This window comes from Brevibacterium antiquum (genome assembly GCF_016107655.1).
Taxonomy (GTDB): Bacteria; Actinomycetota; Actinomycetes; order Actinomycetales; family Brevibacteriaceae; genus Brevibacterium; species Brevibacterium antiquum.
The window spans coordinates 1-57,671 of record NZ_JABASX010000005.1; the positions used below are offsets into that span (position 1 = coordinate 1).

The 57,671-nt window shown below is 64.5% G+C and carries 51 protein-coding genes (1 of these 51 running past the window's edge); 35 read left to right on the plus strand and 16 right to left on the minus strand.

The features are described from left to right. Window positions 1–593, plus strand: a 593-nt coding sequence (locus JFC13_RS09375; RefSeq protein ID WP_198396834.1) for an HNH endonuclease signature motif containing protein, incomplete at its 5' end; no start/stop codon positions are given. A gap of 31 nt (window positions 594–624) precedes the next feature. Here JFC13_RS09375 and JFC13_RS09380 read toward each other — a convergent pair. The 4 genes from JFC13_RS09380 to nadA are packed head-to-tail and all read right to left on the minus strand — an operon-like array spanning window position 625 to window position 5,704. Then, window positions 625–1,878 carry a cysteine desulfurase family protein gene (locus tag JFC13_RS09380; RefSeq protein WP_198396835.1) on the minus strand — a complete coding sequence of 418 codons (1,254 nt, stop codon included), beginning with the start codon at window positions 1,876–1,878 and terminating at the stop codon, window positions 625–627. A 1-nt stretch (window position 1,879) separates the two neighbouring features. After that, window positions 1,880–2,764 (minus strand): carboxylating nicotinate-nucleotide diphosphorylase, encoded by an 885-nt coding sequence (gene nadC, locus JFC13_RS09385; RefSeq protein ID WP_198396836.1) that lies wholly within the window; start codon window positions 2,762–2,764, stop codon window positions 1,880–1,882. After that, the gene (gene nadB / locus JFC13_RS09390; RefSeq protein WP_198396837.1) at window positions 2,758–4,413 is read right to left on the minus strand and encodes an L-aspartate oxidase; all 1,656 of its coding nucleotides are present in this window, start codon (window positions 4,411–4,413) and stop codon (window positions 2,758–2,760) included. Before nadB ends, nadC begins: the two co-directional genes overlap by 7 nt. A 7-nt stretch (window positions 4,414–4,420) precedes the next feature. After that, on the minus strand, window positions 4,421–5,704 hold the full coding sequence (nadA, locus tag JFC13_RS09395; protein WP_198396838.1) for a quinolinate synthase NadA: 1,284 nt from the start codon (window positions 5,702–5,704) through the stop codon (window positions 4,421–4,423). Between the two features lie 396 nt (window positions 5,705–6,100). On the opposite strand from nadA, the gene panB reads away from it, so the two are divergent. The 3 genes from panB to JFC13_RS09410 all read left to right on the plus strand — a co-directional run bounded on the left by panB (window position 6,101) and on the right by JFC13_RS09410 (window position 9,654). Then, entirely contained in the window at window positions 6,101–6,961 is an 861-nt protein-coding gene (gene panB, locus JFC13_RS09400; RefSeq protein WP_232488442.1) for a 3-methyl-2-oxobutanoate hydroxymethyltransferase, read from the plus strand. Continuing rightward, window positions 6,961–7,827 (plus strand): pantoate--beta-alanine ligase, encoded by an 867-nt coding sequence (panC, locus tag JFC13_RS09405; RefSeq protein WP_198397095.1) that lies wholly within the window; start codon window positions 6,961–6,963, stop codon window positions 7,825–7,827. Before panB ends, panC begins: the two co-directional genes overlap by 1 nt. 324 nt (window positions 7,828–8,151) lie before the next feature. After that, window positions 8,152–9,654, plus strand: coding sequence for a mechanosensitive ion channel (locus JFC13_RS09410; protein ID WP_232488443.1), 1,503 nt, complete (start codon window positions 8,152–8,154; stop codon window positions 9,652–9,654). A 132-nt stretch (window positions 9,655–9,786) separates the two neighbouring features. On the opposite strand, the gene JFC13_RS09415 is transcribed toward JFC13_RS09410, so the two are convergent. After that, window positions 9,787–10,557 carry a LysE family translocator gene (locus JFC13_RS09415; RefSeq protein ID WP_198396840.1) on the minus strand — a complete coding sequence of 257 codons (771 nt, stop codon included), beginning with the start codon at window positions 10,555–10,557 and terminating at the stop codon, window positions 9,787–9,789. 226 nt (window positions 10,558–10,783) lie between these two features. Here JFC13_RS09415 and JFC13_RS09420 point away from each other — a divergent pair, with 226 nt between their 5' ends. The 9 genes from JFC13_RS09420 to JFC13_RS09460 all read left to right on the plus strand — a co-directional run bounded on the left by JFC13_RS09420 (window position 10,784) and on the right by JFC13_RS09460 (window position 18,977). Then, window positions 10,784–11,686 (plus strand): LysR family transcriptional regulator, encoded by a 903-nt coding sequence (locus JFC13_RS09420; protein WP_198396841.1) that lies wholly within the window; start codon window positions 10,784–10,786, stop codon window positions 11,684–11,686. Window positions 11,687–11,769: 83 nt separating this feature from the next. Then, window positions 11,770–12,903, plus strand: a complete 1,134-nt coding sequence (locus JFC13_RS09425) for a GuaB3 family IMP dehydrogenase-related protein (RefSeq protein WP_198396842.1) — start codon at window positions 11,770–11,772, stop codon at window positions 12,901–12,903. Then, window positions 12,863–13,969, plus strand: coding sequence for an SURF1 family protein (locus JFC13_RS09430; protein WP_232488444.1), 1,107 nt, complete (start codon window positions 12,863–12,865; stop codon window positions 13,967–13,969). Before JFC13_RS09425 ends, JFC13_RS09430 begins: the two co-directional genes overlap by 41 nt. A 2-nt stretch (window positions 13,970–13,971) precedes the next feature. Next, the gene (locus JFC13_RS09435; RefSeq protein WP_198396843.1) at window positions 13,972–14,409 is read left to right on the plus strand and encodes a DUF3817 domain-containing protein; all 438 of its coding nucleotides are present in this window, start codon (window positions 13,972–13,974) and stop codon (window positions 14,407–14,409) included. Between the two features lie 44 nt (window positions 14,410–14,453). Next, window positions 14,454–16,034, plus strand: coding sequence for a glutamine-hydrolyzing GMP synthase (guaA, locus tag JFC13_RS09440; protein WP_198396844.1), 1,581 nt, complete (start codon window positions 14,454–14,456; stop codon window positions 16,032–16,034). Window positions 16,035–16,127: 93 nt separating this feature from the next. After that, window positions 16,128–16,856 carry a biotin transporter BioY gene (locus tag JFC13_RS09445; protein ID WP_198396845.1) on the plus strand — a complete coding sequence of 243 codons (729 nt, stop codon included), beginning with the start codon at window positions 16,128–16,130 and terminating at the stop codon, window positions 16,854–16,856. Continuing rightward, on the plus strand, window positions 16,853–17,623 hold the full coding sequence (locus JFC13_RS09450; protein WP_198396846.1) for an energy-coupling factor ABC transporter ATP-binding protein: 771 nt from the start codon (window positions 16,853–16,855) through the stop codon (window positions 17,621–17,623). Before JFC13_RS09445 ends, JFC13_RS09450 begins: the two co-directional genes overlap by 4 nt. Next, entirely contained in the window at window positions 17,620–18,276 is a 657-nt protein-coding gene (locus JFC13_RS09455) for an energy-coupling factor transporter transmembrane component T family protein (RefSeq protein ID WP_232488445.1), read from the plus strand. The genes JFC13_RS09450 and JFC13_RS09455 overlap by 4 nt, the downstream gene beginning before the upstream one ends. 137 nt (window positions 18,277–18,413) lie before the next feature. Further along, window positions 18,414–18,977, plus strand: coding sequence for a cysteine hydrolase family protein (locus JFC13_RS09460; protein ID WP_198396847.1), 564 nt, complete (start codon window positions 18,414–18,416; stop codon window positions 18,975–18,977). Between the two features lie 182 nt (window positions 18,978–19,159). Here the strand turns inward: JFC13_RS09460 and JFC13_RS09465 are convergent, their stop codons facing one another. Beyond that, window positions 19,160–20,341, minus strand: coding sequence for a glycosyltransferase family 4 protein (locus JFC13_RS09465; RefSeq protein WP_332839378.1), 1,182 nt, complete (start codon window positions 20,339–20,341; stop codon window positions 19,160–19,162). Between the two features lie 249 nt (window positions 20,342–20,590). On the opposite strand from JFC13_RS09465, the gene JFC13_RS09470 reads away from it, so the two are divergent. The 3 genes from JFC13_RS09470 to JFC13_RS09480 all read left to right on the plus strand — a co-directional run bounded on the left by JFC13_RS09470 (window position 20,591) and on the right by JFC13_RS09480 (window position 25,006). Beyond that, a complete protein-coding gene (locus JFC13_RS09470; RefSeq protein WP_198396848.1) occupies window positions 20,591–21,274 on the plus strand; it encodes a LemA family protein in 684 nt (227 codons plus the stop codon). Further along, complete coding sequence (gene truA / locus JFC13_RS09475; protein ID WP_198396849.1) at window positions 21,271–22,125, plus strand: tRNA pseudouridine(38-40) synthase TruA; 855 nt, start codon at window positions 21,271–21,273, stop codon at window positions 22,123–22,125. Before JFC13_RS09470 ends, truA begins: the two co-directional genes overlap by 4 nt. 226 nt (window positions 22,126–22,351) lie before the next feature. Further along, window positions 22,352–25,006 (plus strand): bifunctional metallophosphatase/5'-nucleotidase, encoded by a 2,655-nt coding sequence (locus JFC13_RS09480; RefSeq protein ID WP_198396850.1) that lies wholly within the window; start codon window positions 22,352–22,354, stop codon window positions 25,004–25,006. A 1-nt stretch (window position 25,007) separates the two neighbouring features. On the opposite strand, the gene JFC13_RS09485 is transcribed toward JFC13_RS09480, so the two are convergent. Both JFC13_RS09485 and JFC13_RS09490 read right to left on the minus strand, forming a co-directional pair. Then, window positions 25,008–27,146 carry a hypothetical protein gene (locus JFC13_RS09485; RefSeq protein ID WP_198396851.1) on the minus strand — a complete coding sequence of 713 codons (2,139 nt, stop codon included), beginning with the start codon at window positions 27,144–27,146 and terminating at the stop codon, window positions 25,008–25,010. Beyond that, window positions 27,143–29,659 carry a hypothetical protein gene (locus tag JFC13_RS09490; protein WP_198396852.1) on the minus strand — a complete coding sequence of 839 codons (2,517 nt, stop codon included), beginning with the start codon at window positions 29,657–29,659 and terminating at the stop codon, window positions 27,143–27,145. The genes JFC13_RS09485 and JFC13_RS09490 overlap by 4 nt, the downstream gene beginning before the upstream one ends. A 265-nt stretch (window positions 29,660–29,924) precedes the next feature. Here JFC13_RS09490 and rplM point away from each other — a divergent pair, with 265 nt between their 5' ends. The 3 genes from rplM (at window position 29,925) to glmM (ending at window position 32,523) form a co-directional block, all read left to right on the plus strand. Continuing rightward, window positions 29,925–30,368 carry a 50S ribosomal protein L13 gene (rplM, locus tag JFC13_RS09495; protein WP_009883872.1) on the plus strand — a complete coding sequence of 148 codons (444 nt, stop codon included), beginning with the start codon at window positions 29,925–29,927 and terminating at the stop codon, window positions 30,366–30,368. A gap of 35 nt (window positions 30,369–30,403) precedes the next feature. Further along, the gene (gene rpsI / locus JFC13_RS09500; RefSeq protein WP_235346413.1) at window positions 30,404–30,919 is read left to right on the plus strand and encodes a 30S ribosomal protein S9; all 516 of its coding nucleotides are present in this window, start codon (window positions 30,404–30,406) and stop codon (window positions 30,917–30,919) included. A 251-nt stretch (window positions 30,920–31,170) separates the two neighbouring features. Further along, a complete protein-coding gene (glmM, locus tag JFC13_RS09505; RefSeq protein ID WP_198396853.1) occupies window positions 31,171–32,523 on the plus strand; it encodes a phosphoglucosamine mutase in 1,353 nt (450 codons plus the stop codon). An 11-nt stretch (window positions 32,524–32,534) separates the two neighbouring features. On the opposite strand, the gene JFC13_RS09510 is transcribed toward glmM, so the two are convergent. Together JFC13_RS09510 and coaA are read right to left on the minus strand one after the other, a co-directional pair. Continuing rightward, window positions 32,535–34,397, minus strand: a complete 1,863-nt coding sequence (locus JFC13_RS09510; RefSeq protein WP_198396854.1) for an ABC transporter ATP-binding protein — start codon at window positions 34,395–34,397, stop codon at window positions 32,535–32,537. A 126-nt stretch (window positions 34,398–34,523) separates the two neighbouring features. Further along, complete coding sequence (coaA, locus tag JFC13_RS09515; protein WP_198396855.1) at window positions 34,524–35,561, minus strand: type I pantothenate kinase; 1,038 nt, start codon at window positions 35,559–35,561, stop codon at window positions 34,524–34,526. Window positions 35,562–35,704: 143 nt separating this feature from the next. Between coaA and glmS the strand changes: the two genes are divergently transcribed. The 8 genes from glmS (at window position 35,705) to JFC13_RS09555 (ending at window position 44,137) form a co-directional block, all read left to right on the plus strand. Then, window positions 35,705–37,579 (plus strand): glutamine--fructose-6-phosphate transaminase (isomerizing), encoded by a 1,875-nt coding sequence (gene glmS / locus JFC13_RS09520; RefSeq protein WP_198396856.1) that lies wholly within the window; start codon window positions 35,705–35,707, stop codon window positions 37,577–37,579. Window positions 37,580–37,638: 59 nt separating this feature from the next. After that, the gene (locus tag JFC13_RS09525) at window positions 37,639–38,109 is read left to right on the plus strand and encodes a holo-ACP synthase (protein WP_198396857.1); all 471 of its coding nucleotides are present in this window, start codon (window positions 37,639–37,641) and stop codon (window positions 38,107–38,109) included. Window positions 38,110–38,118: 9 nt separating this feature from the next. Continuing rightward, window positions 38,119–39,411, plus strand: coding sequence for a M20 metallopeptidase family protein (locus tag JFC13_RS09530; RefSeq protein WP_198396858.1), 1,293 nt, complete (start codon window positions 38,119–38,121; stop codon window positions 39,409–39,411). Window positions 39,412–39,421: 10 nt separating this feature from the next. Beyond that, window positions 39,422–41,014 (plus strand): NAD(P)H-hydrate dehydratase, encoded by a 1,593-nt coding sequence (locus tag JFC13_RS09535; RefSeq protein WP_198396859.1) that lies wholly within the window; start codon window positions 39,422–39,424, stop codon window positions 41,012–41,014. A gap of 68 nt (window positions 41,015–41,082) precedes the next feature. Then, window positions 41,083–42,336: an alanine racemase gene (alr, locus tag JFC13_RS09540; protein ID WP_198396860.1), complete on the plus strand. Its 1,254-nt coding sequence runs from the start codon at window positions 41,083–41,085 to the stop codon at window positions 42,334–42,336. Continuing rightward, window positions 42,333–42,971 carry a tRNA (adenosine(37)-N6)-threonylcarbamoyltransferase complex ATPase subunit type 1 TsaE gene (tsaE, locus tag JFC13_RS09545; protein ID WP_198396861.1) on the plus strand — a complete coding sequence of 213 codons (639 nt, stop codon included), beginning with the start codon at window positions 42,333–42,335 and terminating at the stop codon, window positions 42,969–42,971. The genes alr and tsaE overlap by 4 nt, the downstream gene beginning before the upstream one ends. Next, window positions 42,968–43,651 (plus strand): tRNA (adenosine(37)-N6)-threonylcarbamoyltransferase complex dimerization subunit type 1 TsaB, encoded by a 684-nt coding sequence (gene tsaB, locus JFC13_RS09550; RefSeq protein WP_198396862.1) that lies wholly within the window; start codon window positions 42,968–42,970, stop codon window positions 43,649–43,651. The genes tsaE and tsaB overlap by 4 nt, the downstream gene beginning before the upstream one ends. 24 nt (window positions 43,652–43,675) lie before the next feature. Continuing rightward, window positions 43,676–44,137, plus strand: a complete 462-nt coding sequence (locus JFC13_RS09555) for a GNAT family N-acetyltransferase (RefSeq protein WP_198396863.1) — start codon at window positions 43,676–43,678, stop codon at window positions 44,135–44,137. 68 nt (window positions 44,138–44,205) lie between these two features. Here JFC13_RS09555 and JFC13_RS09560 read toward each other — a convergent pair whose 3' ends face one another. Together JFC13_RS09560 and JFC13_RS09565 are read right to left on the minus strand one after the other, a co-directional pair. Continuing rightward, on the minus strand, window positions 44,206–44,841 hold the full coding sequence (locus tag JFC13_RS09560) for a LysE family translocator (RefSeq protein ID WP_198396864.1): 636 nt from the start codon (window positions 44,839–44,841) through the stop codon (window positions 44,206–44,208). A gap of 69 nt (window positions 44,842–44,910) precedes the next feature. Continuing rightward, entirely contained in the window at window positions 44,911–45,627 is a 717-nt protein-coding gene (locus JFC13_RS09565) for a biliverdin-producing heme oxygenase (protein WP_198396865.1), read from the minus strand. A 143-nt stretch (window positions 45,628–45,770) separates the two neighbouring features. On the opposite strand from JFC13_RS09565, the gene JFC13_RS09570 reads away from it, so the two are divergent. The 4 genes from JFC13_RS09570 to JFC13_RS09585 are packed head-to-tail and all read left to right on the plus strand — an operon-like array spanning window position 45,771 to window position 48,964. Beyond that, entirely contained in the window at window positions 45,771–46,718 is a 948-nt protein-coding gene (locus JFC13_RS09570) for an aldo/keto reductase (protein ID WP_232488446.1), read from the plus strand. Next, window positions 46,715–47,314 (plus strand): SRPBCC family protein, encoded by a 600-nt coding sequence (locus JFC13_RS09575; protein ID WP_198396866.1) that lies wholly within the window; start codon window positions 46,715–46,717, stop codon window positions 47,312–47,314. The genes JFC13_RS09570 and JFC13_RS09575 overlap by 4 nt, the downstream gene beginning before the upstream one ends. Continuing rightward, on the plus strand, window positions 47,311–48,390 hold the full coding sequence (tsaD, locus tag JFC13_RS09580; RefSeq protein ID WP_198396867.1) for a tRNA (adenosine(37)-N6)-threonylcarbamoyltransferase complex transferase subunit TsaD: 1,080 nt from the start codon (window positions 47,311–47,313) through the stop codon (window positions 48,388–48,390). Before JFC13_RS09575 ends, tsaD begins: the two co-directional genes overlap by 4 nt. Next, window positions 48,377–48,964, plus strand: coding sequence for an NUDIX domain-containing protein (locus tag JFC13_RS09585; protein WP_198396868.1), 588 nt, complete (start codon window positions 48,377–48,379; stop codon window positions 48,962–48,964). The genes tsaD and JFC13_RS09585 overlap by 14 nt, the downstream gene beginning before the upstream one ends. 149 nt (window positions 48,965–49,113) lie before the next feature. On the opposite strand, the gene JFC13_RS09590 is transcribed toward JFC13_RS09585, so the two are convergent. From JFC13_RS09590 to JFC13_RS09605, 4 genes are all read right to left on the minus strand, one after another. Next, window positions 49,114–50,241, minus strand: coding sequence for a glutamate--cysteine ligase (locus tag JFC13_RS09590; protein WP_198396869.1), 1,128 nt, complete (start codon window positions 50,239–50,241; stop codon window positions 49,114–49,116). Window positions 50,242–50,303: 62 nt separating this feature from the next. Next, on the minus strand, window positions 50,304–51,401 hold the full coding sequence (locus tag JFC13_RS09595) for an ABC transporter ATP-binding protein (protein ID WP_198396870.1): 1,098 nt from the start codon (window positions 51,399–51,401) through the stop codon (window positions 50,304–50,306). Window positions 51,402–51,409: 8 nt separating this feature from the next. Further along, entirely contained in the window at window positions 51,410–53,080 is a 1,671-nt protein-coding gene (locus JFC13_RS09600; protein ID WP_232488447.1) for a xylulokinase, read from the minus strand. Beyond that, the gene (locus tag JFC13_RS09605) at window positions 53,080–54,078 is read right to left on the minus strand and encodes a sugar-binding transcriptional regulator (protein ID WP_198396871.1); all 999 of its coding nucleotides are present in this window, start codon (window positions 54,076–54,078) and stop codon (window positions 53,080–53,082) included. The genes JFC13_RS09600 and JFC13_RS09605 overlap by 1 nt, the downstream gene beginning before the upstream one ends. 190 nt (window positions 54,079–54,268) lie before the next feature. On the opposite strand from JFC13_RS09605, the gene JFC13_RS09610 reads away from it, so the two are divergent. The 4 genes from JFC13_RS09610 to JFC13_RS09625 form a co-directional block, all read left to right on the plus strand. Continuing rightward, entirely contained in the window at window positions 54,269–55,627 is a 1,359-nt protein-coding gene (locus JFC13_RS09610) for an ABC transporter substrate-binding protein (RefSeq protein WP_198396872.1), read from the plus strand. Window positions 55,628–55,704: 77 nt separating this feature from the next. After that, entirely contained in the window at window positions 55,705–56,655 is a 951-nt protein-coding gene (locus JFC13_RS09615; protein WP_232488448.1) for a carbohydrate ABC transporter permease, read from the plus strand. Next, complete coding sequence (locus tag JFC13_RS09620) at window positions 56,652–57,575, plus strand: carbohydrate ABC transporter permease (RefSeq protein WP_198396873.1); 924 nt, start codon at window positions 56,652–56,654, stop codon at window positions 57,573–57,575. The genes JFC13_RS09615 and JFC13_RS09620 overlap by 4 nt, the downstream gene beginning before the upstream one ends. Next, window positions 57,575–57,671 carry the start of a mannitol dehydrogenase family protein gene (locus JFC13_RS09625; protein ID WP_232488449.1) on the plus strand. It continues 1,454 nt past the right edge of the window, so the window shows 97 of its 1,551 coding nt (coding positions 1–97); it begins with the start codon at window positions 57,575–57,577; its stop codon lies off the right edge, out of view. The genes JFC13_RS09620 and JFC13_RS09625 overlap by 1 nt, the downstream gene beginning before the upstream one ends.

Sequence of the window (57,671 nt, forward strand, 5' to 3'; positions counted from 1 at the left end):
GTCAGCGACTGTCTGCCCAGGAGTGGATCTACGAACGCTTCGCGACTCTCATTGGTCGGATCGATATGACGCGGACCGGTCAAGGCTCGCCCTACGCTCTGGTGGTCACGGCCAAGGCTGAAGACCTCGCCAACGGTACCGGTGCTGGGGTGGCGGGGACTGAGAATCCGGTCCCGATCAGTGAGCTGGTTCGTCACGGATTGAACGGGGCAGTGTTCTTCGACCTCATCTCTGACAAGGCGAAGACGATGCAGGTGGTCACGGAGAATCGGTTCGCGAATGCCAAGCAGATCGCGGTTCTCACAGCTCGTGATCAGGGGTGTACGTTCCCCGGGTGTGATGCTCCGCCGGGGTGGTGCGATGCCCACCATATTGTCGAGTGGGCACAAGACGGTAAGACCGATGTCAATAATATGATGTTGAGTTGTTCTGCCCATCACCATCTTTTGGATAGGTCGGAGTGGGAGACAGTGATGCTCAAAGACGGCAGGCCTGCGTGGGTGCCCCCGGCATCGATGGATCCGGCCCGGCGACCGGTATTGCATGCGAGGTTCGTAGCTCAAGACGTCATCGACACACTCTTCAACGAGTGACTCTTCAGGTTGCTCAAGCCACTCAGGCTGCTCAGGTGTAGCTGAGTGCCAAATTCTTCACCGCCGCAGATACGGCATGCGCTGCTCGAAGGCCCTCTTCGGCGTTGAAGTCTGCTGGGAAGGTGAAGCGCACACTGGTCTTGGCGAGATCATCGTCGATGCCCAACGCGGTGAGCACATGCGATGGCTCATCCGAGCCGACGGCGCAGGCTGAGCCGCTCGAGGCTGTGACGCCCAGGCGTTCAAGCTCGAGCAGCACGGCCTCGCCGCTTGTACCTGAGAAACAGAACGAGGCGTGATTCGGAGTGCGCAGCGACTCACTGCCTGTGAGGAACGCCCCGGGAACCGTGGCCAGAACCTCGGCGATGAAATCATCCCGGATGGCCTGGACACGGCCGGTGGCTTCGGTCCGCTCCGCCTCGGCGAGTTCCAACGCGGTGGCAAAGGCAACGGCGAGGGCAACGTTCTCTGTTCCCGACCGACGCCCGGACTCTTGACCACCGCCGTGGATGAGGGGTTCGAGAGGGATACGTGCACGAATCGCAGCGACCCCGATTCCCTTCGGCGCACCGACCTTGTGCCCGGCCAGGCTCATGGCGTCGACGCCGAGTCCACCCAACGGGAGCCATCCCGCAGCCTGCACAGCATCGGTGTGGAAGAACGCGCCGGCATCGTGAGCAACCCTGGCGAGGACTGCAATATCGGCGACCGTGCCGATCTCGTTGTTCGCGTACCCCAGACTGACCAGGAGCGTGTCCTCGCGCAGAGCCGAACCAAGTGCCTCGACCGTGATCGTGCCATCGGGGCTGACGGGCACCTCCGTGATCTCGAACCCGTGCCGACGAACCAGGAAGTCCGCCGCGGCGAGCACCGCCTCATGTTCAAGGGCAGAGGTCACGATATGGCGCCGAGCTGGCCGACCAACCGACCCCGCACCGAAGCCAGCAACGCCACCGGAGTCAGCAACGCCACCGAAGCCAGCGTCGCCATCGGCCCCAGCCCCGAGAGCGATACCGATGATCGCAAGATTGTCGGATTCGGTGCCGCCGCTGGTGAAGATGATGTCGGTGCTGCGCATGCCGAGCACCTTCGCCACCCGTCGACGCGCGTCCTTGAGCGCGTCTGCCGAGGTACGGCCGACCTCGTGGTGGCTCGACGGGTTGCCGAACGCACCGGTCAGATATGGCCAGGCCGCCTCGAGTGCCTCCCTGCGCACGGGTGCCGCCGAGGCGGTGTCGAGGTAGAGCGGAACACCGCCGTTATCGAGGGGCGATTCGAGCGCCATATCAGCCTGCGTCCAGAATCAGGTCGAGGCCCAGATCGATCGCACGGACACTGTGCGTCAGCGCACCCGAGGAGATGACGTCGACCCCGGTGTCGGCGATGTCTGCGACGGTTTCGATGGTGACGTTGCCGCTGGCCTCAACGATCGCACGTCCGGCGATGAGCTCGACTCCTGCACGCAGATCGGTCAAGGTGAAGTTGTCGAGCATGATGATGTCGGCACCGCCGTCGAGCACCGCATGGATCTGCTCGAGACGATCGACCTCGACCTCGATCGTCGTCGTGTGTGACAACTGAGCCCGAGCCGACCGGATCGCGGCACTGACATCGGCGTTCTCACCAGCGAGAACAGCGAGGTGGTTGTCCTTGACCATGACCGCTTCAGAGAGCCCGAACCGGTGGTTGTGCCCACCACCGCAGACCACCGCGTGCTTTTCGAAGGCCCGTAGTCCGGGCGTGGTCTTGCGGGTGTCGACGATGCGCACACCTCGACCGTCCGTGTTCGCGCCTACGGTATTCGACGATGCCGCATCGACGAAGGCCCTGGTCTGCGTCGCGATTCCGCTCATGCGCTGGCAGAAGTTCAGTGCGATCCGCTCGGCTCGCAGAACCGCACGTGCCGGCCCCGAAACCGTAGCCAATGTGTCGCCAGCTGCGAAGGCATCTCCATCGATGCTGGTGAGATCCACATCGACGCTCGGGTCGACAAGGGTGAAGGCACGAGCGAATACATCGATTCCAGCAAGGACTCCGGCCTCGCGTGCGCTCAGCTTCGCCGTCGCCAAGGCAGTGGCCGGGATAAACGTCTCACCGGTGATGTCGCCCCACGGTGCGTCCTCGTCGAGAGCACGCCGGAGTGCAGAGTCGATGGTTGTGGCGCTCAGCATGAGGCGGCCTCCTGAAGCAGGGAAGTGGTGGGAAGGGGTTCAACGGATGCCGGCTGTTGCTGCGTCGGCAGTGTGCTGGACACAGGGAAGTCGGTGCGGGTGTGGGCACCTCGGCTCTCCTGTCGGGCGAGGGCATGAGTCGCAATGTGGCGCGCGATGAGAGTGAGATTCGCGGTCTCGAGTCCCTCACGATCAGTCACCGACGGGCCTCCCTCGTGGTCTGTCGAGGACCGGCCTCCCTCACGATCCGTCAAGAACGGGCCACCCTCGTCGAGGCGGTCGAGCAGTGCCCGCAGTCCTGTTTCGTTTCGTTCCACGCCGAGGTGGTTCCACGCGAGATCCCTCAGCTCGTCCCGCGACATAGACATGGAGGCACAAGCAGCATCGCCGAGTTCTCCTCTGAAATCCGGCATCGGCTCCATCGATTGCGTAACGTCCGCCGCAATCGCCTCAGCCGCGCGGACTCCGAACACCGCACCTTCGAGCAGAGAATTCGACGCCAGACGGTTGGCGCCGTGCACACCGGTGCAGGCGACTTCACCGACTGCGAAGAGTCTGTCGACCGAGGTTCGGCCGTCCAGGGCGGTGGCGATACCGCCCATGAAGTAGTGAGCCGCCGGAGTGACGGGGATGAGGTCGGTGGCGAGGTCGAGTCCGTGGGCTGCAAGACCGCGTGTGATGGACGGGAAACGAGCGGTCACCTCGGGGATGGCTCTGGCATCGAGGTGGCAGAACGCCCCGTTCTGTGCCGCCATCGTCCGGTGGATCGCCAGGGCCACGACATCACGTGGTGCGAGCTCAGCTCGGGGATCGATGTCGGGTATGAAGCGGTGACCGTGTGCGTCGAGAAGCACGGCACCGGCACCGCGGACCGCCTCGGAGATGAGGAACCCCGCGCCGGCAAGCGCAGTCGGGTGGAATTGAAAGAACTCCAGGTCGGCAATGTCAGCACCGGCACGGATCGCAGCGGCCAGACCGTCACCGGTCGCAGCCAGCGGATTCGTCGTGTGTGCGAAGAGCTGCCCAGCGCCACCCGTTGCCAACACCACCGCATCGGCAGCCAACATTTCGAGCGCACCGTCCTGGAACAGGCTGACGCCGGTGGCCCTCTCAGAAGCGACGGCATCGACCGCGCGGCCATTCGCGGTGGACCCGCAGCGGCCTTCGCCGGTCACGATGTCGACGAGCATCGAATGCTCACGCACAGCGATTCTCCCAGCGGCCGCCTCGGCGCGGGTGGCCTTGACCAGGGCACCGGTGATCGCACGACCGGTGGCATCGCCGCCGGAATGGAAGATGCGCGCCACGGAATGCGCACCCTCCATGCCCCTGGCCCAGCGCCCGGAGACATCCGTGTCGAAGTCGACACCGGCGGCGGCGAGTTCGAGGATTCGGTCGGGGCCCTCGGTGCACAGCACGCGAACGGCGGCCTCATCACTGAGTCCGGCGCCGGCGATCAGGGTGTCGTCGATGTGCGACTCGACGCTGTCCTCGGCAGCGAGGACTCCGGCGATCCCGCCTTGAGCCATGGCCGTATTCGACTCGCCCAGACCGTCTTTGGTCACGACGGTGACGTCATGTCCATCTGCCAGTCGCAGGGCGGCGGTCAGTCCCGCGATCCCGGAGCCGATGATGACGATGTGAGCCATGAGTCGCTCAGATCCGGGGCTTCGCGGCGAGCATTCGCTCAAGAGACACCCGAGCAGGATCGGCCACCTCGGCGTCGACGGAGATCTGGTTGATCACCTGGCCGTCGATCAGGGACTCAAGGACCCAGGCAATGTAGCCGGGGTGGATCCGATACATCGTCGAGCACGGGCACACGACAGGATCGAGGCAGAAGATCGTGTGCTCGGGATGTTCGGCTGCCAAACGTTGGACGAGGTTGATCTCGGTGCCGATGGCGAATGTGGTCGGTTCGGTCGCCTCGGCGATGGCCTTCGTGATGTAGGCGGTGGATCCGGATTCATCGGCCGCGGCCACGGTCTCCTGTGGGCATTCGGGGTGGACGATGACGCGCACATCGGGGTGATCGACGCGTGCCTTGGCGATCTGCGCGGGGGTGAAGCGCTTGTGCACCGAACAGAACCCCTGCCACAGGATGACCTTCGAGTCCTCGATCGTGTCGGGGGAGTTGTTGCCCAGAGGCCGCGCTGGGTTCCACAGCGGCATGGCCTCAATGTCGATGCCCATGTTCAGAGCGGTGTTGCGGCCCAGGTGCTGGTCGGGGAAGAACAGCACGCGCTGGCCGCGCTCGAACGCCCACTCAAGGACCACCTCGGCGTTGGAGGAGGTGCACACGATGCCACCGTTGCGGCCGCAGAATCCTTTGATTGCGGCCGAGGAATTCATGTAGGTCACCGGGATGACGGGAGCCTTGCCCTCCGAATCGGGCTCCTCGCCCAGCAATTCGGTCAGCTGCTCCCAGCAGTCCTCGACCTGGTCGATGTCGGCCATATCGGCCATCGAGCAACCCGCAGCGAGGTTGGGCAGGATGACCGACTGCTCAGGTGTGGAGAGCAGATCGGCGGTCTCGGCCATGAAGTGCACGCCGCAGAAGACGATCGCCTCAGCCTCGGGATGATTCTGGGCAGCCTTGGCAAGCATGAACGAGTCGCCGATGTAGTCCGCATGCTCGACGACCTCGACCCGCTGGTAGTGGTGGCCGAGGATGACGACCCGGTCGCCGAGCTTCTCCTTGGCCCGGATGATCCGCTCATTGAGCTCCTCCGCCGAGGCATCCCTGTACTCGGCGGGGATCTCACCCTGGCGTGGGGCTGCGACGGGAATCGGATCGTCCATCGAAGCGCCGGGCCCGTATCCGGGCTTGACATCGACGTCCCACGGGGCATCGATGAGGTCGGTTGAACACATATCGTCGTTCGCACCCTTCGCGGAGATGTCTTTGAGGGTGAGCTCGATCGAAGCTGTTGTGGTCATCATCGTCCTTCGCAGAGTGGAGCGGTGCTCCCATGGAATGGAGCTGCGCGCCCCTGAAAAAGTTTTGCGCAGATTTGAGCTTAATCATCAATGCTCGTAATGTAAAACACCACCGTGCGGTGGACCAGGGTCGATGATCTAGTCTGGAAACTGGCTCGCAATCCGAGTCGACCCGAACGTGAACCCGCGTGATTCGGCCGGCGCCACAGCTTGCCGCCGACTTGCGCCTACGCGGCGCTGACGATGCGCAGCCACCCAGACGAAGGCCGACCGAAGAGGATGCCCATGCCCCTGCCCCAGAATCCGACACCAGATCGTCCCGAGAGTTCCGCACCGGCAGAGCCCGAGAGTTCCGCTCCAACACGGCCTGAAAACTCCACGTCCGACCAGCCCGAGATGACTCCGCCTTACGGGGGCGGTCCCAGCCAGACTGCAGCTGCCGGTGCATCCGCGGCCCCACCTCGGCGAGTGCGGACTCTCGACCTCATCAAGGCCAAGGCCGAAGGCCGCCGCTGGGCGATGCTGACCAGCTATGACCAGTACACGGCCGCGCTGTTCGAGCAGGCCGGAGTCGAGGCGCTGCTGATCGGAGACTCCGCGGCGAACAATGTCTACGGCCACGAGACCACGCTGCCCGTCACCGTCGATGAGCTCATTCCACTGGCACGAGCGGTCTCCGGTGCGACCTCGCGGGCGTTGATCGTCGCGGACCTGCCATTCGGCAGCTATGAGATCTCCGATGAGCAGGCGGCCGCGACGGCAGTGCGGTTCATGAAGGAAGCCGGCGTCCACGCGGTCAAGCTCGAAGGGGGAGTGGCCGTGGCCTCGAGGATCAAGGCGATCACGACCGCCGGCATACCGGTGATGGCACACATCGGATTCACGCCTCAAGCCGAGCACAACCTCGGCGGGTACAAGGTCCAGGGTCGTGGGGATGCCGGTGATGCGCTGCTGGCCGATGCTCGTGCCGTCGCCGAGGCTGGGGCATTTTCCGTGGTCATGGAGATGGTTCCAGCCGGGTTGGCTGCCCAGGTGACGGCGGAGATGGCGATTCCGACCGTGGGGATCGGCGCCGGTGCCGACTGCGATGCCCAGGTGCTCGTCTGGCAGGATATGGCGGGTCTGCGCACGGGCAAGGCGCCACGGTTCGTCAAACGGTATGCCGACCTGCATTCGGTGCTCTCCGATGCTGTCGGTCGCTATGTCGATGAGGTCAAGAGCGGCGATTTCCCCGAGCCCGAGCGGAGTTTCCAGTGATGGAGATCGGTGGAATCCAGGCCCTGCGTACCTGGCGGAAACGGCAGTCGGGCACCGTGTCGCTGGTGCCGACGATGGGTGCCCTGCATTCTGGTCATCAGGCGCTGATGGACAGGGCCCGAGCATCGGGTGATTCGGTGGTGGCCAGCATCTTCGTCAACCCGCTGCAGTTCGGTACCGACGAGGACTTCTTCCAATACCCGCGGCCCTTCGAAGCAGACTTGGAAGTCTGCGAGGCCGCCGGAGTGGATTTCGTCTTCGCGCCGGCGCTGGGGGAGATGTATCCGTCTGCGCCCGAGGTCACCGTGTCCTCCGGGCGGATGGGTGCGGTGTACGAAGGCGAAGCGAGGCCCGGGCATTTCGACGGAGTCCTCACCGTCGTGGCCAAGCTCTTCACCCTGACGGCACCGGACTCGACGGTGTTCGGCCTCAAAGACATCCAGCAGTTCTGCCTGGTCAAACGCCTGATCGCCGACCTCAACTTCGACATCGAGTTGATTGGTTTGCCAGTCGTCCGCGACGCAGACGGACTGGCGATGTCGAGCCGCAACGAATATCTGGCACCGGCGGATCGAGCGGCTGCATTGGCGATTCCTCGCGCCCTGGACGCCGCGGCCCAGGCGGCAGCCGACTGGTCTCCGAGCGATGAGCCTCCAACGGTCGTCGAGAGCGCGGCGAAGTTGGTGCTCGACCCCGCCTCCGATCGCCGTGACCTCACGCTCGGCTATCTCAGCCTTGTCGATGCGCGAACTTTTCAGCCCTGTGCATCCGACTTCCGTGGGCAGGCGCTGCTGCTCGTATCCGCGACGGTCGGGGGAACGCATCTCATCGACAATGTGCCACTCGAATTCGTCAGTTCTCCATGAATTCGCGAGTGCTTCACCTTTTGGAAGATTGAGGGATTCTCTTTGCGGCATTCCTCGAATTCTCTGTTTCGGATTGGGATATTTCGATCATGTCATCGCTTCGATGCCGAATTGTGATCTGAATATATAAGAATTGTTAAGATGCTGAAATGCCCATGTGGATGGGTTTGAGTGACTTTATTGATCGCGTCATTAATCGGCTTTAAGCAGTCATCCGCCCTTGTTCTGAGAGTCTGATGTGAATAGACTCCACATCAGCAACAGTGAAAATAAGAGTGTTCATTCGCGACGAATTCGAGTGATCATTCGCCTCAGCCGAAGGAGATGACGGAAATGCAAATGTCGGACTTGTGGTCGGTTCTTGCGAAAGTGGGACTGGCGATACTCATTCTTATCGTTACATGGATAATTGCATCGATCGTCAAATGGGCGATCGGAAAACTGGTGGCGAAGGTCCCGGCATTGCAGCGTGACGGCAATGATGGGCAGCAGATCGGAAAATCGATCGGGCAGATCGGGAGCCTGATCATCTGGCTGCTCGGCCTCATCGCCGTTCTGCAGCTGTTCAACCTCGACCAGGTGCTCACGCCGCTGCAGGGTCTGCTCGACGGAATCTTCGGCTTCCTGCCGAACATCATCGGTGCCGGGGTCATCTTCTTCATCGGATTCGTCTTTGCGAAGATCGCCAAGCAGCTGGTCCAGACTGCGCTCAACGCCGTCGACCTCACCAAGCTGACATCGAAGTTCAGCTCGCTGGGAGACCGCGCCACAGGAATCGTCGGTGCATCGACGGGGGCCGAACCGCAGCACAACAACATCAATGCTCAGCAGGCCGCCTACGACCAGCCTCATCAGGGTCAGCCCGGTCAGCCGCAGCAGGGTGCCGGAAACCCGAACGCCGAGGCGAATGCCAAGATCTCGTCGCTCGCGGGCAACCTCGTCTTCGGAATCATCATCATCGTGGTGTCGATTTCGGCACTCCAGGTCCTGGGCATCGCGGCCATCTCACAGCCGGCACAGCAGATGTTGGAACTCTTCCTCAACGCCATTCCTGCCATCATCGCCGCCGGCATCCTGCTGGCCATCGGCGGAGTCATCGCGAAGTTCCTCGGCAACCTGCTCGAAGAGCTCTTGCGTGGAGTCGGCACAGATCGTGCTGTCAGCTCTCTCGGAATCGCTCCCGAGGGCACCAGCGCCTCGAGCGTGATCACCAAGATCGTCCAGGTGGCCATCATGATCTTCTTTGCGATCATGGCGACTCGGATGCTCGGGTTCCCCGAGATCACGAACATCCTCAACGAGATCCTCGACCTCGGCGGCAGCGTCCTCTTCGGCGCTGCGATTATCGCTGCGGGCTTCTTGGTTGCGGGCCTGATCGGGAAGTTCATCACGAACTCTCTTGCGAGCAAGGTTCTGCGTTACTCGGCCATCGCACTCTTCATCGCGATGGGTCTGCGTTACATGGGACTGGCCGATTCGATCATCAACCTGGCCTTCGGTGCTGTGGTCATCGGCGGTGCGGCCGCTGCTGCACTCGCCTTCGGCTTGGGCGGTCGCGATGCCGCGGCGAAGATGCTCGACAAGGTCGATGTCGAAGCCGCTGTCGACAATGACGGTGGAGCCGATCGCCATTCCGGCAGCGCCAACACCGCCGGCAGTGGAAACAGCGGAATCGGAACCGGCGGAGTCGGCGGCACCGGACACGGTGGAGCCGGAACCGCAGGACACGGTTCAGCCGGAACCGTCGGGCACGGCGGAGCCAGCGCCGGAGACGACGGTCCACTCGGTGGTCCCGGTGGCAGCGGTCCCGTACCGCCTGCCAGCTGACCAGATGACATGAAGAAGGTGCGGGCCGGGGACTATTCCCGGCCCGCACCTTCTTCGGCTTCAGTTTCGCCTGCAATACGTTCGCCTGCAATACGTTCGCCTTCGTTGCGCCCGCCTCGGCGTCGCTCGGCGCTACACGGGGATGGCGATGACGGCGATGCCCATGACTACGAGGACAGCGGCGGAGACCGCTTCGATGTAGAAGTCGGTGCTCCTCCTCTGGAGGGCGGCAGCTGCCATGCCGGCGATGAAGGCGAGAAGAATCTGGTAGGCCAGCATCAACCCGATCACGACCGAGATGAGCAGCAGGTAGTCGACGCCGGCGGCGGAGGACGGCACCAGGGTCGGCATGACGGCGAGGAAGAACAGTCCCGCCTTCGGGTTGCTCAATGAAGAGAACAGGCCCCGACGATACGAGATGACCGACCGCAGTTGTCCCCACGACTTTTTCGCACCGGGTTCAGTGCCGACCCCGGAGCCGGCGATCGCATCAGCAGGGGAGCCGGCCTCCACCTCGGCGCCCACCTCGGCGGCCTCAAGCTCGCCGAGGTCATCGGTGGCCGCCACGATCTCGCTGACCTGTCCGCGCGGGGGTGTTCCACGCAGTTCGGTGCGGATCCGCAGGGCCTGCCGGGCAGCCAGCACGCCGAGCAGGCACAGGTAGAGCCCGCCGACGACTTTGAGGACCAGCAGTGCAGAGGGGAAGGTTGTGAGCAGCGCGGAGATTCCGGTCAGCGCTGCGATCATCCAGACCGTCATGCCGGTCGCGGAGCCGAGCGAATAGATCAGACCTGCCTTGCGGCGCAGGGCTGAGAGACGAACGGTGAGGATCGTCTCCGGGCCGGGGGTCACGGCAAGGACGGTCGCAGCTCCGGCGATGGTGATGAGCTCGGCTCCGGTCATGGTGCTCCTTCAAGGACAGCGACCAGGCAGGTGACCTGGTCGGAGTGGAAAATGCGACGCTGCACGATGACGGCCCGAGATGCTGCGCACGAATCGCTCAGACCCGGACGCGAAGGGCTCTTCCTCAAGTCTGCCGCAGGTCACCCCGAGAGAACAGGTTGGAAAAAGCAATCATTTGCTAACGACCATTCGGGATGACCGAACGATCATCGACTAGTCTGAGGACATGTGGGATCTCAACCGACTGCGCATCTGGCGGGCCGTCGTCGCTACAGGCTCCGTCGTCGACGCCGCGAGGAGTCTCAACTACACATCGGCCACGGTCAGCCAGCACATCACCACCCTGCAGAAGGCCGTCGGAGTTCCCCTCTATCGCAGGTCTGGGCGCGGCATCGAGATCACGGATCTCGGTAAACGACTGGCCGAGGAATCTGCGGACGTCTTCACAGGTCTGAACAGGCTCGACACCGTGGTTGAGAGCTTCCGCACCGTGAATCGGCCCCGAATGCGCATCGCGGCATTCACCTCCTTCAACGCCGGGCTGCTGCCGGGGATCATCGAACCGGTCGCACTCGAACATCCGGACATGCGCTTCGACATACAGCTCAATGAACCGGCCAAGGTTCGCCGCAGCCACTGCACGATCGAGATCCGCAGCGAAGTTCCACAGGATGACGAGGTCCACCTGCCCGGAATGATGCGCACGGTCCTCTTCGACGACGACTACCGGGTCGTGGTCTCGGACAGGCACCGGTTCGCGAGCCTCGAATCCATCCCATTCAAAGACCTCGAAGACCAACGGTGGGTCGACTACGACCTGTGGGCCGGTCCGACGAGCAAGGTCGTCGACCTCGCCTGCGCCGCGGCCGGATTCGAACCCCGGACCTTCGCCGCCTCGGAGGACGAGTTCGCCGCGCTGGCCCTCGTCGCCTCGAACCTGGCCATCACCGTCCTGCCGCGTCTGTCGTCTGCCCAGCTGCGACCTGGTCTGAGAGCCGTGGGCCTCACCGATCCCACGCCCGTGCGCCGCGTCGTCATGCATGTGCGCGAACGCGAAGCGCACCTTCCGCACGTGCGGTCCTTCGTCACCGCCACCGAGGCAGTTGTGGCTGACTACCTGGCCCGCTGAGAGGCCGTACTGCCCAGGGAGACGCACCGTTCCTCATAGTGAGCTGAGTCTTCGGCGTCAGGGCGGTGGGATAGGCTGTTCGGGTGAGTTCTGAAATCGAAATCGGCAAAGGCAAGCGCGGTCGTCGCGGCTATTCACTCGACGATATCGCCGTCATCCCTGCTCGGCGCACCAGAGATCCCGAGGACGTGTCGCTGGACTGGCAGATCGACGCCTACAAGTTCGACCTCCCATTCATCGGTGCCCCCATGGACTCCGCCATGTCCCCGGAGACCGTGATCGCCCTGGGCAAGCACGGTGGCCTGGGCGTTCTCGACCTCGAAGGTCTGTGGACCCGCTATGAGGATCCCGCTCCGCTGCTGGCCGAAATCGCCCAGCTGCCGGCCGAGATGGCGACCGCACGGATGCAGGAGCTCTACTCCGCACCCATCCAGGCAGAACTCATCACCTCTCGACTCGAACAGATCCGCGAAGCAGGAGTCACCGTCGCCGGTGCCCTGACACCACAGCGGACTCAGCAGTTCTACAAGACCGTCATCGACGCCGGTGTCGACATCTTCGTCATCCGCGGCACCACGGTCTCTGCCGAGCACGTGTCCTCGCAGTCCGAGCCGCTCAACCTCAAGCAGTTCATCTACGAGCTCGACGTGCCAGTCATCGTCGGCGGCGCCGCCACCTACACGGCGGCACTGCATCTCATGCGCACCGGTGCCGCCGGTGTCCTCGTCGGCTTCGGCGGGGGAGCGGCGGCGACGACACGCAAGACCCTCGGCCTCCACGCGCCGATGGCCACCGCGATCGCAGATGTCCACGCCGCTCGGCGTGACTACATGGATGAATCCGGCGGTCGCTACGTCCACGTCATCGCTGATGGCGGACTGGGCACCAGCGGTGAGATCGTCAAGGCCTTCGGCGTGGGGGCCGACGCTGTCATGCTCGGCACTGCGCTGGCCCGGTCGACCGAGGCTCCGGGCCGCGGAATGCATTGGGGCGCCGAGGCGCATCACCCTGAACTTCCCCGCGGGCACCGGGTGGAGCTGGGAACCGTGGGCAGTCTCGAACAGGTTCTGTTCGGACCCGGACGCACCGCCATCGGCGAACTCAACCTCGCCGGTGCCCTGCGGCGTGCTCTCGCGACCACAGGCTATGTCGATCTGAAGGAATTCCAGCGCGTGGATGTCACCGTCTCGCCCTATCAGCCTGGATCGGTGGTGTGATCTGTTCCGCCTGGCGCTGACCCCCAAGTGGTTGGGGTCCCTGCTCTTCGTGCTCATCCTGGTCACCTGCTTCGTCGGACTCTCCGCATGGCAGGTCGACCGGGCTCAGCACAAGAACGATGCCGTCGATTCGGCGAATGTCGAAGAGATCGTGCCGTTCAATGATGTCATGGAGGCCCAGGCCCCGATGCCGGGAATCCTGGCCGATCAGCGGGTGAGCCTGTCCGGACACTGGCTCCCGGACGATCAGGTCGTCGTCCCCGGGCGCGTGCTCGATGGGGACAGCGGCTACTGGGTTGTGACGATGTTCGCTCCCGATGATGCCCGCCTCGGCGATTCGGTCGGCGCCGATGCCTCTGACAAAACCATTGCGATCCCCGTACTGCGCGGCTTCACCACCGATGAGAAAACCGCCATGGAGTCCCGTGCGGCAGAGGGCCCAGTCGAGATGAAGGCACAGATCGGCCCCGTTGAGGGCCCGATGCCCGGCAACTCGCTGCCCGAGGGGCAGGTGCGCAGCGTCTCGACGTCACAGCTGATCAACCTGTTCCCCGACCTTCTGACCTATTCGGGCTTCCTCATCCCCGAAGACGCCGGCGGGGACGCCGCTTCCATCGCGACCGACGGTTTGTCCTTCGTGCCGCCGACGACGACGCGGGAGGAGGGCGGATTCGATCTGCAGTCCGCCGGCTATGCGATCGAATGGCTCATCTTCGCCGTCATGGCCCTGTATATGTGGTGGCAGCTTCTGCGCGATGACTTCGTGCGCCGCCGGCTCGGCAGCGACCCTGATTCTCAGGATCCGACAAACCGAGTCGAGTATGTTGTCGTCAAGTCCGCAGGCCAGGCCTCGATCGATCCCGAAGTGATGTCGGGGCTGACCGGCCTTCCCGCCCACAGGCATGGAGCGAAGAAGCCTCGCCGTCGTCGCGGCAGACCCGAAGCAGGCAACAGACCCGCAGCAGGCAACAGACCCGAAGCAGGCGGCAGCGACGACTCGACCGACGACGGCTCGACCCATACCAATGCCAATTCGACCAACACCACCCCGACCGGAGGAAACTGAGCGTGAGCGAAGAACCCGAGTCCCTGGATTCCCGCCCCGACTTCGACGACGGCGATGTGTGGAGTGTCAAGCGCTTCACCTCGGCGCGCAACGCGCTGAAGTTCTATCGCGTGATGGCCATCATCACGGGAACGATGCTCCTCATCCTCACCGTCGAGATGATCTACAAGTACCTCATCGCCGCTGATCCCTCGACGGCTCTGAACTTCGGCGGCTTCAACCTGGCCGCCGCGATCGCGATCTGCCACGGCTGGTGCTACGTCGTCTACCTCATCGGCTGCTTCTGGCTCAACCAGCAGATGCGTTGGACACTGGGCCGCTACATCGTCTTGGCCCTGGCCGGCGTGGTTCCGGTGATGTCGTTCATCCTCGAACGCAGAATCAACCGCCAGGTCGAGGCCGAGCTGGCAGCGGCCGTGGTGGTCGCTCCCAAGAGCTGAGGCCAGTAGTTGGGCACTCGGTGCCCGGTGTTTAGAATTGGGTCATGACGCAAACCCAGAGCACACAGGTGCCTCCTGTCCTCGTGGTCGATTTCGGTGCGCAGTATGCGCAGCTCATCGCCCGACGGATCCGCGAGGCAGGACTGTATTCCGAGATCATCGCCCATGACGCACCGGCCGCGGAGTTCGCGGCCAAGAATCCGATCGCCATCGTGCTCTCGGGCGGACCCTCGAGCGTCAACGACGAGGGCGCCCCCGGATTCGACACCGCTGTCTTCGATCTGGGCGTGCCCACCATGGGCATCTGCTACGGCTTCCAGCTGATGTCGACCACCCTCGGCGGACGGGTGGCCAAGACTGACAAGCGCGAGTACGGTTCGACCCCGGTCACGGTCTCCAGCACCGGTTCGCTTCTGGCCCAGACCCCGAACAGCTACAAGGTCTGGATGTCTCACGGAGATTCCGTCGCCGAGGCGCCTGCTGATTTCGATGTGCTCGCATCGACCCCGGACACCCCGGTCGCCGCCTTCGAGTGTGCGGCACGCAAGTTCGCCGGTGTGCAGTGGCACCCCGAGGTCCTCCACTCCGAGTACGGACAGCAGATCCTCGAGAACTTCCTGTTCGATGTCGCCGGTCTCACCGCCGACTGGACCAATGCTTCGGTCATCGACGAGCAGATCGAACTGATCCGGCAGCGCGCCGGTTCGAAGAAGGTCATCTGCGCCCTCTCAGGCGGAGTCGACTCCTCCGTGGCGGCGGCACTGGTTCACGAGGCCATCGGCGACCAGCTCACCTGCGTCTTCGTCGACCACGGTCTCCTGCGTGAGAACGAACGCGAACAGGTTGAGAACGACTACGTGAACTCGATCGGCGTCCGTCTGGTCACCATCGACGCGCGTGAGCAGTTCCTCTCCGAACTCGCCGGCGTCACCGATCCGGAGACTAAGCGCAAGATCATCGGCCGCGAGTTCATCCGCACCTTCGAGCAGGCCGCAGCCGACCTCGTCCTCGAGGCCAAGGACGAAGGCGAAGAGATCGGCTTCCTGGTCCAGGGCACGCTCTACCCCGACGTCGTCGAATCCGGTGGCGGATCCGGGACTGCGAACATCAAGAGCCACCACAATGTGGGCGGGCTGCCCGATGACATCACCTTCGAACTCATCGAACCCCTGCGCGCCCTGTTCAAGGATGAGGTCCGCGCCATCGGCCGTGAGCTCGGAGTCCCGGATGCCATCGTCTCCCGCCAGCCGTTCCCCGGCCCCGGGCTGGGAATCCGCATCATCGGCGAGGTCACGGAGGACCGCCTGGCGATCCTGCGCCGTGCCGATGCCATCGCCCGCGAAGAGCTGACCAAGGCCGGCCTCGACGGAGAGATCTGGCAGTGCCCGGTCGTCCTCCTCGCCGACGTTCGCTCCGTGGGAGTCCAGGGCGACGGACGTACCTATGGCCACCCGGTCGTGCTGCGCCCGGTCTCCAGCGAAGACGCGATGACCGCGGACTGGACACGGGTTCCCTACGACGTCCTCTCGGTCATCTCCAACCGCATCACGAACGAGGTCGACGACATCAACAGGGTCGTCCTCGACGTCACCTCCAAGCCTCCGGGCACCATCGAATGGGAATGATTCTGTTCCCCGACTACAACTCCTGAACAGCGTTCAGTTAAGGTAGGTGGTGCCCGAATAAGTCTCGGGTGCCACCTCACCATCGGAGAACTCATGTCACAAGCGCACACCGGCACCACCTCCTCGGCGAGGGGCTCGCGAAGGAACTCTGCCGGCAGAGCCGGCGATATCGCCCTGATCGCGGTCTTCGCCGCTCTGCTGGCGGCATTTGCGATCATGCCGCCGGTGCCAGTGGGCCCGGCCGGTGTGCCGATCACCCTGCAGACCTTCGCCATCGCCCTCTGCGGCCTGGTGCTGGGACCGTGGCGCGGTGGAGCGGCCGTCCTGCTCTACGTCGTCCTCGGCCTGCTCGGTCTGCCGATCTTCTCCGGTATGAGCGGCGGCATCGGCGTGCTCGCCGGTCCCAGCGCGGGCTACATCACCTCGTTCACGCTCTACGCACTGGCCAGCGGCTTCGTCGCCCGCTGGGCGATTCGCCGCTTCCGCGGAACGAAGCTGTGGGTCGCGCTGTTCCTCGGGGCACTCGGCTCGAGCCTGCTGCTCAACCACCCGCTGGGTATCCTCGGGATGTCGATCAACGCCGACCTGCCCCTGGGTGTCGCCGCCGTCGCCGACCTTGTCTACTGGCCCGGCGACATCATCAAGAACGTCCTCGCCGTGTCCGTCGCGATCCTCATCCACCGGGCATTCCCCGATGTCCTCCGCCGCCGAGGTGGCCCGACGTCGGTGCCGACCGCGCGCACTGCGGGTACTGGCTCCGCGGGTGCTGGCTCCGAAGGAACCAGCGTTGAGGGTGCAGCCGAAGGCACCGCGGCACAGTGATCTTCGGACGCAGACAAGATCCCGAGTCCGCAGTACCGGCGGGGGAGCAGATCTCGTTCTCCGAGGTCTCGGTCGGAGTTTTCGACGACACCCCGACCGGAGACGTCTACCGCCCGATACTGACCGACGTGAACGTCACTCTGGACGAGCCGACGGTCGCGATCATCGGCGCCAATGGGTCCGGGAAGTCCACGCTGCTGCAGCTGTTCAACGGGCTGGTCACAGCCGACTCCGGCCGAGTTCTCATCGACGGATTCGATCCGGTTGAGGAGGCGAAGCAGGTCCGCTCGCGGGTGGGCTTCGTCTTCACCGACCCTGCCGCGCAGCTCGTCATGCCGACCCCGCTCGAAGATATCGAACTCTCCCTGCGCAAACGCGTCCCGAAGGCGGAACGCCGCGCTGCTGCCCTGGCCGTGCTCGAGGAACTGGGCATCGCTGACCTGGCTGAACGCAGTGTCTACGAGCTCTCCGGCGGACAGCGGCAGCTCGTGGCTCTGGCCGCCGTTCTGGCTGTCGACCCGCAGATCCTGGTCCTCGACGAACCCACCACGCTGCTGGACCTGCGCAACAAGGAGAAGCTGCGCAAACTCCTCGCAGACCTTGTCGCCAGCCGAGGCGTGCGCGTGATCTTCTCGACCCACGACCTCGACTTCGCTGGGCTGGCCGACCGTGCCCTGGTCGTCGATTCCGGCCGCATCGTCCACGACTCGAACCCCGTCGAAGCGACCCGAATGTACCGTGAGCTGATCATGAGTGACTCCTCATGAGCAGCCGGTTCCGGGCGGGCAGTCGGTCCCGTGCCGGCATTCGGCCACGACCGCAGCTGTTCGGGAAGGTTGCGCACACTCCCGGTTGGCTGCACAGAACCGCTCCAGGGGTGAAGCTTGCTGTCATCGCCCTGATCGGAGTCGTCGCACTGGTCTTCCGCGACCCGGTCATCAACTGGTCGATGTTCGCCGTGCTCGTGATCCTCGGCTTCACTGCCAGGCTGAGATTGCACCACTTCCTCAAGACCTGGATCTATGCGGCAGTGCTGATCATCATCGTGGTGGCCATGCAGTACTTCTTCGGATCGATGCACGCGGGCCTCACCGTCGGCGGCACCGTCTTCGCCTGTGTGCAGGCCGCGCTGCTGCTGACATTGACCACAACCGTGGCGCAGCTGCTCGACACCTTCACCGTGATCGTCTCACCGCTGCGATTCCTCGGCGCCAGTCCTGACGCGATCGCCCTGACCGCAAGCCTCATGGTCCGCGCCATCTCCCATATCTCCGGACTGCTGGGAGAGGCTGACCGTGCTGCCCGAGCCCGCGGCCTCGACTCGAGCATCAAGGCCAGAGTGGTCCCCGCGATCCTCCGCTCGGTGAAATACGCCCAGGACACCGGCCGGGCACTCGACGCTCGCGGAATCGTGGACTGAACTCCACTGGAGCGGGTGCTTGAAGGTCATCCACCGAACATCCTCGGACAGCTGACCTGACGAAGAGTATCCCTCGGCGGAGGAGGGCAGTCGGATCGCATTTCGACTGCCGCGAAGATCCGCGAAGGAGACACACAATGGCTGCGAACCATCGCCCCGTCCTGCTCGCAATGGACTTTCAGAACGGCATCGCCGGTGATGAGGCCTTCACCAAGACCGGTGTCCTCGAACGCGCACGCGACGCCGTCGCTGCTGCCAGGGAGAAGGGCATCCCTGTCGTCTGGGTGCGCGTGGCACTGCGGGAAGGGCATCCGGAGCTCGCGGAGACCGCATCGTTCGTCCAGATCGCCGCCCACGGGGATCTCGACCAGACCCATGCCTCGACGAGCATCCACGACACTCTGGGCCGACACGAGGGCGAGCCGATCGTGACGAAGCGTCGCATCAGTGCCTTCACCGGCAGCGACCTCGAGGTGCTCCTGCGCGGCTACGGTGCCGACACACTCATCCTCACCGGCGTCGCCACGAGCGGAGTCGTCCTCTCAACCATCCGGCAAGCCGCAGATCTCGACTTCCGCCTGACGGTGCTCTCCGACGCCTGTGCCGATCGAGATGAAGGGGTGCACCGAGTGCTCACGGAGAAGGTCTTTCCCAAGCAGGCCACGGTACTCACCGTCGACGAATGGACTGCGCACGCCTGAAACCGGACTGCGCACACCTGAAACGCTGTCCTGGGCCAGATCGCGAGCTTGCCGCCAGCACCCTCAGGTTGCCGTGATCATCGAGAGCACACCTCAGCATCGAGAGCACACCTCAGCATCGAGCGGTCACGTTATAGCGTGGGCTGTCGACGCCAAGGTGTGCGCTCGACGCTGATCGGGTCTCAGAAGCTTGAGGGATCCTCGACATCGGCACCTGTCTGCACGGTGAAGCCGCGGCCCAGAACCTGCGGGTGCGGGTTCTCGATCGCCCGCGAATAGTGGCCGATGAGCTGTGAGCACACGCTCTTCCAGCTGCGGCTGAGCACCTGATGACGTCCGGCGACACCGAACGCCCGACGCTTCGCCTCATCGCCGAGGAGGTCCGTGACATGCCCGCGCATCGCGCTCAGATCCTTCGGAGTGTAGAGCCACCCCGTGTGGGAGGAGTCGACGAGATCCAGCGGGCCGCCTCGGGCGGGGGCGATGACGGGCACCTCGGAGGCCATGGCCTCCTGGATGGTCTGGCAGAAGGTCTCGAGCTCGCCGGGGGCGACCATGACATCGAAGCTCGCCACCGCCTGGGCCAGGGCATCGCCGCCCAGGAAACCAGCGAAGTGCGCATTCGGCAGTGAGCGTTCGAGCCGAGCCCGCCACGGTCCGTCGCCGACGATGACGAGCTTCGAGTCGGGCACGTCGTCCAGAACGGCCAGATCCTCAACCTGCTTCTCGGCCGCGAGTCGACCGACGTAGCCGATGATCTTCTCACCATCCGGTGCCACGAAGCGCCGCCAGGCCTCTGATCGGTGACTGGGGTCGAAACGGGAGGAATCGACACCGCGTGCCCACAGATCCACCTCGGCGACTCCGAGTCCGGACAGCTGATCGAGGGTGTAGCTCGATGGGACCAGAGTCAGGGAGGCGTGCTGATGGATATTGCGCACATGCGACCACAGCATGGCCTCGATACCGTGCATGCCGTACCGCGCGGCATAGGCAGGCACCTCGGTCTGATAGATCGCCACCGTCGGCAGATCGAGGCTCTGAGCGGCCAGGACGCCACGCCAGCCGAGCACGAAGGGGCTGGCCAGGTGGACGACGTCGGGGTTGAAGTTCTCCAGCAGTCGTTTGATGCGGCTGACCCCGCCGGGAGCCACACGGACCCGACGGTATTTCGGCAGGGCGATCGATGGAACACGGATGATGCGGGCTCCGGCGACCTCCTTGGGTCCGTCGCGGCGCGTGCCCGGTGCGATGATGAGGACGTCATCGCCGCGGTCGGCCAGATGGTCGAGGACGCGGAGGAGTGAGTGGGTGACCCCATTCATGTTGGGGAGGAAGGACTCTGCAATGATCGCTACTCTCACAGAACTCAGTTCACGCCCTCAGGGTGAAGGACGGGCGACATCGAGGCGTCTCTCCGGCGACCAAAGGCCGAAATCGCCGCGCACGTTCGGATCCGGAGTCGCTCACGGTTGGATCTGCCGCCGCTCGATCGGGGCTGCCGATGCGCACGATCAGGGGTGATGCAAAAACAGTGGGGATTCCGGTGACCAGCCGGCGGCTGGTTCGCGACGGGTCTGAACCCCGAGTAAACTTAAGTGTCGGGAATGCGAATGAGAGGGGAGGCGAGATTGGTCTGGTTCGTCGTCGGGGTATGCGTCCTCGCCCTCGTCGTCCTCGCACTGGCCCTCACCTTATTGAGGTTCAACCAGCTGTCGATGGCCCGCTCACTCTGCGATGAGGCCAAACGCCAGCTGCTGGTCGAACTCCGCGGTCGGCACGCCCTTGTGCCCGCCTACATCGGGACCCTGCAGCAGGTCACCACACGAGATCTCAGCACTGTCGAGCTTGCGCTCGCCTCGGCCGAGCGTGCACCGTTCGGCCCTCGCGGTGCGGCCGCGGAGCGCGCGCTGACCCGAGCCGTCGACGATGCGGCACAGATTCCCAGCCAGGTCAGCGACAGAGCCAGCGCCTCTGATTCGGCCCTGGCGATGCAGACGGGCCCCCGTGAAGAGCTCGACACAACGATCGCGCTTCTGCACGGCCAGCTGAACGTGCTGACCGAACGCATCCGGTCTGGGGCCCGCATCTACAACGCGAATGTCGATCTCTACCACCGTCAGCGCGAACGAGCCGTGTCGCGGATGTTCCAGAATGTGTTCAAGTCCCGCGAACCCTTCACCGAAGCCCGACCTGAGGGTCCCTCCGCCGAGGCGGAGCCTGAGCAGTCGTTCACCGAGGCGGAGTCTGAAGAACAGTCTGGAGCCCGGGACCACACGCGGCCAGCCGGATCATGACGCGGTTCCGCATCGACCTCGGCTACCGCGGCACCGACTTCCACGGCTGGGCGAAGCAACCCGGCCTGCGTACCGTACAGGCATCGCTCGAGGCTGGGCTGTCGCGGATCACCGGCGATGAGGTGGCCACCGTCGTTGCCGGACGCACCGACGCGGGCGTCCACGCGAGACGACAGACCGTCCACATCGACCTGCCCGCAGCAGGCATCGAGAAGCTCATCGGCAAGGCCTCCCGGTCCGCCGAGGCGGCTCTGCTGTCGCGTCTGCGCGGTGTCCTCACGGTCGATGACACCGATGACATCATCATCCATGCCGTATCCGAGGTGTCGGGGGACTTCGATGCCCGGTTCTCCGCACTGTGGCGGACCTATCAGTACAGACTCGCCGACCGTCGGTCCTTCATTGACCCGCTGCTGACCCCCGTGACGCTGCGGCACAAGGGCGAACTCGACGCCGAGGCGATGGCGGAGGCCGCGCGAGAGGCCCAGGGCCTGCACGACTTCCTTCCCTTCTGTAAGCCCCGGGCAGGTGCGACGACCATCCGCACCCTTCATGAGCTCGACGTCTCCCGGGATCAGGAAGCGGTCATCACGATCGATCTGCGTGCCGATGCGTTCTGCCACCACATGGTCCGTGCCCTGGTGGGCGGGCTGATCAAGGTCGGATCCGGCACTTGGCCGGTGACTCGTCCCGCCGAACTCCTCGCCGAGGCGGACGCCGGCATCGAACCCGATACGCCGATGTTCGTCACGCCTGCACACGGGCTCGTCCTCACCGGAGTGGGGTATCCCGAGGCAGAATTCTATGCCTCCCGCGCGGCCCAGACGATGGCGCGTCGCACTCAGGATTAGCGCCTCATGCTCAGTATGTGGCCCCTCATGCTCTGCATGTGATCAACGTCGGCTGGGTGCCTTGTCATCTTTTTGAGAGAATCCCTCTTCCCAGATGTGAAAAGCCTGTGTACATTCACATGTAGGTAACTCCCCGTTCTCTTCGGCACTGCAGGATGAGTCTGCTTGATCCTCGCGAGGCACAGTGGTTGTGCAGTGGATGAAATGACCAAAGGAACTTGAACACATGTCGCAACTTGTGATGAAGATGTTGGCAACAGGAGCGGCAGTGTCGATGTTGACGCTGCCAGGCGCCGCTCCTGCTGTTGCCTCGTCCCGCGGAGGTGATTCCGTCAGGGAAGCACCCGCCGCGGCCAGCCTTCCTGACCCATCCTCAGACAACTCGTCACCAGATGACTCATCCGATGCAGCCTCGTCCGCTGCCGACGCCGTAACCGGTGCCGACGACACTGCGGACAAGACCGCAGACAAGACTGCGGACAAGGACGCCTCTGCTCAGGCGGCAGCCGAGGGCACTAAAGTCCAGCTGCTCAACATCACCGACTTCCACGGACGCATCGCCGAGGCCGGCACGCAGCTCGCCTCGGTCGTCGAGGAAGAGCGTGCGAAGTATGCGGCGCAGGAAGGCACAGCCGGAACCGGGCTCCTCTCCGCCGGTGACAACATCGGAGCCTCCACCTACGTCTCCTCCTCTCAGCAGGACAGCCCGACACTGGACGTACTCAATGCCGTCGGCACCCAGGCTTCGGCCGTCGGCAACCACGAGTTCGACCAGGGCATCGACGATCTGACCGGCAGAGTCTCCTCCGAATCGGACTTTCCCTACCTTGCCGCCAACGTCTACGACAAGGGCACCACCGACGTCGTCGACGGGCTCGACGGCTATACGACGATCGATGTGGGCGGTGTGAAGGTCGCCGTCATCGGCGTCGTCACCAAGGACACCAAGTCCTTGGTCTCACCCGCCGGCATCGCCGGCCTCGATTTCGGTGACCCCACCGACGCCGTCAACCGTGTCGCCGGTGAGATCGAGGCTCTGCCCGATGACGAACAGCCGGATATGACGGTTGTCGAGGCCCACCTCGGCGCCTCGAGCACCGAGAGCCTGGGAGATGCGCAAGCATCGAACGCCGAATTCGACAAGCTCGTGACGCAAGCAGATGCGTCCGTCGACGTGCTCTTCACCGGCCACACCCACCTGCCGTACTCGTTCGAGGCCCCTGTGCCCGGCGAACCCGACCGGACTCGCCCCGTGGTCGAGGCCGGCAGCTACGGCGAATACGTCGGCCAGGTCCAGCTCGAAGCAGATGTCGAGGGAAACTGGACGACCGAGAACTCCGATCTCATCAAAACGGAGAAGAAGAGCTACGATTCGCCCGTTGTCGATGAAGTCGCGAAGATCATCGCGGATGCCGATGAGAAGGCGAAGGTCCCGGGCTCTGTCGTTGCAGGTGAGATCAGCGAGGACATCACACGCGCTACGAAAGGCGGCGAAGAGGACCGCGGTGCGGAGAGCACCCTGGGCAACCTCGTCGCTGACGCCCTCAAGGACGGAGTCGAAGGCACACAGCTCGACGAGGCCGACTTCGGCATCACGAACCCGGGCGGACTGCGCACGGACCTCAGATGCGATGACATCCACAACACCGAGGACAAATGCGAAGTCACGGCCGCTGAACTCAGCTCGGTCCTGCCCTTTGCCAATGACCATGGTGTCGTGACGATGCAGGGCTCCGACGTCATCGGGCTGTTCGAAGAGCAGTGGCAGCCACCAGATGCCTCGCGGCCGTTCCTCCACCTCGGCATCTCCGAGGAGCTCGAAGTCGTCTACGACTCCGATGCGGCCGAGGGCGAGCACGTGAAGTCGGTCGAGGTCGATGGCAAGAAGCTCGACCCGGACAAGGAGTACAGGGTTGCGACGCTGAGCTTCCTCGCCGCCGGGGGAGACAACTTCTCCTCCTTTGCCAATGGTGACTTCGAACTCTCCGGACTCACTGACTTCGAGACCTGGGTCGACTACTTCGAGAAGACTACTGACGAGAACGAGAAGGTCTCGCCGGACAATGACGAACGCCAGGCCGATCTGACGAAGGACGTCATCGACAACGGTGACCTCACGGTCGATCTCGCTGCCCCTGACAGTGGCCTCGAGCCCGGTGAGAGCAAGGACTTCGTTCTCAACACCACCGCCGAGGCGGAAGTTCCAGGACCGGTCGATGTGACCGTTGACCTGCCCGAGGGATACACCGTCAGCGCCGCTGATCCTCAAGCTGGTTCTCAATCGGACGGAGCCCAGAAGGCAGCGAAGTCGGAGACGGCGAAGGCTCCCGAGGTGAAGGTCGACGCTGCGGCGAAGACGATGACCTTGGAATCGATCCCAGCCGGTGCCAGCGACGTCGCCATCAATGTCACCGCACCCGATGATGCCTCCGGTGAGGTCACCGTCGAGGTCGGTCTGAAGGCCGGCGAGGGCGAGTGGTGGGATGACAACCCGCTGCCGGTCAGCCACGAATTCGAGGCCACGGCACAGATCGGCGATGAGGCGAATGCTGCGGCCGGCGATGATAGCGGTGTCGATGGCACCTCTGACGTTGCAGGATCGGATGCCAACTCCAACTCCAACGCCAGCGCCGACGGTGGTGCCGGTGGTGACGACGCATCGGGATCGGATGCGAATGCCGACGGCGCGAACGCGGACGTCTCCGGAGCCACCTCGGCGAATGCGGATGGCAGTGGAGTCGAAGCCGACGGTTCGAAGGACGGCAGGGACCTGCCTCGCACCGGCTTCGAAGCCTTGAACCTCGTGGCTGCGGCACTCGCACTCATCGTTGCGGGCAGCATGGCCGTGACCATGGTGCGTCGGCGCAAGACCACCGTGTGAATCAGATGCGGGATTGTTCCGTCTGACCGTCGCTGTCTGCCGTCTGCTTCGTCTCGAAGGTTTCGAGGTGGACGAGGACGGGGACGAGGAAGAGGATGCCCACGGCAGGGACGACGATTCCCGAGTCGTTGATGATCGTGCCGACGCCCAGCAGGATGGCCAAGCTGATCATGCCCGCTCGCAGCAGTGGGATCCGATTGTAGGCGTCGGTCATTCCCTGCAGCGAGAAGCGCTGCGGTTCCAGTGCCAGCCAGAACACGCCGATGATGATGAGCGGCAGGACCAGCGTCATCCACGACTGGGTCAGGATGTCGATATTCATGCCGATCTTGCGGGCCAGCACGCTCAGGGCCTCGCCGCTGATGATGGAGTCGAAGAAGCGGCCGAAGTGAGTGCGCTGATCGGCGGGACGCAGCCAGTCGATGAACAGGACCGTCAGCATGACGAAGCCTGCGATGCCCACGGTCAGTCCCATGCGTTTGAGCGAGAATCGGATTCCCGCGGCCGCGAGGACGAGGTAGGCGACGCCGATGATCAGCGTCGGGACGGACCCGAACTTCGTGCCCAGTCCCGGGGCGGCCAGGATGACGCTCGAGACGAGGATCGGCACGGTGACGATGATGATGCGCATGATCGGTCTCGTCGTCAGCGATGCGAAGCCGGCCACGGCCAGCAGCAGAGCACAGCAGTAGAGCGCGAGAGCGGAATTTCCGATGCCGTAGAACCTCGATGCGATGAGCAGCGGTTCGCCCAGAAGCGTCGACATCTGGAGCTGAGAACCGGTGGTGACGTCGTAGGCGAGGACGAGGACCGTGACGACGCTGACGAAGAGCACCGGCCCGAGTTTGTACCCACGCCACGGACCCAGCAGCGCGATGGCCCCGAGTATCAGTGACCAGCCGGCCAAGGCTCCCAGCATCGCAATATCAGGGTTGGTCGCTCTCTCCCAGGGCACGGTGTTGACCAGATAGGTCGACACCGGCATGGCTGCGAAGACGATGCCCAGCCGGTAGGCCCCGGAATGGACGAGGGCGCGATGGTTCTTGCGCAGGAACCAGGCCAGGATCAGCAGGCCGACCATGAGGGAGGCGACGACGGGGAAGAACCAGGTGGACAGCTCGTTCTGGGTCTTCACCGCCACCTGACGGTCGAGAACGGCCTGGAAGCGCGACTCCCAGCTGCTGTCTGCGCTCTGGTTGGCCATCGGGGCGCCGGCCGCGTTTCGCATGGCCTGCCCGTCGCTGAGTTCGACGAGCGTCGGGGCGATATCGGGCACCTGGATGAGGCCCGGTTGGCGAGTCGACGAAGAGCTCAGCAGTCCGGCAGTCCCGCCAGGACGCAGCATCATGGTCGACTGCATCGACGAGCTCTTGCCCGAACCGTCGGCGATCGACGAGAAGATGATCGGCGAGGTGCCCACTCTCAGACGTTCGGGGTCGTCACCGTCGACCCAGCCAGCGGCTGCCAGAATCTCTCCAACATGTGTGTCAAGTGCCTTGAGGGAGTACCCGTCCGAGGTGGTGTCGCCGAGGTCGACGAGTGTGAGCTCACCGTTCTGTGAAGCCCGATTCGCCTTCTGGGCCAAGTCGTCGCCGATCGGTGACCAGTTGTCGACATTGCCCCTGTGGTCGGCCGCCGCGATCGCGGCACCGGGACCGAAGGCAGCGATGTCGGGCACCGACTCCGCCAGATCGCCGAGACCGGCGTCGTAGTTGTCGCTTCTGGCGACCTGGGCATAGACGTCCCAGTCGGAGACCCAGCCGTCGAGCGGCGGAGCCGGTTCGCGGCACTGTTCACGGGGTTCGTCGGCGGCCCGCCGTCCCGAACCCACGCCGAGCCAACCGTCGACGGGGCAGCTGGTCGCCCGTACGCTGCGGGGAGTGATGGTGCCGATCTGCGCGGTCTGCATCATCCTCCACAGATTCGGAGTGGTGCGTGGATCGAGGTCCTCGAAGCTGAACCCGGAGACGCCGATGAAGATGGGACCCTTGCCCGCCGAGGCGGCTTCCGCTTCCGATGTGCTCTGTCCATCGATGCCCCGAGTCGGCGCGGCTTGAGAGACCTGCGGCATCCCGAGGACGAGCAGGGCGATGACGAAGAGTCCGAGCAGCATGCGCACGGACAGCGAGGATGTTCTCATGCTCGATCCGCCTTCTTACCGGCGAGAGACTTCACTGCGACTTCCTCTGTCGCGTATTCGGCGCTCAGCGCCAGCAGGTAGGGCAGGAGCACCATGGCACCCGTCGAGGGCACGGCGATGCCGGAGTCCGTGAGCACCAGTCCCACGGCCATGCCTGTGACTGCGGCGAGGAAGCCGAAGTGGACGTCCTGGTCCCAGAAGACCTGCGGCAGGCGTCCCCGCCACTTGTTCGCCAGACGACCGGCGCGACTGGTGGCAGCGATGCTGGGGAAGTGGAGCAGATAACGGAGGAAGAACAGGATGGCGATGACCGCGAGGGGAGTCACGATCGCCAACGCCGGGTTGATCTGCATGATGTGGAGATTGGCGCCGAGCTTCCGCCCGACCACCTGCAGCGCCTCACCGGTGACGATCTGGTCGAAGAAATTCCCGAAGTGCGACCTGGCCCCCGGCTCACGCAGCCAGTCGAGGAACGCGATGCCCAGCAGCACGGCCAAGGAGGCCAGCCCGATGAGTATGAGGCGGAAGATGGAGAGGCGGATGCGACTGACGAGAGCCAGCAGCACGAGAAGGCCGGCCAAGGTGGCGATCGTGCCGCCGAACTTCGCTCCCCAGGACGGATTTCCGGACACGAACACCGCAAACAGTCCGAGGACGAGGGGAAGGATGACCACCATCCGGCGATGCCCCTTGGTCCGCAGCCAGGAGATCGCAAGACCCAGGAAGATGAAGAGGCTGACGATGAAGATCGCCGCACCCTGATTGCCCAGGCCGTAGTAGCGGCCGCCGACGATCGGGTTGTAGCCCAGCAGCGAGTTCCCCTGCAGATGCGAACCGGTGATGAGGTCTGCGGAGAGGACGAGGAAGCTCAGCAGCGAGAGTGCGGCCACACGTCCGCGCCAGGTCCGACCCCACGGGGGAAGCAGCGAGGCACCGAAGAGCAGCGCGGCCGAGACTGCGATCGAAACACTGAGGCCGAACCCGGGGTGCGGGAGTCTGGCCCACGGGAACAGGCCGGCCAGGAATGCGCTCATCGGCAGGGTCGCCACCGCGAGCGAGGTCCAGGCGAGGAATCTGTGCACGGTCGGGGCGATCGTCGCACCGCCTCGGCGACCGAGGAGATTCCGGCTCAGGAGGAGCCCGCACAGGATGAACAGAAGATAGAAGGTGATGTCGAGGAGCAGGGAGAACGTCGACAGGTGCTGGTAGATCGACGTCGCCTTCTGGGACTCGGACACGAGGTCGTCGATGCGTTCCTGCGGGTCGTCATCGGTGGGTGTGTTGTCGAAGGAGATGCCGCTGGGGGAGGAGACGCCGAACTGGTCGAGGATTCCCGGGGCGATGTCCGTGAGCTGCAGGAGGCCGGGGGTGCGGGTACTGGCCGAGGACAGGCTGCCTGGTTCGTAGCCGGGACCGGAGGCGATGAATGCACGCAGCTGCGGCAGACTCGAGCTGTCGCCGAGGCCGGCGACCATGATCGTGGGCTCTTCACTTCCCGGTGTCGCTGAATCGCGGGCCTCCTCCAGCTTGGCGCCCAGACGTTCGTCGGCCTCGGCGACGCGTTCCTCGCGATCGAAGAACACGGGGACGGTGTAGGAGTATTCGGGGATCGGATCGTAGAGCCAGGCCGAAGAGCCGATCGAGCCCAGATCGACGAGGTCGAGCCGGCAGTCCGTGGCCGCGGCGTCATCGGTGTAGTTGGCCACGATGCCGTTCTCGTCGGCCACGGCGTAGGCCGCTCCCGGGCCCTCGGCGGCGACGCAGGATTTCAGCTCTGAGTCGCCTCCTGATGTCCCCTGCTCTCGGACGAGGCGGGCGAGCATCCCGTAGTCCACCGAGTAGCCGGAGTCGACGTTCGGCTCCTTGATGGACTCGAAGTCCTCGATCGTCGCGGTGGCCGTGCCCTCAGCGGAACTGTCGGCGAGATCTTCATCACTCGATCTCTGTGCCTCGGCGCCTGATTTCGAGGCGTCATCCGCATCATCCAGTGCCTTCTTCACGACACCGTCGCTGGTCGACGGGGCACTCAGAGGGGGACAGGTGGCCCTGTTGCCTTCCTGCTCCGGATCGGTGGGTGGGCCCGCCTGGGCGCGGGCGCCGGCGCCCATGGACAGCCAGCCGGAGCCGGGGCAGGTAGCCGAGCCGATGGTGCGCACATTGAGGTTGGCAGCCGACCCCTCGGAGAGGAGCTTATAGAGGTTGGGCGTGCGCACAGGATCGATATCGTTGATGGTCAGACCGGGTATGCCGTAGACGATGGTCTTGCCGGCAGGCCCCTGTGAGCCTGCCGAATCCTCACCCGATGTTTCGGTGTTTCCCGATGCTGCGGTGGCTGACGATGCTGCGGTGCTCGCAGCCGATGCGGAGGGTGATTCGGTGGCCGCTGACTCCTGGGCAGCGGCGGCCGGTGTGAGTGCCGGTCCGAGGACGAGGATCAAGAGCCCGAGAACTGATCCCAGCACCAGGAGTCTGAATGTGGGAAGGCGCGTGGGCACGAGGGATGGAGGCGGCACAGCTCAATAGTATCGGCTCAGCTTTCCACCCGCTCTGGCACTGGCCTGAGCGTTTGCTCCGCGGGAGAGAATGCATGTATATTTGATTGTCGTTGTGTGTGTCCGTCGTGCTCCCTTACATAGCCTCATGCGTTGCAGGCCCGTAGGTGAGGGGACGACTTCGATGGACAGACCCGATTCAAGACAACGAGTGCCTTGACTCATCAGACTCACGACCGGATGAGTCATCAGCACTACACCAAGAGATACGAAAAGAAGGCTACTTTTGCGTACGTTCACACCCAAGCCCGGCGATATTGAGCGCCAGTGGCACGTCATTGACGCCACTGACCAGGTGCTCGGTCGTCTTGCTGCCCAGGTTGCACGCCTGTTGCGCGGCAAGCACAAGACCACCTTTGCTCCTCATATCGACACCGGTGACTTCGTCATCATCATCAATGCAGACAAGGTCGCATTGACCGGTGCGAAGCTCGATCAGAAGCGCGCTTACCACCACTCGGGTTACCCGGGCGGTCTGAAGAGCGTCAACTACGCCGAGCTTCTCGCCACCAATCCCGAGCGCGCAGTCGAAAAGGCTGTCGGCGGTATGGTTCCGAAGACTCGTCTCGGACGTGCCCAGATGCAGAAGCTGAAGGTGTACCAGGGTGGAGAGCACCCACACGCCGCTCAGAATCCGCAGCCGTACGAACTCAGCCAGGTCGCGCAGTAAAGCGCGCCCCAGCTCTAGACATACCGAGGAGAACCGTGGCTGAAGAAACCACTACTGCGACAGAATCTGTCGAAGAACCAACCGTCACCGAATACACGTCTGAGACCCCTGAGTCAGCTGGCCTGGGCGAGCAGACCGCTGGTGGACGCGGACAGTCCCTGACCGCTCCCGGCAGCGCAGTCGGACGTCGCAAGCAGGCAATTGCTCGCGTCCGCCTGATCCCCGGATCCGGTGAATGGACCATCAACGGACGCACTCTCGAAGAGTACTTCCCGAACAAGCTGCACCAGCAGCTCGTCAACGAGCCCTTCCGCCTACTCGACCTCGAAGGACGTTTCGACGTCATCGTGCGCATCGGCGGCGGCGGACCTTCCGGCCAGGCCGGAGCCGTTCGTCTGGGCATCGCCCGTTCGCTCAACCAGATCGACGAAGAGTCGAACCGTGCTGAGCTGAAGAAGGCAGGCTACCTGCGCCGCGACGCACGCGTCCCCGAGCGCAAGAAGGCCGGTCTCAAGAAGGCACGTAAGGCACCTCAGTTCTCGAAGCGCTGATTCTGCTGTCAGGACTGCGCCTGGTCTGCCGCTGAAGCGCAGCCTCCGACAGTTCAGCTCGAAGAACACCGCAATGCGGCCCCGAACCGGATTCGGGGCCGCATTTCGTGCATTCACATGCTTTTCGCCCCCCCTCGCCTGGACACAGGCAGCTTCATCTCATACCGATTTCGCGGGTCGTACGGTCCGGCACCACCGCCTCGGCGGCGCCATGGACTAATATCGACGAGAAATTGAGGAAAGGACTTTCCATGACACGACTCTTCGGCACCGACGGTGTCCGTGGACTTGCCAACCGCGACATCTCCGCCCGGCTGGCACTCCAACTCTCCGTTGCAGGCTCGCGGGTTCTGACCCGCGGTTGGCCGGAGGGCAAGCGCCCCTTCGCCGTCGTCGGCCGCGACACTCGAGTCTCCGGTGAGTTCCTCTCCGCCGCGATCTCCGCGGGCATCGCCTCCGCCGGAGTCGACGTGCTCGACGCAGGAATGCTGCCCACCCCCGGCATCGCCAGCGTCGTAGCGGACACCGGTGCCGCCTTCGGCGTCGTCATCTCCGCCTCCCACAATCCGATGCCGGACAACGGCATCAAGTTCTTCGCAGCAGGCGGGACGAAGCTCGATGACTCCGTCGAGGACTCGATCCTTGCAATCCTCGACGAGGATTGGGTCCGTCCCACCGGCGCCGAGGTTGGTCGCATTTCCCGTTACCCCGCCGCTGCCGACGAATACACGGAGAAGCTCGTGCGGTCCCTCGACGCCGAGGGCACACGTCCCCTCTCCGGGCTCAAGGTCGTCGTCGACTGCGCTCACGGTGCCGCGTCCATCGTCGGACCCGCTGCCCTGCGCCAGGCCGGTGCCGAAGTCATCGTCTCCGCCGCCGAACCCGATGGCTTCAACATCAACGACGGGGTCGGCTCCACTCACCTCGAACCGCTCCAGCGTCTCGTCGTCGAAACCCAGTCCGATCTGGGTGTGGCCTTCGACGGCGACGCCGACCGATGCCTGGCCGTGGACTCACTGGGTCGTGTCATCAACGGTGACCAGCTCATGGGCATTCTGGCGATCGGCCTCAAGGAGCTCGGCGAGCTGAAGGGCAACACGCTCGTGACGACCGTGATGTCGAACATCGGCCTCAGACACGCGATGGACAAGTACTCGATTGAGACCGTCCAGACCGCCGTCGGTGACCGCTACGTCCTCGAACGCATGCTGGCAGACGGCTACGTCCTCGGAGGGGAGCAGTCCGGGCACGTGCTCATGCTCGACCACGGCACGACCGGCGACGGCGTGCAGACGGCTCTGCACCTGATGAAGCGCATGGCCGATTCGAAGCGGACGCTGGCCGATCTGGCCGCCGAGATCCCGCAGCTTCCCCAAGCACTCGTCAACGTCAAGGGCGTCGACAAGCACGGTGTGGACCACCCGAAGGTCACGGCCGAAGTCAACGCCGTCGAGGCCGAACTCGAAGGTTCGGGTCGTGTGCTGCTGCGGGCCTCGGGCACCGAGGCACTGATCCGCGTCATGGTCGAAGCAGAGACCGAAGACATCGCCCAGGCTCAGGCCGAACGTCTGGCCGCCAACGTCAAGGACAACCTGGGGCTGTAGGAAATCTGAGCTCAGCTCGCGGCGAACTGGGTGGCGTAGAGCTCCGCGTAGCGACCGCCCTGGGCCAGCAGCTCGTTATGAGAACCCGACTCGACGATGCGACCGGCCTCGACGACGAGGATGGTGTCGGCCTGGCGGATCGTGGAGAGCCTGTGCGCGATGACCATGGCGGTGCGGCCGCTCATGGCACGAGACAGCGCCTGCTGGACTGCCGCCTCATTCGTCGAGTCCAGGGCAGAGGTCGCCTCATCGAGGACGACGACCTCTGGGGCGGCCAACAGCATCCGAGCGATCGTCAGACGCTGACGCTCACCACCGGAGAGTCTGTAGCCGCGCTCACCGACGATCGTGTCCAAGCCATCGGGCAGCGAGGCGATGACGTCGTGGAGCTGCGCGCCGTCGATGGCCTCATACAGCTCAGCATCCGTGGCCTCCGGCTTCGCCAAGGACAGGTTCGCCCGGATGGATTCGTGGAACACATGCCCGTCCTGAGTGACCACGCCGACGGTGCTGCGCAGCGTCTGGGCAGAGAGCTCGCGCACGTCGACCCCACCGATCGTGATCGACCCGGAGGTGACGTCGTAGAGACGGGGCAGCAGCGAGGCGATCGTCGATTTCCCGGCGCCCGAGGAGCCGACCAGGGCGACGGTGTGCCCAGCTGGGATCGTGAAGTTCAGGGCGTGGAGGACCTCGTCGCCGCCTCTGGTGTCGAGCACTGAGACATCCTCGAGGCTGGCGAGGCTGACCTGTTCGGCGCTGGGGTAGGCGAAGTCGACGTTGGAGAATGTCACATCAAGACCACCGGAGGGCAGCGACTTCGGTGCCTTGGGCTCCTTGATGAGGGGGACGAGATCGAGGATCTCGAAAACGCGCTGGAAGCTGACGACGGCGCTCATGATGTCCAGTCGAGCGTTGGCCAGCATAGTCAGCGGCGTGTAGAGCCGGGTCAGGAGCAGTGCGAGGGTGACGACCTGGCCGGCGTTGAGGTTGCCCACCACCGCCTGGGCACCGCCGATGCCGTAGACGAGGGCCAAAGCGAGGGCGGAGACGAGCGTCAGCGAGGACACGAACGTCGACTGCAGCATGGCCACCTTGACGCCGATGTCGCGGACCTGAGCGGCACGGTCGGAGAACTCCTCGTTTTCGGTCTTGGGGTTGCCGAAGAGCTTGACCAGGGTCGCACCTCCCGCGGAGAACCGTTCGGTCATCCGCGTCGACATGCTCGCAGAGTTGTCTGCGGCCTGGAACTGCAGAGAGGCAAGCTTTCCGCTGAGCAGCTTGGTGGGGATGATGAAGAGCGGCAGCAGGAGGATCGACATGACGGTGACCTGCCAGGAGATGGTGACCATCACGCCGACGGTCAGCACCAGGGAGACGAAATTCGACACGATGCCCGACAGCGTGTTGGAGAAAGCACGCTGGGCTCCGATGACATCGGTGTTCAGACGTGAGACCAGGGCACCGGTGCGGGTGCGATTGAAGAACGCGATCGGCATCTTCTGCACATGATCGTAGACCGCGGTGCGCAGATCGAAGATGAGACCCTCGCCGATCTGCGAAGAGAGGTACCTGTTGAAGATCGAGATCGCGGCGTCCGCGATCGCCAGACCCCCGATCGCCACGGCCAGCCAGATGACGGTCTCGACGGGTCCGCCACTGGTGATCGCATTGACGACGTCACCGGCGAGGACGGGGTTGAGGACGCCGATGACGGCCGTGCCGACGGACAGCGTGAGGAAGACGATGAGCTTCTTCTTGTGCCTGGTCGCGAACGAGGCGATGCGACGGTAGGTGCCCGGCTTGATCGAGGTCTGCGGAGTTCTCTTACTCGACACCGAGGTGTACATCACCCTGTGCGCTGACTGCATACTCATCTCGTCGCCTCCCTCACCCGGCCCTTCCCGGGCAGGTCCGAACGTTCACAGACTTCAACCACCGGACCTGCAGATCTATTTCTCAATCAGCTCAGGGCGAAGTTCCACCGTGAAGCAGCCGACCATTCAGAGCTTGCGCAGCTGGACCTTGCGGATCGTGTGGTCATCCGATTTGTGCAGCACGAGGTCGGCACGACCCCGGCTGGGCTGGACGTTCTCACGCAGATTGGGGAAGTTGATCGAATCCCAGATCTCCGTGGCCAGGGTGATCGCCTCGTCGTCGTCGAGTTTCGAATAGCGGTGGAAGTAGGAGTCCGTGTCCTGGAAGGCACCGTGTTTGAGCTTGAGGAACCGGGAGATGTACCACTGTCGGATGTCGCGGGAACGGGCATCGACGTAGACGGAGAAGTCGAAGTAGTCGCTGATCGACAGACCCAGGGTCCCGTCGCTGCGGGGCCGGGCGGGCTGGAGGACGTTGAGGCCTTCGACGATGAGGACATCGGGGGAGCGGACAACCACCTCGGCGCCGGGGACGATGTCGTAGGTGTGGTGCGAGTACACGGGGGCACGCACCTCGGGGGAGCCGGACTTCACGGCGGAGATGAACCGCAGCAGTTTGCGCCGGTCGTAGGACTCGGGGAAGCCCTTGCGCCCTGTGAGCCGTCGGCGATCGAGTTCGGCGTTCGAGTAGAGGAAGCCGTCGGTGGTGATGAGCTCGACGCGAGGGGTATCGGGCCAGCGGGCCAGGAGTTCGCGCAGGACACGAGCGGTCGTCGACTTGCCGACGGCGACGGACCCGGCTACGCCGATGACGAAGGGGGTGCGCTTGGCCTCCTGCGGTTCGAGCCCGATCTCGTGCAATGGGGAGAAGAACTCCCGTGTCATGTCGTGCTTGGCGCGGCGGGCGGAGACGTAGAGGTTGAGCAGCCGCGACAGGGGCAGGTACACCTGAGCCACCTCGTCGAGGTTGATCCGGTCGCCCAGACCGCGCAGACGTTCGATGTCGCGCTGCTTCAGCGGCAGGGGAGTGGCTTGGGCCAGGGTGCCCCAGACCTCGCGGTCGAACTCCCAGAACGGGGACGTCGGTTCGACCTCGGGCTTGCGTCCTGTATTGAGGCCGGCCAGGCGTCGCGCGCGGTCAAGGATGGGATCGACATGAGACATGGGCACAATTGTGTCATGCGTCATGTCCTAGCTGAACGCCGAGGTGGTCCGTGAGATTCCGAACGTGATCTTCGTGATCGCCGAGGTGGTGGTCGGGTAGGTCGATTCCACGTTTCTTGACTCGACTGCGTAAAATTCCACTCATGTGTGGAATCGTTGGTTATGTATCCAAAGCAGACGTTGACAATGCTGATCACTCGGCGCTCGATGTGGTGCTCAGCGGCCTGAAACGGCTCGAATACCGGGGCTATGACTCTGCGGGAGTCGCCCTCGTCACTCCTGCCGGTGACCTGGAGACCGCGAAGAAGGCGGGCAAGCTCTCGGCGCTGACCGACGAGCTCGAGGTCAACCCCCTGCCGAAGGCCCAGACCGGCATCGGACACACCAGGTGGGCCACCCACGGTGGACCGACCGACCTCAACGCCCACCCGCATGTGGCCGACGGTGGAAAGCTGGCGCTGATCCACAACGGCATCATCGAGAACTTCGCTCAGCTCAAGCGCGATCTCACCGCCGAAGGTGTGGAATTCCAGTCAGAGACCGACACCGAGGTTGCGGCCGCTCAGTTGGCCAAGAACTTCCAGGACACCGGCGACCTGACGAAGGCCATGCGCGTGACCGCCACCCAGCTCGAAGGCGCCTTCACGCTGCTGGCCGTCCACGCCGACGCTCCCGGACAGGTCGTCGCCGCACGCCGCAACTCGCCCCTGGTCATCGGCCTGGGCGAGGGAGAGAACTTCCTCGGCTCCGACGTCGCCGCCTTCATCGACTACACCCGCACCGCGGTCGAGATCGGTCAGGACCAGGTCGTGACCATCACCCCGGACTCAGTGGTCATCACGGACAACGACGGCAACGAGGTCGACGGTGTGCAGTACGAGGTCGACTGGGACGCCGCTGCTGCGGAGAAGGGCGGATTCCCCTCGTTCATGGACAAGGAGATCCACGACCAGCCACAGGCCGTCGCGGACACCCTGCTGGGCCGTCTCGACATCGACGGCAAGCTCACCCTCGACGAGATGCACATCGACGAGACGGTGCTCAAGACCATCGACAAGATCGTCGTCATCGCCTGCGGCACCGCGGCCTACGCCGGCCAGGTCGCCAAGTACGCCATCGAACACTGGTGCCGTGTGCCCGTCGAGGTCGAGCTCGCCCACGAGTTCCGCTACCGTGACCCTGTTGTGACCGAGAAGACCCTTGTCGTGGCGATCTCCCAGTCGGGAGAGACCATGGACACGACCATGGCCGTGCGACACGCACGTCAGCAGGGCGCGAAGGTCATCGCCATCTGCAACACCTTCGGCTCGACCATTCCCCGCGAATCCGACGCCGCGCTGTACACGCACGCCGGTCCGGAGATCGCGGTCGCCTCGACGAAGGCCTTCCTGTCCCAGGTTGTGGCCTGCTATCTGCTGGGCCTCTACCTGGCACAGCTGCGGGGCAACAAGTTCCGCGACGAGATCACCACCATCCTCGAAGAGCTGCAGACCATCCCGGAGAAGGTTCAGAGCGTCCTCGACAACGGCAAGCAGCAGGTGCTCGAGCTCGCCCGTCGCAACCAGGACGTCGGCTCTGTGCTGTTCCTGGGTCGCCATGTGGGCTTCCCCGTGGCCATGGAGGGTGCGCTCAAGCTCAAGGAGCTCGCCTACATCCACGCCGAGGGCTTCGCCGCCGGTGAGCTCAAGCACGGTCCGATCGCGCTCATCGACGACGGCCAGCTGGTCATCATCGTCGTGCCGTCCAAGCGCGGCCGCGATTCGCTGCACGCCAAGGTCATCTCGAACATCCAGGAAGTCCGGGCCCGCGGCGCGAACACCGTCGTCATCGCCGAGGAAGGGGATGAAGAGGTCCGCGAGTTCGCCTCCGAGGTCATCTACGTTCCCCAGACGACGACGCTCATGGCGCCGCTGCTGACAACGGTTCCGCTGCAGATCTTCGCGATGGAACTGGCCACGGCCAAGGGCCTGGACGTGGATCAGCCACGCAACCTGGCCAAGTCCGTGACCGTGGAGTAAGCAGGCCACGACAAGCCGAGCGCGCGTCCCAGTGGGAGGCGTGCGAGAAGGGGAGAGATATGGCGATTCTGGGAATCGGAACCGACATCGCAGATGTGCCGCGCTTCGCCGAGCACATCGAGCGGGTCCCCGAGCTCCTCGATCGTCTGCTCACCCCAGCCGAACAGCGGGGGCGCACCGGCAAGCGCCGGACGGATGCCTCCTTGGCGGCGAGATTCTCCGCCAAGGAGGCTCTGAAGAAGGCGATCGGCTTCCCCGGGTGGCTGCCCTGGCAATCCGCCGAGGTGGTCCCCGCCAGGTCCGGTGCGCCCTCATTCCGCCTGCGGGGTCTCGTGCTCGAACACTTCCACCGCATCGGCGCCACGAACATCCACCTCTCCATCACCCATGATGCGAACCTCACCATGACCTTCGTCATCGTCGAAGGCGAAGGGCCATCGCTGAGTCCTGGCGTGGACTGGGACGCGGAGCATTTCGGGTTGGCAGATGGCTTCCGGACTTCGGCACCACCTCGGCGTGGTCGGCAATAGACTCAGACCATGAGCTCTCCTTCCAACACTGACACTTCCCACACAGAAATCGCCGGCACCGCCACCACCGGCCTCGACGTTCACCTGCCTACCGCTGAGGACGCAGCAGACATCGCGGACGGGTTGGTCGCTCTGCGCCGGGCACTGCATGAGAACGCCGAGGTGGGGCTTGATCTGCCCATCACCCAGAAACTTGTCCTCGACGCCATCGAAGGCCTCGACATCGAGGTGACGAAGGGCAACGGGCTCTCCTCGCTCGTCGTCGTCCTCCGCGGCGGCCAGCGGAAGAACGATTCGACCGGTGTCGTCCCCGCGGTGCTGCTGCGCGGAGACATGGACGGCCTGCCCGTGCCGGAGGCGACAGGCTTCGACTTCGCGGCCACGACCGGGCAGATGCACGCCTGCGGCCACGACCTGCACACGACCGGTTTGGTCGGTGCCCTCAAACTTCTCCACCGTGACCGGGATTCCCTGCCCGGAGACGTCGTGTTCATGTTCCAGCCCGGCGAAGAAGGCTATGACGGGGCCGGGAAGATGATCGATGAGGGCGTCCTCGACGCCGCGGGTCCCAGGGTGAAGGCCGCCTTCGGCATCCACGTCTCCGCAGACCAGGACCTCGGCGTCGCCTACTGCCGACAAGGGTCGTACATGGCGGCGTTTTCGAAGATGTCCATCACCGTCCGCGGCAAGGGCACCCATGCCTCCCGCCCGGCAACCGGCCGCGACCCCATCCAGGTCGGTGCGATGCTGGTGGGTCAGCTCCAGGAATACGTGACCAGGCGCTTCGACATCTTCGACCCCCTGGTCATCACCGTCGGCCAGTTCAACGGCGGCACCGCCCCGAACGTCATCCCCGACTTCGCGCAGCTCGTCGTCAGCATCCGCACCTTCTCCGACGAGGTCACCACACGAGCCGAGGCTGAATTGCCGCAGTTGGTCACCGAACTGGTCGCCGCCCACGGCCTGGAAGCCGAGGTCGACTACGAGCGAGTGCTGCCGCCGACGATCAACAATGACGACGAAGCCGATTTCTTCCTCGAAACCTTCGCCGATCTCTTCGGACCCGACCGCGCCGTTGTCAGACCGAACCCGATCCCCGGCTCCGAGGACTTCTCCCGCGTGCTCGAACAGGTTCCCGGCGCGTACGGCCACTTCGGTGTGGCCCTGCCGAACCTGCCCGTCGAGGAACGCGAAGCCAACCACTCGCCCCGAGCCCGTCACAGCGACGAGGGACTGGCCGATCAGGCACTGTTCCTGGCCCACCTGGCCGGGCGCAGGCTCGCTCGTCTGGCCCAGGACTGAGGAGGCACTGATGTCAGTCTTCGCCTCTCCCAGCACCGTCATCGTCGAGGCCGAACGACCCCTTCTCGACGCGGGCGTCGACCTCATGGCTCGCGCTTCTCGCGCCTTGGCCCACTTCTGCGCCGATGTGCTGCGAGAGTCTCGAGGTCAGATCTTCGGTTCCCGTGTGTGCGTGTTCGCCGGTCCCGGCAACAACGCCGGAGACGCGCTCTTCGCCGCCGCGGCGCTGGCCCGGCGCGGGGCCCACATCACTGTCGTCACATTCTTCGAGCGCACCCACGAGGAGGGACTGGCCGCGGCTCGTCGGGCGGGAGCCGGTGTCATCGCCTTCCCGAGTTCGGACGAGACCGCTGACCCGAGCGTCGAGGCGGCCGGCCAGTGCAGTGCCGAGGCTGGGGCACATCTGCGCGCCGATGTGCTGCGGGAACTCTCCCGGTCCGACCTCATCCTCGACGGCATCCTCGGCACCGGCGGCCGACGCGGCCTGCCCGAGCACATCGCCTCGCTCATCCGCGACTGGCGACACTCTAACGGCACGTCCACCACACAGACGCTCATCGCTGTCGACATCCCGTCTGATCTGTCCCCTACCGAAGCAGGTTCCGAAGACAGAATCCACGCCGACCACACCGTGACCTTCGGCGGACTCAAAGCCGAGCTGATCGACCCCCGCGTCGCCGCATTCACCGGCACCGTCCATCTCGTCGATATCGGCCTCGAACTGCACGAGGACCAGGCCACCGCCGAGGTTGTCGACGCCGATGATCTCAACGCGGACTTCCCCCGCCCCCAAGCGGATGGCCACAAATACTCCCGCGGAGTCGTCGGCATCCTCGCCGGGTCCGAGGAGTACCCGGGTGCAGGAGTGCTGACCACCACCTCGGCGGTCAACTGCGGGGTCGGCATGGTCCGGTCCCTGGGATCCCAGATGGTCGCCGAATACGTCATCGGCCTCCACGCCGAGGTGGTCACCGCCTCGGGCCGCATGAACGCCGTGGTCATGGGCCCAGGCAACCCGGAGGACGAATACGTCCACGCCTGCGTCGACGCGTTGGCGAACACGAACGTTCCCGTCGTCCTCGACGCCGGGGCACTGGACATGGTCGGGCGCGCAGAATCGGTCAAGGGCACATGGCTGGCCGAGAGACCAGTGGTCCTGACGCCGCACGCCGGTGAGCTGGCTCGGCTGCTCAGCCGCCTCCTCGGCGAGATCATCACCTCGAGCCGGATCAACGCCGACCCCATCGGCTGGGCGCAGAGAGCCGCACAGTCCAGCGGCTGCATCGTCCTGCTCAAGGGACACCAGACCGTCATCGCCGCCCCGGACGGGTTCTGCGTGCTCCCCGAGGTCGGACCGGCCAGCCTGGCCACCGCGGGGTCCGGGGACGTGCTGGCCGGGATCATCGGGGCCCTGGTCGCGACCTTCCACGCGAAGCATCAGCATGAGCCAGCGCTGCCGGAACGCGAACTGGCCCACATCGTCGGACTCGGCGTGCTGGTGCACAATGCTGCGGGTCGACGGGCCGTGAACGCCGGAGCACTCGCCGATGCCGTCGCCGAGGTGGCAGGGGAGCTCATCCACAAGGGGTCCGTGATCGAGTGAGCAGGTCCCTGTCCGAATGGCGGGCCCCTGTCCTGATGGCAGGCGAGAGTCCACGGTATTCTTATCCGGTGACATCAACCGATTCCTCAGGGGCACTGGTCAGGGCCGAGATCGACGTGGCCGCACTGCAGGCCAATGCCGCACTCCTCGCCGAACGGCTTGCGCCTGCCCGACTCAAATGCGTCGTCAAGGCCAACGCCTACGGGCACGGCATCGACATCGTCGCGCCGGCGCTTTTCGCCGCTGGCTGGCGTGACTTCTGTGTGGCCACGATCAGCGAGGCGCTGCGACTGCGCGAGCTGCTGGGAGACGAGGTCACCATCACAGCATGGCTGTACGGACCGACCACCGACCTCGACGCTGCCGTCGCCGCTGGAATCGAGCTGGGTGTGTCCACTGTGGACAGCCTCGACCGGCTCCGCGACGCCGCCCACCGCACGAACACCACCGCCCGCCTCCACCTCAAGGTCGACACCGGGTTGGGCCGCAACGGCCTGGCTCCTGCGGACTGGAAGCGTGCACTCGAGAAGCTGCGGAGCCTGGATGCCGGTCTCGAGTCGGATGAGGCCGATGCGAGTGCGGTTGCCCCGGGTCTTGAGATCGTGGGCATCATGAGCCACTACGCCGTCGCGGACGAACCCGAACGTGTCGAGACCGCGCAGCAGACGCACGTCTTCGACTCGGCCCACCGGGAGCTCACGGCGGTGCTCGACGAGGCCCAGGGCCGCCTCGGCGAATCGGATCGACTCGAGGTCCACATTGCGAACTCACCGGCCGCGCTCACACTCTCACCATTCCCGGGTACCTCGGCTCGGGTGGGCCTGTCACTGTACGGTCTCTCCCCGCTCGACGATCAGAGTGCGCAGGATCTGGGACTGGTGCCGGTGATGCGACTGGTCTCCCAGATCGTCAACCTCAAAGACATCCCCAGCGGTCACGGCGCATCCTATGGGCTCACCTTCACCGCGGCGGCCGACACCCGCTTCGCTCTGGTCCCCGGCGGCTATGGGGACGGAATCGCGCGCTCGGCATCGAATAGGGCCGAGGTCTCCATCCGCGGCACCCGATATCCGGTCGTCGGACGGATCGCGATGGATCAGATGATCGTCGAGGTCGGTGCCGGGGAGGTCGCCATCGGCGATGAGGTCGTCATCTTCGGCCCCGACGGTCCCAGCGCGGCCGAATGGGGGACCTGGGCGGATACGATCAACTACGAGGTCGTCACCCGCATCAGTGAGCGCGTCGACCGTGTTGAGGTCGACGGCAGCACGGAAGCGCAGAGGGACAGCTTCCTCGAGGCCGGAGGTACGGTGTCGCGATGAAATTCCAGCTTTCGTCACTTGTTCAGATGAGGACCTTCGCCGAGGCGCTCGCCGGGTACCTGCGGGCAGGAGATCTCCTCATCCTCAGCGGCAACCTCGGCGCGGGGAAGACGACGTTCACTCAATCCTTGGGACGAGCATTGGGTGTTGCCGGGCGCATCACCTCACCGACGTTCGTCATTGCGCGGGAGCATCCTTCGCTCCGCGACGGTCCCGCTCTGGTGCACGTCGACGCCTATCGGCTCTCCGACGCGGAGGAGCTCGGGGATCTCGATCTCGATTCTGAGCTCGAAGAGTCGATCACAGTCGTCGAATGGGGTGCCGGACTCGCCGAGCAGCTCAGCTCCGACCATCTCGATCTCACGATCACGCCGATGTTCGACCTCGCCGCCGACGGCAGCGGGGCCGAAGGCGACGCGACTGCCGACGATGACGCCGACGAGGCTGCCGAGAATGCCGCTGAGGATGACGCCGACGAGGACGAACGCCGCCTTGTCGAACTGCACGGCCACGGCAGCTCCTGGGATGCACGGCTGCAGCAGGTGAGAGACTCGCTCCGGGCCCTGGCAGATGCGATCGAGGTCAGCGAATCCGACGGGTCAGATGGGTCCGCCGACGAGGAGGAGCGCCAGTGATCATAATCAGCATCGATACCTCCCAGGCCGCCTCGGTGGCTCTGGTCGACACCGAATCCGGGACCGTCCTGGCGGCAGAGCAAGCCGATGACCAGCGCAGACACGTCGAGTTCATCGGACCCGCTCTGGCCAAGGTGCTTGCGAATTCGGCCCAGCCGGACCTCGTCGTCACCGGAATCGGTCCGGGACCATTCACCGGGCTGCGCGTGGGCATCGCCGCAGCGATCGCGGTCGGTCAGGCTCGTGGGATCCCGGTCAGGGGCCTTCTGTCTCAGGCCGCGCTCGCCGAGGAGTTGCGCCGAACGAATGCTCAGACCACGGGGCCGGTGCTCATCGCCGCGGATGCACGACGCAAGGAAGTCTATTTCAGCGTCTACGAGAGCTCAGACGCGTCGCTGCAGGCCGGACCCTTCGTTGCGAAGCCTGCCGAGGTCGACGATGTCCTCGCCGCTGAAGGCCAGACGGACATCAGCGGCCGCCTCGGCCGCGGTTTTCTCCTCTATCCCGAGGTCCTCGGGCAGTCCGGCTTCCCTGCGATCGTCGACCCACGCGCCGAGTACCTCGCGTTCGCCGCAGCCAGCGAGATCGCGGCCGGGCGAGAGCTGGCCGAACCGGTTCCCGAATACCTGCGCGAACCCGATGCCAAGTCCACACCGGTGCGGGAGAGCACGCTGAAATGAGGCCACTGAAATGAGTGCCGGGAGATGAGCACGGGCGCGCCGCACGAACAGGCAGGCATCGACGAACTGCGCTGGTGGGATCTGGACGAGGTCGCGGACCATGATGCCGCCATCTTCGGCCCCACCGCGTGGACGCTGACGTACTACTGGGCTGTGAAGGCTCAGGCCGGAACGGCGATGTTCGCGGCACGGACCTCCACCTCGGCGCTGGCCGGGTGGATCGTCATGTCAGCCGCCGGCGGTGAAGCAGACGTCATGACCATTGCCACCACCGAGGTCGGACGCGGTCAGGGCATCGCTCGCCGGCTGCTCCAGGCCGGGATCGACTGGGCACTGAGCCGAGGGGCCCAGGTCGTGCACCTCGAGGTTGATGAGCACAACGAACCGGCACTGGGCCTCTACCGTTCCTTCGGATTCTTCGAATGGGGCAGACGCCCCGACTACTACCCGGGTGCCGACGCGATCCTCATGCGCTTCCGCCCATAAGTCGGAGTCGCCGAGGCGCTCACGGACTCAAGCTGCGTGCAGTCGGCAGGCCACACACAGTGGTCGGTCTACGCCCGAGCTTCGGTCGCCAGCCGCACTCCGAGTGCGATCATCACCGCGGCGCTCGTGCGATCGAGCCAGATCTTGACTCGTTCACGGGTGAGGATGCCGCGGGTACGGGTGGCAAGAAGGACGATGGCGGCGTGCCACACTGTGCCGATTGTCAGTGCGATGGCCACGAGCAGCACACCCCATCCGGCGGCCGTCGGGACTGTCGGCAGGAACTGGGGCAGGATGCTGATGTAGAAGACCCCGACCTTCGGGTTGAGGAGGTTACTGGTCATGCCGCTGCGGACCGCACTGACAGCGCTCTGGGAGGGAAGATCGTCAGCCTCGGTGGCCGTTGCTCGGTTGCGGGGCAGCGATTTCCAGATCGCGGTGCATCCGAGCCAGACCAGATAGCAGGCTCCGGCGATCCGCACCACATCGTAGGCGACGGTGGACGCCGCCAGCAGGGCTGTGAGGCCGATGAGGCTGGCAATCGCCCAGACGGCGTGGCCCATTTCGACTCCGATGACGGCGGCGAAGCCGGAGCGCCTGCCGTGAAGCAGCGTTGACCTGAGGACGATCATGAGATCGATCCCGGGTGTGGCAGCCCCGATCACGGCCACAAGGGCCCATGCCAAAAGCTGGTGTGAATCCATGTCTGTCTCTCGAACTGTTCGTCGTTGCAGCGGGGAAGCGGATTCAGCTTACATCCTCCGGTCCCGCCGTCAGGAGCGGCCGAGCACAGCTGCCGAGACAGGCGAAGCCGCGGGACGGGTGGCAGTGGGACCGGCAGCAGCGGGACGGGTCGACAGAGACGTCAGCTCCGAAAGAAGTTCGCCATTGAGTTCGAACGCAGTCATCGTCTCATCGATGACGGTCTGCTCGTCCCCACCGGTGCCTGCGATGTCGTTGAGGCGCAGACGGTAGGAGTCCTTGTACGGTTTCGTCTTGCCGAGTTCGGTGAAGTCCCAAATCGTCAGTGCGCTGGCAGGAATGTCGTAGTGTCTGCCCATGAGCGCTCCGATGGCCTGCCCGCCGGAGAGATCGCCGAGGTAGCGCGTGTAGTGGTGCGCGATGACCTGCTCAGGCTTGTCGAGTTGGCCCAGATGTTGTGCATATGCTTCGGCGCTGCGGGTGATGGGCAGGTCGACGTCGTTGAGCGCGAACTCCTCCGAGCCGGTGAGTTCCTGCAGGTCCCGGACGATGCGCTCAGCTCGGAACAGATTCGCGTCGTGAAAAGGGGCAAAGATCGGGCCCTCGGCGAACTCCCGGGACTTCGCCTCAAGTGCTGCGTAGATGACCGTGTACTGCTTGAGCAGGAGGGCGTAGGCGCGTGCGTCGAGCCTGCCCTCCATGAGATCGACCATGAAATTCGTGTGCTCGACCTCGTCGTGGATCGTGGCTGTGCTGGCCTTGAGGCGAGCTGAGAATAGTTCAGTCATGATGTTTCCTCATTGAGAGATCGATGATCCGGAAGTGTCGTGATGGTCAGGGCTACTACAGTACTTGTTTTCATCTTAGCCGAGCCTGCCCTAACCTGCGCCCCATACCGCCGCCGCCCCCTGCCAAAGGGTAGGCTGGAGCCATGGAAAGAGTGCAACTTGCTGACACGAATCTGATGGTCCACCCTCTGCATCTGGGAGGCAATCCCTTCGGTTGGGGCGCAGACCGGGATCAGAGCTTCGCAGTCCTCGACGCCTACGCCGAGGCGGGAGGAAACTTCATCGATACAGCGGATGCCTACTCCGTGTGGGTCGACGGCAACTCCGGCGGTGAGTCGGAGACCATCATCGGCGAATGGATGGCCTCGCGTGGCAACCGAGATGACATGGTCATCGCGACCAAGGTCGGAATGCACCCGAAGCACAAGGGGCTCGACCCCGCCAATATCCGCAAGTGCATCGACTCCTCCCTGCGTCGTCTCGGCACGGACCACGTCGACGTCTACTACGCCCACGTCGACGACGAGAGCGTCGATCAGGTGGCGGTGGCGGAGACCTTCGACGCCTTGGTGCGCACCGGGAAGGTCAGCTACCTCGGCGCCTCGAATTTCACCTTGGATCGCCTGCAGTCGGCGATGAAGATCAGCGCGAAGTACTCACTGGCGTGCTACCGCGTCGTCCAGGATCGGTACAACCTCGTGGCCCGCAGCGCGGTGGATGCACAGAAGCAGGCCTACCTGCGGTCCAACGGCATCGCCGAACTGCCATTCCACTCCTTGGCCTCGGGATTCCTCACGGGAAAGCACACCGGCGGAGACTCCACCGGAAGCGTGCGCGGTGAACGCGTCGCCGACTTCCTCGACAACCAAGAGGCGCTTCGGGCTCTCGAAATCCTCGATGACGTGGCCTCGGCGCATAACGCAACCATGACCGCAACCACACTGGCCTGGCAGCTGTCACACGATTTCATTCCCTCCACCATCGCCTCGGCGCGGGTGCCCGAGCAGCTGACGGAGCTGCTCGCGGGAACCGAACTGCAGCTGGCCGAGGACGAGATCACGGCCCTCAACGAAGCATGGGTGGAAGCATGACGAGCACGAGTCCACGCCTTGTGAAATGGGAGAATGGCACCGATCTTGTCATCGAACTGCCGCTGGCGGTCGACATTGCGACCGTCTGGTCCAAGCTCGTCGACAGTGAGACCGCTGGCTCCTGGTTCGCCTCCTTCGCAATCGGCGAGGCAGCTGGCGAAACTGACAGTGCCAAGACCGGCGGCGATGACAGCGATGACGCTGCCGGCGACGGTGGAGAGTCCAACCCCGCGATCACGTTCGACCTCGGAGAAACCCAGCTGCATGGCGAGATCCTCAGCTACGAGGTCGAGGATCATGTTCTCGTCGAACTCGAGGACTTCGGCGTGCTGGGAATCCAACTGCTTGCTCTTGAGCTCACAGACGGGGACGCAACCCTTCTGGTCTTCACCCAGTCTGCGCCCGACGCTGAGAGCGCGCGCCTCAAAGCCGCGGACTTCGGCCCGATGTGGGATACCCACATGCGCCTGTTCGCTCGGGCACTTGGACTCGAAGCTGTCGAGGTCGAGGAGGCAGAACTGCTCGCACTCTATGCGGACCTCGAACTTGAGGACAGCGAAGTCGACGACAGCGAGGACGGGGCGAACGAGGCATGAGCGAACCCCTGGTGCTGGGCATCGAATCCTCGTGCGACGAGACCGGAGTCGGAATCGTTCGGGGCCGGACGCTGCTGACCAACACGGTCTCCTCCTCGATGGATGAACACGTACGCTTCGGCGGCGTGGTCCCCGAGGTCGCCTCACGCGCACACGTCCAGGCCATCGGACCGGCCATCGCCTCGGCCTGCGATCAGGCAGACATCGCGCTGAGTGACCTCGACGCCATCTCCGTGACCGCTGGCCCAGGCCTCAGCGGTGCGCTGATGGTCGGAGTCGGTGCCGCCAAGGGCCTCGCCGCGGCGCTCAACCTGCCGCTCTACGGGGTCAACCACCTTGCCGCACATGTGGCGGTGGACCTCATCGCCACCGACGTCGACGGCCTGACCACGCCGACCATCGCACTCCTCGTCTCCGGTGGGCACACCGAGATCCTGCGCATCGGCGATGTCGTCGATGACATCGAACTCATCGGCGCCACGATCGACGATGCCGCCGGCGAAGCCTTCGACAAAACCGCACGGCTGCTGGGGCTCAACTACCCGGGTGGGCCGAACATCTCCAAGGCCGCTCTCGGGCAGCTCGACGGAAGCGGAATTCCCGGTGACCGCACCGCCGTGAAGTTTCCCCGCGGACTGGCGAAGAAGCAGGATCTGCGCGATCCCGAACGTCGCTTCAACTTCTCGTTCTCCGGACTCAAGACCGCCGCCCTGCGGGAAGTCACGAAGGCCGAAACACTGGGAACGGACCTGCGGGTCGCCGACATCGCAGCAGGATTCGAGGACGCCGTCGTCGACGTCCTCGCGACCAAGACCCTGCTGGCGGCGGCCGACACCGGAATCAGCCACGTCGTCCTCGGCGGGGGAGTCGCCGCGAACTCCCACCTGCGCGCTGTCCTCGGAGCCAGATGCGCCGAGGCGGGGGTGGAGCTGAGGGTACCGCCGTTGAGTCTGTGCACGGACAACGGAGCCATGGTCGCAGCTCTCGGTGCCGAACTCGTCCGCCGTGGAATCGGACCCAGCGACCTGTCATTTGCCGCAGTCTCTTCATTGGATGTCGATCATGTCCTCGTCTGACCCGAACGCCGGCGACCAGAACGCCTACACACACGAACGCAGCGGTGCCTCACGCGATGAGACCGCGTACGGTCCGAACTCGAAGGATCTGCCGGACTACCTGCCGCCTCGGCGATCAGGCGATGGATGGACTCTCGGCTCGGACGGGAAGAAGCACTGGGGGCTCAACGGGGCAGCAGGGCTGATGCTGCTTGACCCTGCGCAGGGGATCCTCATGCAGCACCGCGCCCTGTGGTCGGTTGAGGGAGGAACCTGGGGCTTCCCCGGCGGCGCCCGTGACCTGGGCGAATCCGCTCTCGACGCGGCCGTCCGCGAGTCCTGGGAAGAAGCAGGTGTCCCCGACAGTGACGCCTCGGGCATCGAAGTCCTCGAGACCCATGTCCTCGACCTCGGGGACTGGTCGTACACGACGGTCATCGCCCGGGCCCTGCGTCATCTCGAACCGGTTATCAGCGATCCTGAGAGCATCGAGCTCGCCTGGGTGCCGATCGACGAGCTCACGGATCTCAAGCTGCACTCCGGTGTCGCTGCGTCCCTGCCGGAATTGCTGGAGCTCCTGCGCCCCTACCTGTGAGTCGCGGCCGCTGACGGGCTGCAACGGACCCCGACGACGGCTTCATCGACAAACGGGGCCAGCGTCCATAAACGCGTTTGGGCGTGCGTATCTCGACGCTTGACCCGTTTATCGGTGGGAGGGTGCGGTGGGCTCGCGGTCCGAAGACCTCAGGTATACGAGGTGCGCAGGTCGCTGATCAGGGAACGAGTCACCTCGGTGAGTGATTCGCTGTCCGTGAACACGTTCTGCAGCCGCTGGTAGGGCACACCACGGTCGATGATCGACGTGATGGAGTTCAGTTCGTCGACGCAGCCCAGTCGCTGTGCCACCGGGGCCAGGCGCGTGACCTCATCGGCCAGGCATTCGGTGACCAGGCGTTCATCGGCTTCGGCGTTCTCGATGATGATGGCGTCCATGCCGTAACGGGCGGCACGCCATTTGTTCTCGTCGTGGAACCAGTCCGGCATCGTCGGCAGGGTCTCACCGGCATCGAGGCGAGCGGAGAAGTCGTCGACGATGCACTGGATGAGGGCCGTGATCGCAGTGATCTCCTCGAGCGTGGGCAGGCCGTCGCAGACCCTGACCTCAACGGTTCCCCAATTCGGGGCGGGACGAATATCCCAGCGGATCTCATTGATGTTGTCGATGATGCCGGTGGTGAGCATGTCGGCAACGTACTTCTCGTAGTCCGACCACGCCTCGAACTGGAACGGCAGTCCCGCGGTCGGCAGCTGCTGGAACATCATCGCCCGGTTCGACGCGTAACCGGTGTCGGTCCCGCCCCAGAAGGGTGATGATGCGCTCAGCGCCTGAAGGTGGGGGACGTAGGCGAGGAGGGCGTTGACGATCGGCAGCACCTTGTCGCGGGAGTCGATTCCGACGTGGACGTGGACGCCGAAGATGAGCATGTTCCGACCCCACCACTGGGTGCGGTCGACGAGCTCGAGGTAGCGATCCTTGGCGCGAACCTCCTGGGACTGCCACTGGGCGAACGGGTGCGTGCCGGCGGACATGAGTTCGATCCCACGGTCCTCGGTGAGCGTGCGCAGGGCACCCATGGACGCGGCCAGATCCTCGGCGATTCCGGAAACCTGCTTGTGGACACCGGTGACGAGTTCGATCGTGTTCGTGAGCATCTCACCCACGATCCGCTTCTCGAACTCGGGTGCACGCTGCGCGACATCGGCGAGGAGAACCTCCGCGGCGGAAGTCAGATCAAGACTGTCTCCGTCCAACAGAGCCAGTTCCCATTCGACTCCGATGGTGGAGCGGGGTGAGCGTGCGAAATCGACCATGGGTCGATCATAGTATTCCGCGCCGGGTTTTCTGGCTTCTGACCGTTTATCGGCCGTCACATTCAGGCCGCATGCTCACTCTCGTCAGACAGTCGTGCACCGGCTTGCGAATCGAAGAGGTGGAGGCGCGAGAGCTCCGGGACGACTCTGACCATGTCGCCTCTGGCCACGCCCGTGCGCCCACTGACCCTGGCGACGATCAGTTTGTCATCGCTGCCGGTCGTCGCCCGACCATGCACGTAGGCATCGGCACCGAGCTCTTCGATCAGATCCACACTGATTTCCAAGCCGCCGGTCGGCTCGATGCGGAAGTCCTCCGGTCGAATTCCGGCCGTCACCCGATCAGCTGTGAGCTCCGAGAGCTGCGCGCGGCTCAATCGGATCTCGGACTCGCCGAGGTGCAGCGCCCCATCCTGGAGCGGAAGGTCAATGAGGTTCATCGCCGGAGAGCCCATGAAACCTGCGACGAAGAGGTTGGCGGGGCGGTCGTAGAGGGCCCGCGGAGTGTCCACCTGCTGCAGCCTTCCGTCAGCGAGCACTGCGACGCGATCGCCCATCGTCATCGCCTCGACCTGGTCGTGGGTGACGTAGACCGTGGTGACGCCGAGGCGGCGGGTGAGGGAGGCGATCTGTGCACGTGTCTGGACCCGCAGTTTGGCATCGAGGTTGGACAGCGGTTCGTCCATGAGGAACACCTGCGGAGAGCGCACGATGGCGCGTCCCATGGCCACGCGCTGCCGTTGCCCGCCGGAGAGGGCCTTCGGCTTCCGATCGAGGTAGGGTTCGAGGTCGAGCAGCTGAGCGGCCTCACGAACTCGCTCATTGCGTTCGGCCTTGCCCACACCGGCGATCTTGAGAGCGAAGGCCATGTTCTCTCCGACGCTCATATGTGGGTAGAGCGCATAGTTCTGGAACACCATCGCGATGTCGCGTTCGCGAGGAGAGACCCCGGTGACATCGTCCTCGCCGATTCTGATGTGCCCGCCGTCGACGGGTTCGAGGCCTGCGAGCATGCGCAGAGTCGTGGACTTTCCGCAGCCTGAGGGACCGACCAGGACGAGGAACTCGCCATCGGCGATATCGAGGCTGATCTCGTTGACCGATGGAGTCAGCGCCTCAGGGTACTGACGCATTGCCTTATCGAAAGTGACTGTTGCCATGGTGAATCTCAACCTTCCACGGGTGTATGGGCACCCGACGATCCGCGGTGATCATTGTCTGAGTTCTCGTCGGCGCGAGTGGTGTCGCCGGTGATTGTGGTGGTAGCTGTGTCGCCGTTGACGCCGGCATCGGGCGCGACGCCGGCATCGGGAGGGACGCCGGCATCGGGCGCGACGCTGGCATCGGGCGCGACGCTGGTGTGGGCGTAAGAGCGGTACTGCTCGCGTACACGCGATGGTCTCGGGTGCAGAGTCGCGACGAGCTCGACCTGCCACCTCGGCGAGGTTCCGGTCAGTGTCCAGGCCGCTTGCCGGGCGGCCCCGATGGCCACGTACTCGGCCTGTTCGGGGACGTCGATGGGAACGGTGAAGATATCTCTGGCCACCTCTCGCACTGCTGGGTTGCGGGCTGCCCCGCCGATGAGGAGCAGCCGTTCGACGCTCAGGCCCTGTCGCAGCACCGCCTCGAGTCCGTCGGCCAGTCCGCACAGCATGCCCTCGACGAACGCCCGAGCGACATTCTCCGGGGACGAATTCGCCACGGTCATCCCCTCCAGACGGGCTGTCGCATCCGGAAGATTGGGGGTGCGCTCGCCCTCGAAATAGGGGACGAGGGTGAGGCCGTTCGCCCCAGGTGCCGAGGCCAGTGCCAGCGCAGCCACGTCGGTATGACTGGCGCGCAGCAGCACTGCCGCGGAGTCGAGGACGCGGGCGGCATTGAGCGTGGCGACGAGCGGAAGGCGCCCACCGTCGGCCGAGGCGAATCCGGCGACCATTCCCGAAGGATCGTTGATCTCCAGTCGCGTCGGACTGAAGACTGTGCCCGAGGTTCCGATCGAGATGACGACATCGCCCGGGCCTGCTCCGAGTCCGAGTGCCGCCGCCGCATTGTCCCCGGCGCCGGGGCCGACGAGGATGCCTTCGGGGGTGTGACCGGCACTCTCGTGGGGCCCGAGGACACGAGGCAGGACGACGGGAGCGGTATGTGGTGTGCTGTCGGGGTCCCAGTGGGCATCGGGTCCGGCTGCTTCCCGTGCTGTGGCGCCGAATGCCGCGTGGAAGAGTTCGAAGTCGTAGCGACCGGTGATCGCGGAGAAGTACGCAGTTCCGCTGGCGTCGGATGCATCGGTGACGAGCGCCTCGAGGTCAGGGCCCCGTGGGGCGGATGAGCTGCTTGGTCCGCAGCCCAACAGCCGCCAGGTCAACCAGTCGTGGGGCAGTGCCACGGCTGCCACGCGGGAGGCATTGTCGGGTTCATGATCGCGCAGCCACCGCAGCTTGGCCCCGGTGAAGGATGCAACAGGAACGATGCCGGCCCGGTCGACGAACTCATCTGCTCCGATCTCGGCGATGAGTGCCCGTGCTGCCGCGTCGCTGCGCAGATCGTTCCACAGCAGAGCGTCGCGGATGACCTGCCCGTGACTGTCGAGAGTGATGAGGCCGTGCTGCTGTCCGCTGATGCTGACGGCGGCGACGTCAGCGAATCCACCTGCGGCAGAGATCGCCTCCTGCAGGGCCGACCACCAGGCTTCGGGATCGACCTCCGTCCCGACGGGGTGCGGGGCCGATCCGCTGCGCAGAACCTCACCTGTGGCGGGATCGACGATGACGACCTTGCAGCTCTGGGTCGAGGAATCCACGCCGGCGACCAGTTCGCGCGGTTCGAGGTCGGCGGCCATCACGGCTCCTCGGTCCGCGCGGCTACCGGTATCTGAGTCTGCGGGGCGTCCTGTGCCCCGGGCACCGGGCTGTCGAGGATCTCTCGGGCCAGCGCTTCGTCGACGATGGCGACATCGAGGATTCCGGCGGCGCAGGCTGCACGGACGGCCTCGGCGCGCTGTGCTCCGCGAGCCACACCGACGGTGGTCGCTGCGCTGCGCAGCTGGTCCAAGGTGACGGCGATGACACGATCGTCGATCGTGTCGACCTCGGCCCCGGCAGCATCGAAGAGGCGCCCGGAGGCTTCGGCCACCGCACCATCGGCCAGCCCTGCCGCTCGCTGCTCTGGGCTGCATTTCTCCCAGACCGAGGACTGTTCCTGCGCCCACGCGGCGACCGAGATGACCGCGAGGTCGAGATCGTCTGCGGCAGAGAGGGCACTGGAGATCTCGGGCAGAGCACTGAGATCTGCCGCGGTATCCGCCTCGGTGACCAGCAGGGGCGCCGGCAGTCGAACCATGGTCACGGCGGCATCCTGTCCCAACCGAGCGAAGATCCCGGCGCTGGGCCGATGCGAACCGAGTTGAAGCGCACCGGCGAGCTGGACGATTGTGCAGCGAGGGAGTGCGGGGGCGAATTCTGCTGCTGCGTCGAGTGTGCGCGACCAGGCCAGTCCGATGCGCATCCCCGGGCGGGCGTGACGATCGACGTAGGAAAGCGCGGCACGACCCATTCGCTGTGCGGCGTGGGTCTCGTGTTCGAACTCGACGATGACGGCCGACCTCAGCCCGAGCGCGGCAGCGAGCCGTTCGGCTCTGCCGTCCTCGTCGGCGGCATCGGCTTCGATCGAGATCGTGACGACTCCGCTGTCAACGGCCTCTTGCAGCAGACGAGCGATCTGGAACCGGCTGAGTCCGTGCGCTTTGGCCAACTCCACCTTCGAGCTGCCCTGGACATAATGCTCTCTGGCCAGTTGAGCCAGGAACCGGCGGTGTCTGGCGGTGGGTGCTGTGCTCATGACTCTCCCCTTACGAACTCACGGAGACCACACTCACAGCGACCAGTCTGCCACTCATATGTGATCTATTGCACATCTGATCAGATTATGACACAGTATTGCACATGTGAGCACGGATGCTCATATGTATTTCGTCAAGCACACCCGATGGCGGGCAGCAATCCCGCAATGACGAGGGAAGGCAATTACGATGAAGCAGAAGATCACGGGCCGGGCTGTCACAGCGGCGGCCATCGGAGTGGTCGGAGCACTCACACTCGCAGGGTGTGGTGGCGCCGGGGGAAGTTCGAGCGGCGGGGGCAACGAAGAAGTCAACGTTCTCATGGTCAACAATCCGCAGATGCAGGACCTGCAGAAGCTCACCGCGGATCATTTCACCAGTGACACCGGCATCAAGGTCAACTACACGGTGCTGCCGGAGAACGAAGTCCGCGCCAAAATCGGGCAGGAGTTCTCCGCGCAGGCCGGCAACTACGACGTGGCTTCGATGTCGAACTACGAAGTGCCGACCTACGCCGAGAACGGGTGGCTGACCCCGATGGATGAAGGCGTCGTCGATGCCGAGGGATTCAATCAGGACGACATCCTCGCCCCGATGGCCGAATCGATGACCTACGAGGACAAGATCTACGGAGAGCCGTTCTACGGGGAGGGATCCTTCCTGATGTACCGGAAGGACATCTTCGAGAAGGCTGGCGCGACGATGCCGGAGAATCCCACCTGGGACGAGGTCGCCGATCTGGCAGCGAAGGTCGACGGTGCCGAGAAGGGCACCAAGGGCATCTGCCTGCGCGGCCTGCCCGGATGGGGAGAGATGTTCGCGCCCCTGACCACTGTGGTCAATACCTTCGGCGGAACCTGGTTCGATGAGAACTGGGACGCACAGGTCGATTCCAAGGAGTTCAAGGAGGCGACGAACTTCTACGTCGATCTCATCAAGGACCACGGCGAATCGGGAGCACCACAGGCCGGTTACACCGAGTGTCTGACCAACCTCCAGCAGGGCAATGTGGCGATGTGGTATGACTCGACGGCGGCAACAGGAACCCTCGAAGCCGATGACTCACCAGTCAAGGGCAAGATCGGCTATGTCGCCGCCCCGGTGAAGGAGACGAAGTCGAGTTCGTGGCTCTACACGTGGGCCTGGGGAATCCAGAAGGAAGGCAAGAACCAGGATGCCGCCAAGCAGTTCGTGGCCTGGGCCTCGTCACTGGCCTATGAAGAGACCGTCGCCGAAGAACTGGGCTGGCAGCACGTGCCCGCCGGCAAACGCACCTCGACCTATGAGAACCCGGACTACCAGAAGGCTGCGGAACCGTTCTACAAGCAGACCGAGGACGCCATCAACTCGGCAGATCCGAAGAACCCCGGTGTGCAGCCGCGCCCGACTCTCGGAGTGCAGTTCGTGACCATTCCCGAATTCGCCGACCTGGCCACGGGCATCTCCGAGGACGTCAGCTCGGCGATAGCCGGACGCACCACGGTGGACAAGGCGCTTGAGAAGGGACAGAAGGAAGCAGAGAAGGTCGGAGACAAGTACAAGAAGTAACAGAAGCGCCGGGCGGAGGCGTTCGCGTCTCCGCCCAGGCGCCCGGCCCCACTGCCACCCATCACCGGAGGTTGTCCATGTCAGCTCCTGCGCAAGATCGCCGCACTCAGGCGGCGCCCGCGCCCACATCGCCCAGACCCGCATCCTCGAGCGCTCGAGAGCGGTGGTCGCGGCGAGTCCCCATGCTGCCGGCGCTGATCTTCGTCATCCTCGTCACGCAGATTCCCTTCGCGATCACGATCGTCATCTCGTTCATGAAGTGGAATGCCGCCTATCCCGATGACATCAGCTTCGGCACCCTGCAGAACTACATCACCGTCTTCACGAATGCGGACCTGCTGCGCGCGGTGTTCGTCACCATCGGGCTCACCGTCTCGGTCGTGCTGGTCTCGGCGGTGCTGGGTCTGGCCATCGCGCTTCTCCTTGACCGGAAGTTCATCGGCCGCGGGTTCGTGCGCACGCTGATGATCACCCCGTTCCTGATCGTGCCCGTGGCTGCGGCGCTGCTGTTCAAGCATGCGATCTTCAACCCGTCCTACGGATTGGTCAACGGGCTGCTGACCAGCGTCTTCGGTGAGAACGCCCCGCAACCGGATCTGATGAGCACCTATCCGCTGCTGGGAATCGGAATCGTCCTCGTCTGGCAGTGGACCCCGTTCATGATGCTCATCATGCTGGCGGGTCTGCAGTCGCGTCCCATGGACGTCTACGAGGCGGCACTGGTCGACGGCGCCGGACCGGGTCAGACATTCCGATTCATCACGTTGCCGCACCTGCGCCGCTATATCGAACTCGCGGCGCTGCTCGGCACCATCTACATCGTGCAGAACTTCGACACCGTCTTCACGATGACCTCGGGCGGACTCGGAACCGCGAATCTGCCCTATGTCATCTACCAGGAATTCTTCGTGGCCCAAGACTATGGAGTCGCCTCCGCCGTTGGCGTCATCGTCGTCATCGCCTCACTTGTCATCGCGACCTTCGCGCTGCGAACCGCGTCCACTCTGCTCAAGGAGGAGAACTCATGAGCACCCCAGACATCACGGCCACCACCCCAGACATCACGGCCTCGCCAGGAGCCGAACGTTCCCGGCAGAAGGCGAGGGCGCAGAGACGCCCGGGTCAGCGCCGAATCGGCAAGGTCCTGCTCGGTCTCTTGGCCTGGCTGGTCGGCCTCCTCTTCGTGTCCCCGCTGCTGTGGATGCTGCTGACCAGCCTGCATGCCGAGACCGACGCCTCGACGAACCCGCCCAGCTTCTTCGCGCCGCTGACGCTGGAGTCCTATTCCAACTTCTTCGGCGGCGGCAGCGGCGCGAGTCCCTGGCCCGCCCTGATCAATTCGGCGGTTGCGGCGATCGTGTCCACCCTCATCGTCTTGGTTCTGTCGACCATGGCCGCGTACTCGCTGGCCATCCGTCGGATCCAACGCTGGTCGGATGTGCTCTTCTTCCTGCTCTCGACCAAGATGCTGCCGATGGTCGCGGGTCTGCTGCCCGTCTATCTGGTCGCGCAGGCATTGGGCATCCTCGACACCTGGCTCCTGCTCATCATCATCTACTCGGCGATGAACATGCCCATCGCCGTGTGGATGATGCGATCATTCCTCGCCGAGGTGCCGATTGAGGTGCTCGAGGCCGCTGAGCTCGACGGTGCCCGGCTTCCTCGTGTGTTCATGCAGATTCTGCTGCCCCTGACCGCACCGGGACTCGCGGCCACGGCCCTCATCTGCTTCATCTTCTCGTGGAACGAGCTGCTCTTCGCCAATGTCCTGACCTCGACGGCGGCATCGACGGCGCCCGTGTTCCTCACCAGCTTCGTCACCTCCCAGGGGCTGTTCCTGTCCCAGGTGTGCGCGGCCTCGCTGATCATTTCGGTGCCTGTGCTCGTCGCCGGCATCGCCGCCCAGGACAAACTCGTCCAGGGCCTGTCGATGGGTGCGGTGAAGTGATGTCGAATTCCCCAGATTCTGCACACGTTGACCGTGCCCGCCCAGCCTCAGACTTGCTGCCTCTGCGCGGATCGAACCTTGACCGGATTGCGGCCC

Bases quoted from the DNA above. Each gene is read 5' to 3' on its own strand.
- JFC13_RS09380 (WP_198396835.1), bottom strand. From the start codon at position 1,878: ATGGCGCTCGAATCGCCCCTCGATAACGGCGGTGTTCCGCTCTACCTC.
- nadC (WP_198396836.1), bottom strand. From the start codon at position 2,764: ATGCTGAGCGCCACAACCATCGACTCTGCACTCCGGCGTGCTCTCGAC.
- nadB (WP_198396837.1), bottom strand. From the start codon at position 4,413: ATGGCTCACATCGTCATCATCGGCTCCGGGATCGCGGGACTGACCGCC.
- nadA (WP_198396838.1), bottom strand. From the start codon at position 5,704: ATGACCACAACAGCTTCGATCGAGCTCACCCTCAAAGACATCTCCGCG.
- panB (WP_232488442.1), top strand. From the start codon at position 6,101: ATGACTCCGCCTTACGGGGGCGGTCCCAGCCAGACTGCAGCTGCCGGT.
- panC (WP_198397095.1), top strand. From the start codon at position 6,961: ATGGAGATCGGTGGAATCCAGGCCCTGCGTACCTGGCGGAAACGGCAG.
- JFC13_RS09410 (WP_232488443.1), top strand. From the start codon at position 8,152: ATGACGGAAATGCAAATGTCGGACTTGTGGTCGGTTCTTGCGAAAGTG.
- JFC13_RS09415 (WP_198396840.1), bottom strand. From the start codon at position 10,557: ATGACCGGAGCCGAGCTCATCACCATCGCCGGAGCTGCGACCGTCCTT.
- JFC13_RS09420 (WP_198396841.1), top strand. From the start codon at position 10,784: ATGTGGGATCTCAACCGACTGCGCATCTGGCGGGCCGTCGTCGCTACA.
- JFC13_RS09430 (WP_232488444.1), top strand. From the start codon at position 12,863: ATGTCACCGTCTCGCCCTATCAGCCTGGATCGGTGGTGTGATCTGTTC.
- guaA (WP_198396844.1), top strand. From the start codon at position 14,454: ATGACGCAAACCCAGAGCACACAGGTGCCTCCTGTCCTCGTGGTCGAT.
- JFC13_RS09445 (WP_198396845.1), top strand. From the start codon at position 16,128: ATGTCACAAGCGCACACCGGCACCACCTCCTCGGCGAGGGGCTCGCGA.
- JFC13_RS09455 (WP_232488445.1), top strand. From the start codon at position 17,620: ATGAGCAGCCGGTTCCGGGCGGGCAGTCGGTCCCGTGCCGGCATTCGG.
- JFC13_RS09460 (WP_198396847.1), top strand. From the start codon at position 18,414: ATGGCTGCGAACCATCGCCCCGTCCTGCTCGCAATGGACTTTCAGAAC.
- JFC13_RS09470 (WP_198396848.1), top strand. From the start codon at position 20,591: ATGAGAGGGGAGGCGAGATTGGTCTGGTTCGTCGTCGGGGTATGCGTC.
- truA (WP_198396849.1), top strand. From the start codon at position 21,271: ATGACGCGGTTCCGCATCGACCTCGGCTACCGCGGCACCGACTTCCAC.
- JFC13_RS09480 (WP_198396850.1), top strand. From the start codon at position 22,352: ATGTCGCAACTTGTGATGAAGATGTTGGCAACAGGAGCGGCAGTGTCG.
- JFC13_RS09485 (WP_198396851.1), bottom strand. From the start codon at position 27,146: ATGAGAACATCCTCGCTGTCCGTGCGCATGCTGCTCGGACTCTTCGTC.
- glmM (WP_198396853.1), top strand. From the start codon at position 31,171: ATGACACGACTCTTCGGCACCGACGGTGTCCGTGGACTTGCCAACCGC.
- JFC13_RS09510 (WP_198396854.1), bottom strand. From the start codon at position 34,397: ATGAGTATGCAGTCAGCGCACAGGGTGATGTACACCTCGGTGTCGAGT.
- coaA (WP_198396855.1), bottom strand. From the start codon at position 35,561: ATGTCTCATGTCGATCCCATCCTTGACCGCGCGCGACGCCTGGCCGGC.
- glmS (WP_198396856.1), top strand. From the start codon at position 35,705: ATGTGTGGAATCGTTGGTTATGTATCCAAAGCAGACGTTGACAATGCT.
- JFC13_RS09525 (WP_198396857.1), top strand. From the start codon at position 37,639: ATGGCGATTCTGGGAATCGGAACCGACATCGCAGATGTGCCGCGCTTC.
- JFC13_RS09530 (WP_198396858.1), top strand. From the start codon at position 38,119: ATGAGCTCTCCTTCCAACACTGACACTTCCCACACAGAAATCGCCGGC.
- JFC13_RS09535 (WP_198396859.1), top strand. From the start codon at position 39,422: ATGTCAGTCTTCGCCTCTCCCAGCACCGTCATCGTCGAGGCCGAACGA.
- tsaE (WP_198396861.1), top strand. From the start codon at position 42,333: ATGAAATTCCAGCTTTCGTCACTTGTTCAGATGAGGACCTTCGCCGAG.
- JFC13_RS09555 (WP_198396863.1), top strand. From the start codon at position 43,676: ATGAGCACGGGCGCGCCGCACGAACAGGCAGGCATCGACGAACTGCGC.
- JFC13_RS09560 (WP_198396864.1), bottom strand. From the start codon at position 44,841: ATGGATTCACACCAGCTTTTGGCATGGGCCCTTGTGGCCGTGATCGGG.
- JFC13_RS09565 (WP_198396865.1), bottom strand. From the start codon at position 45,627: ATGACTGAACTATTCTCAGCTCGCCTCAAGGCCAGCACAGCCACGATC.
- JFC13_RS09570 (WP_232488446.1), top strand. From the start codon at position 45,771: ATGGAAAGAGTGCAACTTGCTGACACGAATCTGATGGTCCACCCTCTG.
- JFC13_RS09575 (WP_198396866.1), top strand. From the start codon at position 46,715: ATGACGAGCACGAGTCCACGCCTTGTGAAATGGGAGAATGGCACCGAT.
- tsaD (WP_198396867.1), top strand. From the start codon at position 47,311: ATGAGCGAACCCCTGGTGCTGGGCATCGAATCCTCGTGCGACGAGACC.
- JFC13_RS09585 (WP_198396868.1), top strand. From the start codon at position 48,377: ATGTCCTCGTCTGACCCGAACGCCGGCGACCAGAACGCCTACACACAC.
- JFC13_RS09590 (WP_198396869.1), bottom strand. From the start codon at position 50,241: ATGGTCGATTTCGCACGCTCACCCCGCTCCACCATCGGAGTCGAATGG.
- JFC13_RS09595 (WP_198396870.1), bottom strand. From the start codon at position 51,401: ATGGCAACAGTCACTTTCGATAAGGCAATGCGTCAGTACCCTGAGGCG.
- JFC13_RS09600 (WP_232488447.1), bottom strand. From the start codon at position 53,080: ATGGCCGCCGACCTCGAACCGCGCGAACTGGTCGCCGGCGTGGATTCC.
- JFC13_RS09605 (WP_198396871.1), bottom strand. From the start codon at position 54,078: ATGAGCACAGCACCCACCGCCAGACACCGCCGGTTCCTGGCTCAACTG.
- JFC13_RS09610 (WP_198396872.1), top strand. From the start codon at position 54,269: ATGAAGCAGAAGATCACGGGCCGGGCTGTCACAGCGGCGGCCATCGGA.
- JFC13_RS09615 (WP_232488448.1), top strand. From the start codon at position 55,705: ATGTCAGCTCCTGCGCAAGATCGCCGCACTCAGGCGGCGCCCGCGCCC.
- JFC13_RS09620 (WP_198396873.1), top strand. From the start codon at position 56,652: ATGAGCACCCCAGACATCACGGCCACCACCCCAGACATCACGGCCTCG.